Genomic DNA, 57671 nt, shown 5'->3' with positions numbered 1-57671 from the left:
AGAAAGGACAAGTATTGTTGACTCTAGATGATACCCGTTCATCGGCTATTTTAAGGGAAAGTGAAGCGAAAGTTGATAATCTGGAAGCAATCCGAGCAAGACTTAAAGCGGAGGCATATTCTACTGAACTAAAATTCCCTGAGGGATTAGCCGCTGATTTAGTGGCGCGTGAAACAACGGTATACAATATACGTAAAGAGGCACTGGAGTCAGGGATAGATAATTTACAAAAAAGTAAAGCCTTATTAGACAGAGAGATTGCAATAACAAGGCCTATTGTTGCACAAGGTGCGATGTCAGCTGTGGAATTGTTGCGAATGGAGCGACAGTCAGCCGATATTCAATCTCAGATAAATGAAAAGAAAAATAAATATTTAACGGAAGCAAGTGCTGAGTTAGTTAAAACAGAAGCCGAATTAGCTCAGGCAAGGGAAAATATGGCAGGGCGTGCTGATCCGGTCGAACGAGCATTAATACGGGCTCCATTAAGAGGTATAGTCAAAAATATACGTATTAATACTGTTGGCGGAGTAATTTCAGCAGGGCAGGATATTATGGAAATTGTCCCATTGGAAGACCAACTATTAGTTGAGGCTTATATCAGCCCGAGAGATGTTGCTTATGTCCGTACAGGAATGCCTGCATTAGTCAAACTAACTGCTTATGATTACGCTATTTATGGTGGATTGGAAGGTATTGTTACTTTAGTTAGCCCAGATACATTGCATGATCAAAAGAGACCTAGTGATTTAAAACTCAATCAAGATGAAGCTTTTTATCGTGTGTTAGTCACTACACAGAGTAGTCATCTTACTGACAAAAACGGAAAGGAATTACCTGTCATTCCAGGGATGATTGCTGGTGTGGATATTAAGACGGGTGAAAAAACAGTATTCCAATATTTGATTAAGCCAATAACTAGGATGAAACAAGCATTACAAGAAAGATAATTCTATTTTTAATATTATGCAGTCTTGTTCATATAATAAGGCTGCATTAGAAATAATATTTTAAGAGAACAAGAAAAGTCATAATGCAATAAAGGGATTGTCTCGTTTGAAAAGAGATATTGAAAATTATGAAGAGTAGAAAGCAAAAAACCAGCCCTAAGGCTGGTTTTTCTAAAGATGGTGCCCGAACTCGGAATCGAACCAAGGACACGGGGATTTTCAATCCCCTGCTCTACCGACTGAGCTATTCGGGCTAACGAGGCGCATTAAACCGTATTCAGCGTGATGCGTCAACGTCTTTTTAATAAAAAATGCAAAAATAAGTTTGTTTGCTTTCTTTTTACTCTATTCGAGTTTAAATTTTCATCATAAGCGTTTTTTTAGCAAAAAATGCTTAAATAACAATCAGTAAAGATATTCACTTTTTTGCATATCAAAGAGAAAACCTTCTCTTTTTTTGATGATTAAATTTGTTTTTTGCTACTCTACAGATAGAAATTGAGTACAAACAAAAAAACAGATCATTTTTCTCGTTTTCTAACGCTTACAACTAACTTAATGCACCATTTTTTCGGCATTGAGCAATCTTAAGAATATCTTCTGCCAATAATTTTGCTGTAATAATATCATCAGCATGATGATTCACCATTAAACGACTTAGACAGCCTTCTAAGATGAGTTCCATCTGTTTGGCAACTAATTCACTGTCTTCGATATCAAGCTCGCGTAGTAGCGTTCTAGAGTAATCAAATGAGCTTTGTTTTTGGCGTTGGCTTAATTGGTGGATTTGAGAGTGCTCATCAGGATATGCGCTACAAGCAGCAACAAATAAACAACCTGGGAATCGGTTTTTTTCTAAACGCATAGCGAGTTGATCGTAACGTGCCAGTAGTTTTTGTTCGATAGAGAGCTCTTCATCTAACATTACTTGGCGTTGCCAAATGTCAATTTGCTGTCCATGGTGGCGAAGACAATCAAAAATCAATGCATCTCTATCAGGCCAGAAAGGGTGAAGATCAGATTCGTTGATACCCGAATCTTGAAGAAGCTCAGGTAAGGTTGCAGCTAAGCCATATTGCTCTAATTGGATAAGTACGTGGTCTAATAACGCTTCACGTTGCACGGAAATCTCCTTAAATCACGTTGTCGCGAGAACATCATAATTAGCAGACTTTAGCTAAAAATGAAAGCGAGGAGCGATAAGCTAAAATGAAAATACCCCATCTTGGCCGACAGGGTATTTTCTTATTTTTTATTTCTTTTAAGTGCTAAGCACTTTTTTGCAATGTTTTAATTTTTTACTTCAAACTACAAAATCATACCGCCGAAGAGGAAACCAAATCCGACAGCTAATACCACACCAATAGTACCTGGGATAAAGAATGGGTGGTTGAAGACTAATTTACCGATACGAGTTGTACCTGTGTCATCCATTTGAACTGCTGCAACCAATGTTGGGTAAGTTGGCAGAATGAACAGACCAGAAACCGCAGAGAAAGAAGCAATTGCAGTTAATGGAGTTACACCTAATGCTAAAGCCATTGGCATTAACGCTTTCGCTGTTGCTGCTTGAGAATATAACAGAGCAGAACAGAAGAAGAAGATAACTGCTAATAACCAAGGATGGCCAGTGATTAAGTCACCCGCAGTCAGTTTGATCCAATCGATGTTACTTGAAACGAAAGTATCACCTAACCATGCAACACCCAGAATACAGATACATGCACTCATACCAGCTTTAAAGGTACTTGAGTTTAGGATGTTGTCAGTTTTCACTTTACAGAAGACAGTGATCAGTGTTGCAACACTCAGCATGATGATAAGAATAGCGTTAGTCGTATTCATCAGTGGAGTTTTGACAATACCTAAGCTTGGGCTGTTGATAATTGCATAAGTTACAACACACAGAACACCCAGTAGGAACAGCATTACAGATGATTTAGCACCTGGTAATGTTTCTCTACGTTCTTGGCTACCACGTAATTCAACCAGACCTTGCTCTAAACGCTCACGATAGACAGCATCATCAGACAGTTTTGAGTTAAATACCCAAGACACGATAAATGACATCAGAATGATAGCAAGGAAAGTTGCTGGTAATAAGATAGACAGCAGAGTGATATAACTTACAGTGTTACCTTCACCCACCATTGCTGGGTTTTCCATGACAGAAGCCATGTAAACAACAGCCGCAGAGATAGGAGATGCAGTAATACCGATTTGAGCTGCAACAACACCGGTTGATAAAGGACGGCAAGGTTTGATGCCTTGTTCTTTTGCAACTTCAGCGATAACTGGCAGTGTTGCTAAAGAGATGTTCCCTGTACCTGCAAATAGAGTTAAGAAATAAGTCACAATAGGCGCAAGAATTGTGATGTATTTTGGATTGCGTCTTAACAGTTTTTCAGTTTGGCCAACAAGATAATCCAAACCACCAGCAACCTGCATCGCAGAGATTGCGGCAATAACAGCCATAATGATGGAGATAACATCAAAAGGGATTGAACCAGGTTTAACACCGATAGCAGCTAAAACTAAAACCCCTAAACCACCGGCAAACCCGATACCAATTCCCCCAAGTCTCGCACCGAGGAAAATGGCCAGCAGAACGATAATCAATTCTACGGCTAACATAGCGTTTACTCCTTGAGATAATTAAAAAAATGAGAAAGATAAGTTAAATTTTTGTTTTTACAATCAAGTAAAAAGGCACGTCCCTTAAAGAGTCCGTGCCTTGTATTTTTAAGAGCTCATTCTTATGTTTAACATGGTTATGTTATGAAACATAATTATTAATCATCAAAGCGTTTTGCTTTGTAAGCCGGGTTTTTTAAGTTCTCAACAGAGAAGATATCATCCAGTTGTTCTTCGGTTAATAAACCACGTTCTAGAACAACTTCACGTACACTCTTACCTGTTTCTGCACAAATCTTACCAACGATGTCGCCGTTATGGTGACCAATGAATGGGTTCAGATAAGTAACGATACCGATTGAGTTAAATACGAAGTGTTCACAGATTTCTTTGTTCGCAGTGATACCATCAACACATTTTTCTACTAAGTTACGGCAAGCGTTGCTTAATAGAGAGATTGATTCGAACATTGCTTGACCAATTGCAGGTTCCATTACGTTTAATTGTAATTGACCAGCTTCAGCTGCCATAGTGACACAAGTGTCATTACCGATAACTTTAAAGCAAGCTTGGTTTACAACTTCTGGAATTACTGGGTTTACTTTAGCTGGCATGATTGAAGAACCTGCTTGTAGTTCTGGAAGATTGATTTCTTTCAGACCTGCACGAGGACCAGAGGACAGTAAACGTAAGTCATTACAGATTTTAGACATTTTTACAGCTAAGCGTTTTAATGCGCCGTGAACCATTACATAAGCACCACAGTCAGAAGTTGCTTCAATTAAGTCTTCTGCTGGAACACAGGCTAAACCAGTTACTTCTGCTAATTTTTTAACAGACAGTTCTTGGTAACCAGGTGCTGTATTCAGACCAGTACCGATAGCTGTTGCACCTAAGTTCATTTCTAACAGTAACTCAGCAGTGCGTTTCAGGTTTTTGATTTCTTCTTTCATCAGTACAGAGAAAGCGTGGAATTCTTGACCTAAAGTCATTGGTACAGCGTCTTGTAATTGAGTACGACCCATTTTCAGGATGTCTTTGAACTCAACTGCTTTTCTATCAAAACCAGCTTTCAGCAGTTCGATAGATTCTGTTAATTTGATAATAGAGTTATAAACCGCTACACGGAAACCACAAGGATAAGCGTCGTTTGTTGATTGGCTCTTATTGACGTGGTCATTTGGGTTCAGGTATTGGTATTCACCTTTTTGATGGCCCATTAATTCCAGACCGATGTTTGCGATAACTTCATTGGTATTCATATTTAATGAAGTACCTGCACCGCCTTGGAATACATCAACTGGGAATTGATCCATGTGTTTACCTGTTTCTAATACTACGTCACAGGCTTTGATAATCGTATCAGCGATTTCACGAGGAATAGTGTGAAGCTCTTTGTTTGCTAATGCAGCAGCTTTTTTCACCATTACCATACCGCGGATGAATTCTGGAACATCATTGATGGTACGATCACTGATGTAGAAGTTTTCAATTGCACGTAAAGTGTGGACGCCGTAGTAAGCATCAGCAGGAACTTCTCTTTTACCTAACAGGTCTTCTTCGATACGAGTTTTATTTGACATGAGAACCTTCTTATTAAAATTTTAACTGTCTAGTTATGCGCTTGTTAATAAAATATATCGTTAACGGTTAATAATGTAATATAACTTACCGTTTTGCTTGGTACTGACACGATCATATTCGGGTTGTGAACAAATACCTTTAAGCTGGATCACTTTATACGTAAATAACCTCTAAATATTTTCTTTTTGTGATCTATCTCATGGATTTTACAGTTCTACTTCTCTTTTTAACGCCCCTTGAAAAGGAGTGTTAGGCTCCCCATTATTATGTAGATAAACTAAGAAAAAGCGAGTTCGTAAACCATCACCTTAGATGTAGTTCACACTCCTTTCTATTAATAATATGAATCTTTTTTTATAAAAAGGAGAACCAAGTGCGTTGGCTCCCATTAATTGTTATCTGCCTTCTTATCTATATAGAAGCCGTTATTTTCGTCAATGTGGCATCTTCTATTGGCGTTCTTACAACACTATTCCTTGTGGTGCTGACTTCTTGTGTTGGTGTCTCACTGGTAAAAAATCAGGGCGTAAAAAATATTGCTTCAATGCAACAAAAACTTGCAGTGGGTGAAGTGCCAGCAGCAGAAATGGTGAAAAGTGTTTCATTAATACTGGCAGGTATTTTACTGTTAATCCCAGGCTTTTTTACAGATTTCTTGGGCTTGCTGTTGTTATTACCACCATTGCAAGCGCTATTAGTGACGAAACTGATCTCTCGAATTCAAATTTATTCAGCAGGTCATGGTCAAAGTGGATTTTCTTCTAATCAGAATGGAACAACCTTCGAAGGCGAGTTTCAGCGTAAAGAGGATTCACCGAGTAACCAACTGAATAATAAGACGGAAGATCAGGATAACGACCATTTTTCTGACAAAAAATAATTAGCCCAAAGCATAATCAACTGAAATGGGGAAAATTTGAAAAAAAATCACACTTCTCCCCTTGAAGTTTTACTGGATGCCCCCACCTGTATCGTCATGGTACTGGTTCATCTTGGGCACTGGTATCAACCTTAATCCTGATATGGACTTTTTTATAGGAGCACTATTAATGAAGATTCGTCCATTACATGACCGTGTTATTGTTAAACGTAAAGAAGTCGAAGCTAAATCAGCAGGCGGTATCGTACTGACTGGCACTGCGGCGGGTAAATCAACTCGTGGCGAAATTTTAGCCGTAGGTCAAGGCCGTATTATGGAAAACGGCGACGTTAAGCCGCTGGATGTTAAAGTTGGCGATATCGTAATTTTTAACGACGGTTATGGCGTTAAAACAGAAAAAATTGATAACGAAGACGTGCTTATCATGTCTGAAAGCGACATTTTAGCAATTGTAGAAGAATAATTTTTCTCTTTTAAGATCTTCTTAAACTGAACGAATTCAAAGGAAATATACGATGGCAGCTAAAGACGTCAAATTCGGTGTAGATGCTCGTAATAAAATGTTACGTGGTGTTAATGTTCTTGCAGATGCAGTTAAAGTAACTTTAGGTCCTAAAGGTCGTAACGTTGTTTTAGATAAATCTTTCGGCGCACCTGTTATTACTAAAGATGGTGTATCTGTTGCTCGCGAAATTGAACTCGAAGATAAATTCGAGAACATGGGCGCACAGATGGTGAAAGAAGTTGCTTCTAAAGCCAATGATGCGGCAGGTGATGGTACTACAACTGCAACAGTATTAGCACAATCAATCATTGCCGAAGGCTTAAAAGCAGTTGCCGCTGGCATGAACCCTATGGATCTGAAACGCGGTATCGACAAAGCTGTTCTTGCAGCAGTCGAAGAACTGAAAAAACTGTCTGTTCCATGTTCAGATACTAAGGCGATTGCTCAAGTTGGTACAATTTCTGCTAACTCTGATGAAACCGTTGGTACTCTGATCGCGCAAGCGATGGATAAAGTGGGTAAAGAAGGTGTTATCACCGTTGAAGAAGGTACTGGCTTAGAAGACGAGCTAGACGTTGTTGAAGGTATGCAGTTTGACCGTGGTTATCTGTCTCCTTACTTCATCAACAAACCTGAAACGGGTACAGCAGAATTAGAAAACCCATTCATTCTGTTAGTTGATAAAAAAGTTTCTAACATCCGTGAATTACTGCCTGTCTTAGAAGGTGTTGCTAAAGCTAACAAACCTCTGCTTATCATTGCAGAAGATGTTGAAGGTGAAGCACTGGCAACATTAGTTGTGAACAACATGCGTGGTATCGTTAAAGTTGCTGCTGTTAAAGCACCTGGCTTTGGTGATCGTCGTAAAGCAATGTTGCAAGATATCGCAACATTAACTAACGGTGCGGTGATTTCTGAAGAAATCGGCATGGAGTTAGAAAAAGCAACATTAGAAGACTTAGGTCAAGCAAAACGTGTTGTTATCAACAAAGATACAACCACTATTATTGATGGTTTAGGTGATCAAGACGCTATCAGCGGTCGTGTATCTCAAATTCGTCAACAAATCGAAGATGCAACTTCAGATTATGACCGTGAAAAATTACAAGAACGCGTTGCTAAATTAGCTGGCGGTGTTGCAGTAATTAAAGTTGGTGCAGCAACTGAAGTTGAAATGAAAGAAAAACGTGCTCGCGTTGACGATGCTCTGCATGCAACTCGTGCAGCGGTTGAAGAAGGCGTTGTTGCGGGTGGTGGTACTGCGCTGGTTCGTGTTGCTAACGCTCTGCGTGAGATGGTTGGTGATAACGAAGAACAAACAGTGGGTATCCGCGTTGCATTACGTGCAATGGAATCTCCAATGCGTCAAATCGTTGCTAACGCAGGTGAAGAGCCATCTGTTGTTGTAAACAACGTGAAAGCGGGTGAAGGTAACTACGGTTATAACGCGGCAACTGATGTTTACGGCGATATGATTGATATGGGTATCTTAGATCCAACTAAAGTTACTCGTTCTGCACTACAATTTGCAGCATCTATCGCAGGTCTGATGATCACAACAGAAGCAATGATCACAGATTCACCTAAAGATGACAAAATGGATTTAGGTGGCGCTGGCGGTATGGGCGGCATGGGTGGAATGGGCGGCATGATGTAATTCATCAGCTTACCGTTTTACAGAGAAAACCCGAGCTTAGGCTCGGGTTTTTTTATGTCTAAATACAATCGAGATTTGAAAATCGCATTATTTCATTGATACACATAACAACCCCTTTTTAGGGGGTTATTTGTTAACATAAATCACATACTATGCCTTTAATGCACAAAACAACCTCTTATATGAAGTTCCCCCCCAATAGTTGGACTGCCAATTACGCTCTTTTTATGCCGTTTTATTTCAGAATTATCAGATAATTCATTTTATATATAATTAGAAACAACTTATTTCTTTACAATTAGGCAACAGATCGTTTTTACTGCACCGCTTAAAAAATATTAAATAAATTGGGGTGCTCACCATGTCTGTCGTCGCAATTGTACTTATCTTTCTTTTTGCCGTGATTGTGAGTGTGTTTATCTCACGATTACTGTCAGAAAAAATTCCTTTGCCATTGATCCAAATTGCGGTTGGCGCATGTTTGTCGATCTTTGGCTTTGAAGTGGCGTTTGATCCACATCTTTTCTTGTTCCTCTTTATTCCTCCATTGCTGTTTTTAGATGGTTGGCGTATTCCCAAAGAGGCGTTGTTCCAAGAGATTAAACCCATTATGTCGTTAGCGATCGGTTTAGTTGTTGTTACTGTAATTGGGATGGGCTTTTTTATTCATTGGCTTATTCCTTCTATTTCGCTTGCGATTGCTTTTGCATTAGCCGCGATTTTATCGCCAACCGATCCTGTTTCTGTGTCTGCAATGACCGTCAATTCGCCACTTCCTTCACGTATGACACATATTTTAGAAGGCGAGTCGTTACTCAATGACGCTACAGGCTTAGTCTGTTTTAGTTTTGCGGTCGCAGCAGCATTAACAGGTTCTTTTTCTATTGCTTCAGCAACGGGGCAATTTTTATTAGTTGCTTTAGGTGGTGCTGCTATTGGTTTGATTGTGGCTGGCGTGATTGGGCGATTAAATCAGTTTTTGGTTAAACGTACTGGTGAAGATCCAGCTATCCAAATCTTGATCAGCTTATTGATGCCATTTATTGCTTATTTATTAGCGGAGCATTTCCATGTATCTGGGATCTTAGCGGCGGTTGTTGCTGGTATTGCAATGCACTACGAAAAAATCGTGGGTCGTATGCAAGCAGCGACACGTATGCAAAGTAAAGCGGTTTGGGATACGGTTCAGGTTGCACTTAATGGCATGATTTTTATTCTATTAGGTGAACAACTTCCTGCAATGTGGAAAATTTTACCTGAAGTGACGCAATCGGCGGGTGCAACTAATCCTTGGGCAGTTGTAGGTTATATTATCGTTATTACAATCGGACTTGCTGTACTGCGTTTTTCGTGGGTATGGGTATCGATGTCGCTGACGGTATTCCGTTCTCCTAATAAACGTTTATCTCGTCATGATCTGCGCTTAATGGCCATTATGGCAACCGCAGGAGTACGGGGTGCAATTACACTAGCAGGTATCTTAACCCTTCCTTTATTAATGACAGATGGTTCACCTTTCCCAACACGAGATCTCGCCATCTTTATTTCCATGGGCGTTATTCTCTGTTCATTATTGATAGCCACAATTGCATTACCGATTTTAACTAAAGGGCTATCAGAAGATTTACCTTATGAAAATGATGAAATTCGTACGCGTTTGGCGTTAAACGAAGCGGCGATTGCGCATATTAATGAGCTAATGAACCAACCTTGTGAAGATCTTGATGAGATGTCACTACGCAATGAGGCAGGTTCACATTTATTAGAAATTTATAGCCGTCGTCTTGATAGTGAAGACAGTGTGCAAGAAGGGGCGCTTGATCTGAAACGCTTGTTTAGCATGGAGCGTCAGTTGTCTCGCAGTGCATTAAAAATAGAGCGCGATACATTACAGCAGTTACGTAAATCACGTCATATTAGCGAACATATTTTTCATCGTTTACGCCATGAATTAGATTTAAAAGAAGAAGCACTGAATCATCATTTGAGTTAATTTAGGTCAATATTATCTTCAGATAGCGATTTGCTGTCTGAAGATGTTAAAAAATAAACAAATTATGTGTTCGTTCTCGCACTGTGTAGGTTGAAAATAGGTCAGATCGTTTTAAAAGCATAAAAGCGGTGTAGAATAGGGGCATTATTGCTTTGTCTATCTCAAAGCCGAATTTGTACGTTAAAATAAGTTTGAAGCGAAAATAATATCTTAAGGCTATTGGCTAATGTGAGATAGTGATGATGATTTATTTTTGCGCATAAGAGAGATGACAAGGTATATTGTTGTCATTACTAAACGGACACTCAAATAAATGAGGGGATCATGCGAATTAAATTGTTATTGGGAGCTGCAGCCGCGTTGTTACTAGCAGGCTGTTCTGCAACAAACACATTAAGCACTGCTGGCTCACAGGTACAAATCACTGATACGCAACCAGGCAGTGAATGCCAATTACTAGGAACAGTGACAGGTGTTCAAAATAACTGGTTATCAGGTTCCCGTACTGAAAGCCAATCACTGCGAGGCGCTGCTAACGATCTACGTAATAAAGCAGCCGCAATGGGTGGTAACGTTATTTTTAACGTTGGTACTGGCGCAGGTAGCTTTGTTGATAGCTTTGCACCATTAGATAGCAAAATGAGTGGACAAGTTTATAAATGCCAATAAGGGCATTTTATTTATTCACTATTTATTAGTCTGCTAATAGATAAAAAGCTGTAGTCACTTCATCTATTTGAATTGAGCTACAGCTTTTTTGTTTTTGTGATATGGATTATTGCTGGCGTAACCCAAGATCTAACAACGTCTTACTAGGTTCACCACCAATTTCACGCGTGAGTTTAGGTACCATATAACCTGAAACTAAGCTCATTAGTGCTTTCATGATCTCTCTTGCTTCACTGTCTGGCACCATAAAGTGAGCAGCACCTTGCACTTTATCTAGAACATGTAAGTAATACGGCATAACGCCGGCATCAAATAGTGCGCGACTTAAATCCGCAAGGACTTCAGCACTGTCATTGACACCTCGTAATAACACACCTTGATTCAATAAAGTGACATTGGCATTTTTTAGCTTTGAACAAGCTTCTCTCAATGCGTCATCAATCTCATTGGCGTGATTGATGTGCAATACCATGATATTTTGCAAACGTGATTGTTGTAGGCGTTTGCATAGCGTGTCAGTAATACGTGCAGGGATAACCACAGGTAAGCGAGAGTGGATACGTAAGCGCTTAAGATGAGGAATAGCCTCTAATTGTGTTATCAACCAATCAAGCTCATCATCTTTCGCCATAAGGGGATCTCCCCCTGAGAAGATGATTTCATCGAGTTTTGAGTTATTTTTGATATACTCAATTGCTTTTTGCCAATTCGCTTTGTTTCCTTTGTTATCTTCGTAAGGAAAATGACGACGAAAACAGTAGCGGCAATTGACAGCGCAACCACCTTTGACCAGAAGCAATGCACGATTCTGATATTTATGTAATAAACCTGGCACCGCATTTTGTTGCTCATCTAACGGATCCGTAGAAAATCCCGGTGTTATGGTAAATTCAGCATTTGCAGTTAATACTTGTAAAAGTAATGGATCGTTAGGATCGCCTTTTTTCATGCGTGCAACGAATTCACGGGGAACCCGTAGCGGAAAAAGCCGTCGCGCCTGAGCCCCTTTTTGGAGATCAGCGTGATGTTCCAACGCTAAAAGTTGGAGTAATTCAACAGGATCACTGATTGCCTGCGCGAGTTGTGTTAACCAGACTTCTCTGGTGGGGTGATTATGAGTTACAATGTGTGCCATTTTTTGGCTATGCCATTTTAAATTAAAAAAGTTAGAGGATATTCATGGCTTCTTATAATACCAACGATTTTCGTTCAGGTCTTAAAATCATGTTAGATGGCGAGCCAGCCGTCATTACTGAATGTGAATTTGTTAAACCAGGTAAAGGTCAGGCATTTGCTCGTGTGCGTCTGCGTAAACTGATTTCTAACAAATTACTGGAAAAAACATTTAAATCTACTGATTCAGCAGATGGTGCTGATGTCATGGATATCAACTTAACTTACCTGTACAACGACGGTGAGTTCTGGCATTTCATGAACAACGAAACCTTCGAACAATTAGCAGCAGACGAGAAAGCTGTTGGCGAAAATGCTAAATGGCTGATCGACCAAGCTGAGTGTATCGTAACACTGTGGGATGGTCGTCCTATCGCTGTTGTTCCACCAAACTTTGTTGAATTAGAAATCGTTGATACTGATCCAGGCCTGAAAGGTGACACCGCAGGTACAGGTGGTAAACCAGCAACATTAAGCACTGGTGCGGTTGTTAAAGTTCCACTGTTTGTACAAATCGGTGAAGTTATCAAAGTTGATACTCGTTCAGGTGAATACGTATCGCGCGTAAAATAATCGCATAGATTATTTTACTGAGCGAAACGCTAAGCACAATAAATAATTACCGCAGATAATGTTAAATATCTGCGGTATTTTTTTATTTTAATTTATAAATATTGATTAATAGGTAGTATTTTCTTTCTAAAAATTTGAGTGATTTGTATTACTGCATTATTTAATTTTATGTGTTATTATTTTGTTTCTAACTTATTTACCCCTTCATTATTCCTGATGCCAAAATAGAATGTGAGATTCAATATTGGAATTGGTAAAAAATAACCATTTTTTTAAAATAAGTGTGTAGGTTGTTTTGGTAAAGACAATCCACAGCAATATTTATTTAAGTTATTTTGACTTTCCTTTAAGAGATATTGAAGAGTATAGATAAAAACATTAATCCTGTAATATTATTGATCTTTATTTTATATTTTAGTTGTACTAGGGAAACCCTTTCAATATAGACATTTACTTTGAGATATCTCTTTTATTTTTTTCTTCTTTTATTTTATCCTGTAATTAATATTAACTAAATTAGGGTTATTTTAAATAAAATCTCATTTATTTTTATCTCTCTTTTATTATTAATTTTCTATCCCTAAATAACGATAATTGAATCATTAACTAGATTATTATTTAGTTTAAAATAATCACCTTCAGTTAATGCTTTTAACTCTGAAATAAAATAATTGCTAACACTAAATAAAACTCTATCAAATATTATGGTATTTGAGTAATAACGCCAATTAAACAGAAAAAATCGATTTTTATCTATCTCATTTCATTTCTTACACTCTAGTTAAGTGTCAACGTCATTATTGTCGATACGTCATTCTTAGCTCCTTCTTGTTTTTCTATCTTAATGATTTTTATCATAAATAAATTAAATCCTCTCTTGGCATGAAATATGCTTTATCTAAAGAAAAATTGACGACAGTAATGCTGTTAAACGTTTTTCTCGGAGGATGTGGCGAATGAATCGCTTTGTAATTGCAGAGCCACAACGATGCATAGGGTGTAATACCTGTATGGCAGCTTGCTCAGAAGTTCACCAAGCTGTGGGTTTACAGGCGCATCCGCGTCTTACAGTGGTAAAAGTGGAGGATCAGACAGCACCGATGCTTTGTCGGCACTGTGAGGATGCTCCTTGTGCTCGCGTGTGCCCAGTCAATGCCATCACTCATGAAGATAATATGATCTTTCTTAATGAGAGCCTGTGTATTGGCTGTAAGTTGTGTGGTCTAGTTTGTCCTTTTGGTGCAATTACACCATCAGGTAGTAAACCCGTTAACTTACCGGCTGTTTTTGAACACTTTGTGCCTGAAGAAATGTTGGCAGATGTGCCAGCAAGTCTTCCAACAACCAACCCATTCCTTGCATGGAATGCAGGTATCCGCGCAATCGCAGTGAAATGTGATTTATGTGCTTTCTCTGATGAAGGCCCTGCTTGTGTCAACGTATGTCCAACCGATGCATTGCATTTAGTTGAAGAAGACAAACTTGAAGAGCAGATGAAAACGCGTCGCTTAGGCTCTGTGATGGAATCCATTACGGATCTTGACGATTTATCTACTTTGACACAGGAGCGGAAGTAATATGGAACCTCTTCAGTTACTGCTGTGGTCAGTCATCCTGTATGTTGTTGGTGGCGTTATTGCACTGTTTTTAAAAAAACAGGAAGGGTTGGCAATCCTTATTTCAGGGATCAGCGCAATCATTGGTGGTGTCTTAGGTATTTTAAGTGCATTACCCGTTATTTTTGGTGGTGAAATCGCTACTTTTACCGCCGCAGGACCTTTCGATTTTGCCGCCTTTGTGGTGCGCATGGATATGTTAGGTGCCTTTATGGTGTTCGTCATTTCATTACTGGTCAGCGTGTGTGCGCTTTATTCTCTTGCTTATGTGCAAGAATATAAAGGTCGTGGCGCTTGGAGCATGGGATTCTTTATGAATCTGTTTATTGCTTCTATGGTTGGCTTAGTGGTGATGGATAATGCGTTCTACTTTATTATCCTGTTCGAAATGATGTCTCTGGCTTCTTGGTTCTTAGTTATTGCTGACCAAGATGACGAATCTATTCACGCAGGTTTACTCTACTTCTTTATTGCTCACGCAGGCTCCGTGTTAATCATGATTGCCTTCTTCTTGATGTGGCGTGAAAGTGGTAGCCTTGATTTTGATTCATTCCGTCAACTCTCTCTTTCTCCTGCGATGGCCTCTGTGGTGTTCTTACTGGGCTTCTTTGGTTTTGGTGCCAAAGCCGGTATGTTGCCATTACACAGTTGGTTACCAAAAGCTCACCCCGCAGCACCTTCACATGCATCGGCATTAATGTCAGGTGTAATGGTTAAAATTGGTATCTTCGGGATAATTAAAGTCGGTATCGATTTGTTGGGTGCTACTGAAATGTGGTGGGGAATTGTTGTCCTCGCATTCGGTGCAGTTTCTTCTGTATTGGGTGTTATGTACGCATTAGCAGAGCACGATTTAAAACGTTTACTTGCATGGCATACCGTTGAAAATATCGGCATCATTTTAATGGGTGTGGGTGTCGGTATGGTAGGAATGGCAACAGATCATCCTGTTATTGCCGCACTTGGCCTGTTAGGTGCTTTATATCACTTATTAAACCATGCGGTGTTTAAAGGATTATTGTTCCTCGGAGCTGGCGCCATTATTAATCAAATTCACACGCGTGATATGGACAAAATGGGTGGGTTAGCCAAACTGATGCCTTACACTGCAACAGCATTCTTAATTGGTTGTATGGCGATTTCAGCGTTACCACCATTAAACGGTTTTGTTAGTGAATGGTATACCTATCAATCTTTATTTACGATGAGTTACGAAGGTAACTTTGTGATGCGCTTAAGTGGTCCTATTGCCATTATTATGCTGGCAATTACAGGGGCATTAGCGGCAATGTGTTTCGTTAAAGTCTATGGTGTTAGCTTCTGTGGCGGTCCTCGTAGTGAGCAAGCAACAAAAGCAAAAGAAGTACCACTACCAATGACGATTGCGATGGGTTTATTAGCGCTTTTCTGTGTTGTGTTAGGTGTGGGAGCGGCTTTTGTTGCACCAATCATTGCCAATATTGCAATGTCGCTTAGCGAAACCAGCGCATTAACGGTAGCTCAAGGCTCCATGCTTGTTCCTGATACTGCATCACAAGCCATGTTCTCTCCAGCATTAACATTTGTTTTATTAATTGCTCTACCGCTTATCCCATTCCTGATTTACCTCGGCCTAAAAGGCAATCAACCTGCGTTTCGTCGTAAAGGTGATCCTTGGGCGTGTGGTTATGTGTGGGAAAAAGATATGGCAGTGTCAGCAGGTGGTTTTACTCAAGCATTACGTAGCATGTTTGCACCACTTTATCGTATGCGTAAACAACTTGATCCATCTCCATTGCTGTCTCGTGGTTTTAATAAAACACAGCTCGGTGCTGAAAAGGTCGAACCATTCTGGGATGAACGAATTATTTATCCTCTGGTTCGTGGTATCCAACGTTTTGCAAAACGTATCCAATGCCTACAAGGCGGGGATTTCAGACTCTATTGTCTATACGTTGTCGCAGCGCTGGTCATCTTGCTTTTAGTCATCGCAGCGTAAGGAGAGGGACTTATGACTTTCCAAGAAGCACCTACGTTAATGATGGGTATATTCGCACTAATACAAGCACTCTTTTTGTTGGCGATAACCCCATTATGTACAGGTATTTCGCGCACAATTCGTGCCAAGATGCATTCGCGTCAAGGCCCCGGGATTTTGCAAGATTATCGAGATATCTTTAAGTTATTTAAACGTCAATCAGTAGCACCTGAGCAATCTGGCGTGATCTTCCAAGTGATGCCTTATGTACTACTTGGCAGCATGCTGGTGGTTGCAATGGCACTGCCTGTCTTTACCGCAACGTCACTGTTTGCGGGTGCAGCCGACCTTATCGCACTGATTTATCTGTTTGCACTTTATCGTTTCTTCTTCTCTTTATCTGGTCTGGATTCAGGAAGCCCGTTTGCAGGTATTGGTGCTAGCCGTGAATTAACGCTGGGTGTGTTAGTAGAGCCTATCTTAGTGTTATCACTGATTGTGGTGGCGTTAATTGTGGGTTCAACCAACGTCGGCACCATCAGTGCAACACTTGCTCAAGGTTGGGTATCACCAACTGCCACACTGTTAGCCTTATTAGCTTGTGCTTTTGCCGCATTTATCGAAATGGGAAAAATGCCATTCGACGTTGCAGAAGCTGAGCAAGAGTTACAAGAAGGACCATTAACTGAATATTCAGGCTCTGGTTTTGCCATGGTGAAACTGGGTCTTGGGTTAAAACAAGTGGTAGTGGCTGAACTGTTTTTAGCCATATTTATTCCTTTCGGTAAAGCAACAGAATTCACCTTTATTGCACTGATCATTGCGTTAGTTTTAATGGCAGTAAAATTGTTAGTGGTGTTTGTATTAGCGTCATTGGTTGAAAACAGTTTAGCGCGTGGTCGCTTCTTACTGACTCACCATGTGACATGGTTAGGATTCGGTGTTGCGGCACTGGCTCTTGTTTTCTATTTAACCGGTCTATAAGGAGCGATGATTACAATGGAAAATATAGCTCTTGCGACCTTACTCATCCCATTTGCGGGGGCGTTGATTACGTCCTTAATGCCAAATCGGATGGCGAAGTGGTTATGTACACTGTTCGCTTTATTAGCCACATTAGGAACGGTTGTCTTAGGTTGGCAGTTCCTCGCTGAAGGTAAAGTCGATACCACAATTACGCTAGTACAATATGGCGATGTTGCGCTCTTTGGTTTTACCATTGATCGTGTCAGTACATTGATTGCTTTCGCTGTTGTGTTCTTAGGATTGTTGGTGAGTTTTTACTCTACTGGCTATCTAACCAATGGCAACCGCGAGCATCCACATGATGGTACTCGTCGCTATTATGCCTTCTTGTTGATTTTTATTGGTGCAATGGCGGGGTTAGTGCTTTCATCGACTATTTTAGGTCAACTCCTGTTTTTCGAAATCACAGGGGGATGTTCTTGGGGATTAATCGGTTACTACCAATCTGAAAAATCGCTCCGTTCAGCAATGAAAGCGTTGTTGATCACTCACGTTGCTTCAATCGGTCTTTATCTCGCAGCTGCAACTCTGTTTGTGAGTACAGGTACATTTGAATTAACCGCAATTGCAACCTTAGATGAGCCAACCAAACTGATTGTGTTTGGTGGAATTCTCTTTGCTGCTTGGGGTAAATCAGCGCAATTACCACTGCAAGCTTGGTTACCTGATGCGATGGAAGCACCAACTCCTGTGAGTGCTTACTTACACGCTGCGTCAATGGTAAAAGTCGGTGTTTACATCTTTGCTCGTGCAATCATGTCAGCAGATGGTGATGTTCCTCACCTTATTGGTTGGGTGGGTATTACCATGGCGGTTATCACGTTGATTTATGGCTTTATGATGTATCTGCCACAAAAAGATATGAAACGCCTGTTAGCATGGTCAACTATCACTCAGCTCTCTTATATCTTCCTTGCATTATCTATTTCAATCTTTGGACCGCGCGAAGCGTTTGAAGGTGGTATTGCTTATATCTTTAACCATGCCTTCGCTAAAAGTTTGTTCTTCTTAGTTGCTGGTGCATTGAGTTATAGCTGTGGTACTCGTATGTTGCCGCGCTTAAAAGGGTTAATTAATAAATATCCATTATTGGGTGTGGGTTTCTGTGTTGCCGCGCTGGCAATCGCAGGTGTTCCACCAATGAATGGCTTCTTTAGTAAATTCCCAATTTTTGCCGCAGGTTTTGAACTGTCGAGTGTTTTCTGGGTGATGACACCAATTATGGTGCTAGTACTGATTGAGTCTGTTGCTAGCTTCACTTGGTTTATCTACTGGTTTGGTCGTGTCGTTCCTGGCAAACCAAGTACAGAAGTTGAGGAAGGACAGCCCGTTCCTATGGCAATGCAAATTGTAATTGGAATACTGATTATTATGTCCTTTGCATCCAGTGTTATCGCAGTCACTTGGCTAGGATAAGGGAGATAAATCATGACTGGAGCACTTATCGTAAACAATCTGGCGGGGTTAATGATGATCACCTCGCTACTGGTAATTGGCGCGAAAAAGCCAATTGCATCCTGTTGGTTCTATGCATTGCAATCTTTCGTTTTAGTGATGATTTTCGTCACTTTAGCCAATACATTAGATGCACACCAACTCACACTTTGGGCCATTACCGCTTTCTTCACTAAAGTTCTGCTTGTGCCACTTATTCTAGGATTTGCATTCCGTAAGTTATCCGATCCTAGTGCGAATGCTGGCGTTATCAGCCCTGCAATATTAATGCTGCTAGCCGCAGTGATTGTGGTCTTAAGCTGGTTCGTCGTTGAGCCAATTCAAATACCAATGGTCGTTGATTTGAAACCTGCACTCGCAGTTTCTCTGGGACATTTTATGTTGGGTCTGCTGTGTATCGTGACTCAGCGAAATATCCTAAAACAAGCTTTTGGTTATTGTTTAATGGAAAACGGCTCTCACTTAACACTGGCATTATTAGCGTGGAGAGCGCCAGAACTGGTCGAAATCGGGATCGCCACTGACGCCATCTTCGCTGTGATTGTGATGGCAGTGTTGGCTCGTAAGATTTACCGCACGCTCAACACACTGAACGTGGATCAACTGACCGCGCTGAAGGGGTGAGGAGATGAACCAAACAACCATGTTAACGATTTTAATGTTTTCACCGTTGGTATTTTCAATACTGGCGTTTCTAAGTCCGTTATTAAAAGCCGGTGCGCGCCCTGTTGTGACGGGTATTCATGCTATTGGTATCACCGTATTGTTAATCGCTGCATTAGGGGCTGTGGCAGATGTCATGTCCCATGGCGAAATATTGGCTGCTGCTAATTGGGTTCATGTGGATAGCCTCGGCGCATTATTCCTCGCCATCTTAGGTATTATCGGCTTTTTAACGGGGCTTTATTCTATTGGCTATATGAATCATGAAGTGGATGAGGGGGAAATCTCAGTACGCACTTTGTGTAATTACTATGGTTTCTTCCACCTCTTTTTGTTCACCATGTTATTGGCAATCACCAGTAATAACTTGATTTTAATGTGGGCGGCAATTGAAGCAACAACCTTAAGCTCTGCATTCTTAGTCGGAATTTATGGTCAACGTTCTTCTTTGGAAGCTGCGTGGAAGTACATCATCATTTGTAGTGTGGGTGTGGCATTTGGTCTTTTCGGGACTATTTTGGTTTATGCCAATGCCGCAAGCTTTATGCCTGATCCAGATCAGGCTATCTTCTGGACTGAAGTGTTGAAATATACAGACCAGTTAGATCCAACACTGATGCATTTAGCTTTTGTCTTTATTTTAATCGGTTTCGGTACCAAAACGGGTTTATTTCCAATGCACGCATGGTTACCAGATGCACACAGTGAAGCACCAAGTCCTGTCAGTGCGTTGTTATCAGCGGTTTTACTGAATTGTGCGCTGTTAATCATCATTCGTTACTACATCATTATTGATGCGGCAATTGGTACTGAATTTACACGTAACCTATTGTTGATATTTGGTTTCCTCTCTGTTGCTATCGCGGCGTTCTTTATTCTTATTCAGCGTGATATGAAACGTCTTTTAGCGTATTCCAGTGTGGAAAACATGGGATTAATTGCCGTCGCATTAGGGATTGGCGGACCAATTGGTATTTTGGCTGCTTTATTCCACACCTTAAACCACAGCTTAGCGAAAGCACTGTTGTTCTGTGGTTCAGGTAACGTGTTATTGAAATACGGTACTCGTGATTTAAATGTCGTGAAAGGCATGTTTAAAGTGATGCCATTAAGTGCAGCCCTTTTTGCTGGTGGTGCTTTAGCGCTAGGGGGTATGCCGCCTTTCAACGTCTTTATTAGTGAATTTATGATTGTTGTGGCAGGTTTAGCTTCTCAGCATATTGGCTTAACTATCCTATTATTATTGTTATTGACCGTAGTATTAGGTGGTCTAGTTCGTATGGTGGCTAAAACTGTCTTTGGTCCAAAACCTGATGTTGTTGCTAAAGGTGAACTGGGAATTTTAACCACACTACCAATGGTCATTCTGATTGCACTTATGCTGTTAATGGGAACTCACATTCCTAAACCTGTTAGCGAGCTGTTAGAAAATGCCGCTAATATCGTGATGAATATTGATAAAAGTGAGTCACCTACTTATGCATGGCCAACGGCTTTAATCAGCAATCCATCCACATCGGTTCAGGAGATGTAACGTGAGCTACCAAAATTATGTCAGTAGAAAAGAGGGAAAAGAATTAGGCGGAGATTACGTTGCCAAGGTTCGTGAGAAATTCCCATCAGCCGTTCTTGATGAAGAGCGACAAACCGCTGATCAATTGACGATAACAGTAAAAACGGAATCACTCCCTGAAGTGGTGGAATATCTGTATTACGGCTTAGGCGGTTGGTTACCTGTTTTATTCGGTAATGACGAACGTAGTTTAAACGGGGACTATGCTGTTTATTACGCATTATCAATGGAAGAGGGTGAAAAATGCTGGGTTGTTGTAAAAGCCCATGTTAGCCCAATTACTTTAGAGTTCCCGTCAGTGACACCGCGAGTACCCGCCGCAGTGTGGGGTGAACGTGAAATCCGTGATATGTATGGTCTTATCCCTGTTGGTTTACCTGATGAACGTCGTTTAGTGCTTCCAGATGACTGGCCTGAAGAGATGTATCCACTGCGTAAAGATGCGATGGATTATCGTCAACGTCCAGCACCTTCAACTGAAGTTGAAACTTATCCCTTCTTGAACGAAGGTAAGCAAGATGCACGCGTTGTGCCAATTGGCCCTATGCACATTACTTCGGATGAACCGGGACACTTCCGCTTATTTGTAGACGGTGAAAACATTGTCGATGCCGATTACCGCATGTTCTATGTTCACCGTGGTATGGAAAAACTGGCAGAAACCCGTATGGGTTATAACGAAGTGACATTCTTATCAGACCGCGTATGTGGTATCTGTGGTTTTACTCACAGTGTGGCGTATGTGACTTCTGTTGAAAATGCGTTAGGCATTGAAGTACCACGTCGTGCGCACACTATTCGTTCTATTCTATTAGAAGTTGAGCGTCTTCATAGCCATTTATTAAACATTGGTTTAGCCAGTCACTTTACAGGCTTTGATACTGGCTTTATGCAATTTTTCCGTATTCGTGAAAAATCAATGCAGATTGCAGAAATGCTCACTGGTGCGCGTAAAACGTATGGCTTGAACTTAATTGGGGGTATTCGTCGCGATATTTTAAAAGATCAGCGTCTGAAGACTATCCAACTTGTTAGAGAAATGCGTAAAGAAGTCACTGAATTAGTGGATATTCTGCTATCAGCGCCGAATATGGAACAACGTACTGTCGGTGTTGGCATCTTAGATAAGAAAGTGGCTCGTGATTTTAGCCCAGTAGGTCCAATGATAAGAGCAAGTGGATTTAAACGTGACGTGCGTTTTGACCACCCATTTGCAGATTATGGCAATCTTCCACTGACTCTCTTTAGTTATGAAGGTGGCGACGTATTCTCCCGTGTGATGGTACGTATTAAAGAAGTCTTGGATTCAATGGCAATGATTGAATACGCCTTAGATAATTTGCCAGAAGGGCCATTATTAACCGAAGGCTTTACTTATCAGCCATATAAATTTGCACTGGGCTTTACTGAAGCCCCACGCGGTGAAGATGTTCACTGGAGTATGTTGGGTGATAACCAAAAATTATTCCGCTGGCGTTGCCGTGCTGCAACTTATGCTAACTGGCCTGTATTACGCTATATGTTGCAAGGAAATACAGTCTCTGATGCGCCGTTAATTATCGGTAGTCTTGACCCTTGTTATTCCTGTACTGACAGGGTAACGCTTGTCGATGTGAAAAAACGTAAATCTAAAACAGTTTCTTACAAAGAAATTGAACGTTACAGCATCGAACGTAAAAATTCGCCGCTCAAGTGAGGGAATGAACGATGTTAAAATTGTTTAAAACCATAATCAAAACAGGCGAAGCAACGACCAAATATCCGTTTAAACCTCTGGATTTACCTGATGGTTTTAGAGGAAAACCGGAATATGATGCACAGCAATGCATTGTCTGCGGTGCTTGCACCGCAGCATGTCCTGCTAATGCGTTAACGATGGAAACGAATTTGGAAACAGGCGAGCGTCATTGGCAATTATTCATTGGCCGCTGTATTTATTGCGGTCGTTGTGAAGAAGTTTGCCCAACAAGAGCGATTGTTTTATCCGATATGTTTGAAACGGCAGTGACTAAAAAGTCAGATCTTTATATTAAAGGCACTTTTAAATTATTGAATTGCCGTGAATGCCATCAACCATTTACGCCTAGAAAATCAGTTGAATATGCGATGGAACTATTAGTGCAATCAGGCTGGGATGAGCAAACTGTAGAAGCGATGCGCCCACAATTTGAAACTTGCCCTGAATGTAAGCGTAAACATAACTTGTTATCTGATGGTCGTGAAAATATTAGTGTGGGCGAAATTGGGAGTACAATAAAATGAGTCTACCAGAAATTCCCATTAATCATCATGTTAGCCAGCCTATCACCCTTGATGATCAGGTTAAAAAGCTAAAGCAGACATTGTTGAAAGATATTCAGCGTTCAGCTTATGTTTATCGTGTTGACTGTGGTGGTTGTAATGGTTGTGAGATTGAAATTTTCTCCGCAATTACACCGGTTTTTGATGCTGAACGTTTTGGTATCAAAGTGGTAGCCTCGCCTCGTCACGCTGATATTTTATTATTCACTGGCGCAGTAACGCGCCAGATGCGTGTTCCTGCATTACGTGCTTATGAATCAGCGCCTGATCCAAAAATCTGTATCTCTTATGGTGCTTGTGGCTGTGGTGGTGGGATTTTCCACGATCTCTATTGTGTATGGGGTGGTAGTGAATCTATCGTGCCTATTGATGTGTGGATCCCTGGTTGTCCTCCAACACCTGCGGCGACGATTTATGGATTTGCTGTTGCACTGGGTTTGTTAGACCAAAAATTAAAAGGCGAATCGCACATTGAAGTAGAGAATGAAAAAGCATCTCTCATTCTGCCTTCTATTCCTTTAGATGCTCGCGTGATGATTGAGCGTGAAGCGCGTCGTCTTGCTGGCTATTATCAGGGAAGACAAATCAGTGATCATTTCCTCACCTTATTAGAAGGCGCCACTATTCAAGAAGTAACTGGACGCGTTGATGAATGGCTACGACAAGCGAACGATCCTCGTTTATCGGAGATTGTAAAACGCTTAGTGCATTCCTTGAATCAAGGAGGCGTATATGCCTGATGACGCTAAAGTTTATTTTTGGTCATTAAGACAAAAGTTTGTTGATAGCGATGACGATATTCCTGCGGAAGCGCAACAGGTCATGTATTACTCACTCGCGATTGGTCACCATGTGGGTATGATTGATTGCTTAAAAACAGAGCTAGTCTGCCCTTTAGAAAAATATAAAGCATGGATTGACTTATTACCTGAAGGTGAAGCCAAACGCAAAATGCAAGGATTGCTAACATTTGGCGAAATCAATATTAACTCTGAGCATACTCACTTATTAGCGTTAGCATTTGATCCTATTATCAAAAATGAAGATCCCATTTTTAGTGAGTGGAGTCAAACGCTGATTAAATTACTGGGTGAGATCCACGCAGAACCTGCTATTTATTTGATTGTGAAGAGAAAACCATGAGTAAAGCAATGACAGCACCTAAAGTGGTATTAACGGTCGGCAACAGTATGATGGGCGACGATGGTGCAGGCCCTCTGCTTGCTGAGTTAATGGAAGCAAACCCTATTGATGGATGGATTGTTATCAACGGAGGAAGTGCGCCTGAAAATGTCTCTTATCAAGTAAGAGAGTTACAACCTCAATGTGTTGTTATTGTTGATGCTGCAGATATTGGTTTAAACCCTGGTGAAATTAGGGTGATAGATCCTAACTACATAGCGGAAATGTTTATTATGAGCACTCATAATATGCCGCTGAATTTTCTTATCGATCAATTAAAAGATGATATTCCAGATATTACTTTCTTAGGGATCCAACCCGATCTCGTTGGTTTTTATTATCCAATGACCGAAGCGGTAAAAAATGCCGTTGATGAAGTGTATCAAGGGATCAAGTCTTGGAGAGTTGATTACTTTCCAGCGCTTGAAGTCTGCGATGAAGAAGAAGATATTGAAGAATAAAAGTACAACAAGTATCCACCGATTTTTGATATAAATAAAAAAGAAAAACATCCGCTTTGCGGATGTTTTTCTTTAATGAGTGATATAAGTATCATTATTTATAAAAAAAGTGTTTTTTGTAACTTATATTACGCATTGTTATTACTGTGCTCTTTTAGTAATGAAAATAAGACATGAGGAGAAAAAGGGATCAGTCCAATCTTTAATCCAAATGGTTTAAATGCTTTATTAATAATGTCAGCAGAATAATTACCTTTGTCATTTTCTATTTCTGATAGTGTCTTGCGTGAAATATTAATAAGCTTTGCATAGCGTTCTTGGTTTAAACTTAATATTTTTATTCTTAATATTTTTAATGCCTCTCCTTGGCTTATTTCTCCAAATAACAACTGAGACATGATCTGATTAATCACTTCTTTTCTGTCCACGGTTGCAACAGATTGACGTGTTTTAGATACTCTAGCTGGAGGTTTGCTTATTTGGATTTTATTTTTGACATTACTCATGATAGTAATCCCCAGCGTTCTAGCTTATTAGGTATAAAATCAAAACCAAATGAAGGCATTGTGAGGATTTGTATTGGCACACCTCTTACCTCTAATCTTTCTTTTAACGTAATGAGTTGTAAGGCGGTTTCTTTTAGCGCGTTAAGTAACTGTTCTTGTGGTATTAAATCAGATAAAGAATTTGCGATATTAATAAAATTATACTCTCCTCCCATTTCACTTTGTGAATGCCATTTTGTTGTTCTAGCAATACCTTCAGGATCAGCCTTCATAGGTGCAAAGTCATAGATAGGGGCAAGATAAATTGAGTTATTGTTTCTTATAAAAGAAGTATTTCGACCATGATTATCACTATTACCAAAAATGATATTCAATAAATCTCGCCTTACCCATTCAATAATAAAATCGTTTGTATCAAATTGAAAATCAAATTGGGTGACCATATTACTTTGATTAATTTTATCAATTAATTCTCTGATCACTGTTTCATGATATAGAGTTGTGCCAGGTGCTTTATTCAATATGGAATAGACAGATTCTATAGCTAAACGAATAACTTTATGATTTTCTCTTTTGATATCAAAACGAGGAAGCCATAAAGAAGGGTAATTATTTCCTTCTTCTAGACGCATACCCTCAATAGAAATAGTATTGAAACCCATTGCAGTAAGTTCATGATAAAAATGATATTCTGTTCTTAAAATATCACAATCTATACTTGAACGTTTTCCTCTCGGAAATTTAACTAAGTAATATTTATCATGGTTAGATATATCATCTTGATAAGTATCAATCCAAACTTCTTCATTATCACTGCATCTTAATAACAATTTCGGAGCTTCGCCTCCGGCACCTGTTGCACCACCAGCGGCTGCGCCTTTACGTTGTGCGTAATCTAGAAAATCGCTGGCTCTATTTTTGACATCATCAATAGTAAAAACAAGGTGTTCATTTAAGTTAGAAGGGGCTGGCAGTGATTCTTTTACACGTAAGTTACCAATAGGTGAAATAGTACCATGATAAAGTAATTCATAGTTTTGTTGTTCTACAGTCAAATTCGAAATATCAAGATATTGAACCCAATATCTCCGACTGGCTCCACTAGGTACAATATCATCTAAAAATTTAAGCCAACTTGGAGAGCCATTATCATCAAAATAAAGGGCAACAGGATGATTAATAGAAACAGAGTGGTTGTCGTCTTGATACAGGTAATCCACTGAATAATTTGTTTCATACTCTAATTCAGTGATTGGATAGGTAATATCATACTTGTTTGCATATAATGTGCGATCATGATCAGGAAAGTTAATAATAGCAATATCTCTCCATTCTTGATCAAGAAATGCTTGTAATGTTACTTTTTCCATATTGATTGCCTTATAAATACAATGAGTGATATTTCACTCATTAAAACATAAAAATGAATTTATTGTAACTTATATTACGCATTGTTAATTGAATGCCTGCTAATAACATTTATTCTCCACGCTAACCTTAATTTTCCCTTTAGTTATCTCTTTTAAAAAACAAACTACCTTAACCCTTTCTTCATAAGAGATAAAAAGAAGTTAATTATACTTATCTTCATTAAATATCATTTTTACCTTTAGTTAGTTAAAAATTAAGTTTTCATTAAGAATGAATTAAGAGTAATTAACTCTTTGAATTACTCTGTTTGCTTGTTTTCAATACTAACTATTTAAGGGGAAATTCTTTTCTTAGCTAAGAATATAAAAGGTGGGTTATGTCTTCTTCTATACCTCAACTGAGTATCGTCGTCGCCATTTATAATGGTGAAAAATTTTTATCTCCATTTTTCAATGGATTACAATCTATTAAATTAAAAAATTGGGAACTTATTTTAGTTAATGATGGCTCTAGAGATAATTCACTTAAAATATTACAAGAATGGGAAGAAAGATTTCCTCGAGTCACTATTATTGATCAGGAAAACCAAGGTGTATCTGTTGCTCGTAATATAGGATTTAATATTTCAAAAGGTCAATATATTGTTTTTCCTGATATTGATGATGTAATTCATCCTAATATGTATGACAGAATGCTTAATGTAGCTAAAGATGATAATTTGGATATTTTAACCTGTAATGGTAATTATGTTTATACAGATGGGCGTCCTTCACGACCTATATTTCCATCTAACCGCTTGCAGACAACGGGAGTTTTAACGGGGCCACAATGGCTAGAAATTGCATTAAACTCTAAAAAATTCTTACATGTGACTTGGTTAAATATTTATCGTCGTGAATTTTTACTTGATCATGGTTATTATTTTGAACCGGGTTTACATCATCAAGATATTCCGTGGACAACTGAAGTGTTATTAACAGCGCGGCGGGTTAAATATATCGATGAACGCTATTACGATTATTTGATTCATTCCGGATCGGTTTCTCATGCAACACCTAATGACAGTATTCATGTTAGAACAATTCATAATTACATGAAAATATTAGAAATGCTTGATGCTATTAATCAAAAACATAAGGAAGTGACTCAAAATATCAATGCGTGTTATTGGCAAATTGCAAAAGAGGGTTTGGGAATTATTCACTCAATTGTTGCTATTCAATCTATTGAAATTAAAAAACAAATCGTTAAAGAATTTTTTGATAGAGGGATATGGACATTGATCTGGAAAAATGCAAAAGATCTAAGATTACGTTGGCGTTTAGGTCGACGCTATTTTAAATTAAAAAGAATATTAAATTCATGATCACAAGAGGGCACAATAATGTGCCTTTTTATTTTCAATGTATATTAAATAAAAGGAAATAATCTAATTTCGTTAAAAATTCATTTTATTTCGTTTTGCGCTCACTAATAAATTCAATGATAAATATATAACTTATTTATTAGAAAAATACTGTGCACTTGCTAGAATTTTGCCATAATGAGTATTACTCCTTAATAAAAGTTTATGTAAAATCAATAAACTGGCGAATATTATTCGAGTAGTTGAATAAAAAAACTTATTATGATGCCACGGGTTTAGCCTTTATCTGCATCAAGTTGCAGAGCATCACAATTACCATTGTTATTTATCTTGCTTCAGCCTCTTCATCTTATTTAGATAGAGACTGATGATAAGTCGTACCTAAAAAATCGGAGAATGTTTTATGTCTATTCGGTTTGGTTGGCGTCAATCATTAGTAACCTTAACTTGCTTAGCCGCGTTAAGCGTCCCTTTTGCAACATCTGCTCAAACGCTGAAATTAGCTATTGGTGAAGAGCCAACAGAAGGCTTCGACCCAATGCTGGGCTGGAGTCATGGCAGTTATTTACTTCTCCATAGTCCATTGTTAAAGCAAAATGCGGATCTCTCTTGGTATAGCAATATGTTAAGTGACTATCAACCAAGTGAAGATGGTAAAACATGGAAATTAACGTTAAAGCCAGATTTAAAATTCTCTGATGGCTTACCGCTTACAGCAAAAGATATCGTATTTACTTATAACAATGCGGCTGCCAGTGGCGGTAAAGTTGATATGGGTAACTTCCTCTCTGCAAAAGCAGATGATGATTTGCATGTCACTATCACGCTAAAAGCACCACAAAGTACTTTCGTAAACGTGCTCGGCTCTTTAGGTATTGTTTCTGCCGATAAGTATGATGAAAAAACCTACGCACAAAAGCCAATTGGTGCAGGTCCTTATCGCATGGTCAGTTTCCAACCGGGGCAGCAATTAATTGTTGAAGCAAACCCTTACTATGCGGGACAGAAAAATGATTTTGAAAAATTGATTTTCGTTTTCCTTGATGAAGATGCTGCTTTTGCTGCTGCGCAAAGTGGACAATTAGGTATTGTGCGTATTCCACCCGCAACGGCTGCAATTGCTAAGAATTTACCAAATACTAAATTGTGGGAAAGACCGAGTGTTGAAAATCGCGGTATTGTTTTCCCAATGGTAAAATCAGGTGAGAAAAACGCCCAAGGCTATGACATTGGTAATGATATCACCGCTGATATCGCTATTCGTAAAGCCATTAACTACGCGTTAGATCGTAAGTTGCTTTCAGAGCAAGTCCTTGATGGTTATGCCGTTCCTGCATATACCGGCGTAAAAGGTTTACCTTGGGATCAAACTGATGCTGCTTTCAAAGATGGTGATGTTGTAAAAGCAAAACAAATTCTTGAAGATGCAGGCTGGAAGCTGAATAAAAACGGTATTCGTGAAAAAGACGGTTTAGAAGCAAAACTCACTTTATGGTATACCAGCGGTGATGCAACACGTCGTGATTTAGCTGAGTCAATTCGTGCGTTAGTGCAACCTCTTGGTATTCAAATGGATCTTAAATCAGGAAGTTGGGATACAGTAGAGCGCTATATGCACTCAAATCCAACTTTATTTGGTTGGGGTAGCCTTGATCCGATGGAGTTATATCATCACTACAGTGCTAATGCCGCGGGTGTTGGTTATTATAACCCAGGTTATTACAAAAACCCTGAAGTCGAAAAACATCTACAAGCCGCGCTTGATGCTCATACATGGCAAGAAGCCGTTCCTCATTGGAAAGCGGTAGAGTGGGATGGTAAAAATGGTGCTGGTGTAAAAGGTGATGCTGCTTGGGCTTGGCTGATGAATGTGCAACACACTTACTTAACTAATCCTTGTGTTGATCTGGGTACAGGAACACCTGAAATCCATGGTTCATGGTCATTATTAAATAGCGTAGATACTTGGAAGTGGACTTGTCAGTAATACGTCAAAGTGCAGGTTTTTTCCTGCGATTACTCTGCCTGCTGTTGGTGACAACAGCAGGTGTTTTTATTTTATTAAGTTTTTCACCAATCGATCCCATTAAGGCTTATATTGGTAGTGATCTACTGAATGTTCCTCCTGAACAATATCCTTTAATTGCAGCACGTTGGGGAATTGACCAACCTTTATGGATGCGATTTTGGCTTTGGTTTAGCCAAATCATTCAAGGGGATTTTGGCTATTCTATGTTGTATAACATGCCTGTTATTGATGTTATTCGTGAACGTGCAGGACCTTCGTTTATCTTGCTTTTTTCAGCGTGGGTATTTTCTGGTGTTATCGGTGTTGTGATGGGATTAGTCGCGGGTCGATACCTTAATCGCTGGCCAGATAGAATTATCTCTACTTTATCTTATTTATTAGCCGCGCTACCGACGTTCTGGGTAGGGTTACTGCTGTTATCTCTATTTTCTGTCACTTTACATTGGGCGCCAATTTGTTGTGCGTGGCCAATGGGAAGTAGTGCCGAGACCGCAACGTTAAGTCAGCGTTTTTCTCATCTTATCTTACCTATGATCGCGCTTGGTTTATTAGGAACAGGGAATATAGCACTGCATACTCGCGCGAAAGTTGCCGAAGTGATGGGCAGTGAATTTATCCATTTTGCTAAGGCTCAAGGTGATAAAGGTTGGGCTATGATGCTATTTCATGTTCTACGTCATGCCATTACACCTGCACTTTGCTTACAGTTTGCATCAATTGGTGAACTGCTCGGTGGCTCTCTCTTAGCAGAGAAAGTATTTGCTTATCCTGGATTAGGACAGGCAACCGTTGATGCGGGGTTACGAGGTGATATTCCTCTGTTAATGGGCATTGTGGTTTTCAGCACTATTTTGATTTTCTTCGGTAATAGCATTTCTAACAGCCTATTACGACGTATTAATAAAGGAATTTTGCGAGACTCATGATTTACGATCCGAACAAGCCATTGTTGCGACTTTTGTTAGTCACCTTCGCGTTAATTGGGTTAGTGGCGTATGGCTTTTCTGTTTCTCATACTGATATCGCAATGGATTTTCTGGCTAGGAATCAAGCCCCATCAGATCAATATTGGTTTGGGACGGATAACTTAGGTCGTTCATTATGGCTACGTTGTTTTCAAGGCATGTTAAGTAGCTTAAATATTGGTGTAACAAGTGCAGTTGTGAGTGGCACTATTGCGTTGATTTTTGCGGGAATTTCTTCCATTAATCGCTATTGCGATTTTTTTGTAAGAGGTGTTGTTGATGCACTTTTGGCATTACCTCACTTATTACTGCTTATTCTTATTTGTTTTACCTTAGGTGGTGGGCAACAAGGGGTGATTTGGGCGGTGGCATTAACTCACTGGCCTAAGCTTGCGTTAATTTTACGAGGTGAAATTCAGCGTATCCGTGAAGCGGATTATGTGATGTTATCGCGTCGTATTGGCAATTCACCTTTTGAGTGCGTAAAAAAGCACTATATTCCAATGCTATTACCTCAGTGGATCGTGGGAACCTTGTTAATGTTCCCTCATGCAGTATTGCATAGCGCAGCGTTAAGTTTCCTCGGTTTTGGTCAGGCTGCGCATGAACCTTCACTCGGCTTATTACTGGCAGATGCACTACGCTATTTAAGTACGGGCTCTTGGTGGATGGTGGTGTTTCCGGGGTTAATTTTGATGTGCTTAGTATTGATTTTCGATCAATTTGCTAAAGCAATGCAACAATTATGGCTAAGAGGGGCAGGATGTTAAGTTTTGAACAGCTTTCCATTGATATTGCACAGTTTCGTTGGTTAGGAAAACGAAATTGGCAGCCGTTGCTAAAATCAATCTCATTGGATATTAAACCCGGAAAGATGCTGGCATTAGTGGGAGGCAGTGGTGAAGGTAAGAGTCTGTTATTACAAAGTGCGCTAGGGCTTTTACCTGCCAATATGCGAGTTCGTGGTGCGATTAAACTGAATGGGCATACATTAAGTGAACGAGAGCTTATTGCTTATCGTGGGAATACTTTTTGTTATATTCCTCAAGGTGTCAGCGCGCTCAATCCGTTGATCTGTATCGGTGATCAATTAAGTCGCTCTGCTCGTTTAAGTGGTGCGGATGTTACGTCTGATGATATCGTGCAACAACTCGGTCTTTATCATCTTTCAGGTTCATTGGTAAAAACATATCCAGCAAAACTGTCTGGTGGAATGGCGAAACGCGTATTAGCCTGTAATGCAACGCTTTCTAATGCACAATATATTCTGGCTGATGAAATTACCTCGTGGCTAGATGATGAACATGCGTGTTTATTATTAGGGCATTTAAGAGCGTTATGCAATCAAGGCAAATCAGTGCTTTGGGTTACACATGATTTAGCTTTAGCGGCACGGTTTGCGGATACGATAGCGGTGCTTAATCAAGGTGAGGTTAACGAAATAATTCCCGCTAATGTGCTAAATCGCCATGAAGGTAGTGAGTGGTTAAAAACACTCTGGAGTGCATTACCTGAACAACAATTTATAAATACAAAAGAAACATCACTTAATCCATTATAATATTGTGTTCTTAAGTCTTATTTTTATACATTTCATCTGTTATTTCTGGAGTTATCTTTATGCCACTTTTAGAGTTAAAACAATTATCTGTGGAACAAGCAGGTAAGGTGTTATGGCAAGATCTCTCCTTTTCGTTAAATGTGGGAGAGCGACTCGGTATTTCAGCACCAAGTGGTACAGGGAAAACAACCTTAGGTCGCGTTTTAGCACAATGGCAAGCACCAACCCAAGGTTCAATTCTCATTAATGGAAAACCATTATCTGAAAAAGGTTATTGCCCAATTCAATTAGTTCCTCAACATCCTGATAAGTGTTTTAACCCTTTTCGAACAACAGGCGAAAGTGTTCGCGATGCTTGGTCGCCAGATAAATATTGGCTGGAAAAATTACGAATAAAGCCAGAGTGGTTAACACGTAGACCTAATGAATTATCGGGTGGAGAGCTGGCGCGTATTGCCCTATTAAGGGCGCTTGATCCTCGTACTCAAATATTGATTGCAGATGAGGTAACGGCACAATTAGATGCTCAAATTCAAGCTGAAATTTGGAAAGTGTTAATTGATGAAAGCCAAAAACGCCCCTTAAGCTTGATTATTTTTAGCCACAATAAAGCGCTTCTTGAGAAGGTTTCGACGAAGGTGTGGTGGGTTGATACGGAAAAAAGTGTTTCTACTATTAAAAATAACGGGCTATCTTAATCCGTTAGTGAAAAAAATGGCTTCCTATATTTTTATAGGAAGCCGAATATTACTGCTAAACGTAACAATATGGAATTAGAAACGATAGGTGTAGTTAATACCAAATTGCATATCGTGATTGCGATACGTGGTCATTTCCCAATTTGCTTTAGTACCAATAGATGAGTGTTTATCCACTTGATACGTTAATCCAATATGCGCAAATGGACGTTGTTTTAACTGCTTTTTATTTTCTGAATAATCAATATTCTGTTGACCTAAATAATCAATATGGCTACGAAAATCACTTTGATGATGTGATAGGTTCCATAATAAACCCGCTTTGGTGTTTAGTATGAAAGAGGAACCTAATAAATGATCCATACCTAATCCCATTTTGGCTAACAATGAATGCGTTTTAAGGGCATCATAGTGCGCTGCAAATTGGGCATTTTGAGTTTCACTGTAAGCTGAACGCGAGACTTGATTAAAAGTAAGCCCAGCAAAGGGTGTGAGTATAAATTCATTTGATATGGTGTATGGGTAAGAACCTTGTAAATCAATATGATAACCAGAAATTTTAGCATTACCTTTACCCGCTTCAGTATCTTCTAATATTTGTCTTTCGATAGAAACTTTTCGATTTAAATAAGCCCCTTTTAATGACAGATGTAATGCATTGCTATTTAATTCTGCATTGAGTGATGGCATTAAATCTAGGCTAAAACCAATTAAAGGTAATGCATAACCTTGATATTGATATCCTTTTGGCAATGAGGAATAAACATCAGTATCAATGGCAAGTCCGACAACGAATGGAATCGCGTTGATATTAAAACGATAAGCACCACTTAATCCCGTTTGTGTTGCATTGGCTTTATCTACGTTTTGGTAGTGTGCAAAGCCACTAATACAGGCTTTTTCAGTACCCACAGAACAAGTTGCTGAAGCTAAATGGCGCAGTTGTCCTTGTTGCATATCTATAAATTTATAGTCGTTTTCAGCCATTAATAGCATTGATTTATAAGTGTTTTCAATATCGATAGGTTTGCTGGCAATAATTGATGGCTTAATTTTTTCTTGCTCTTTGGCTAAACGGTCTTGTTCAGCTTTGGCTTTATCGGCTTGCTCTTTGGCTAAGCGGTCTTGTTCAGCTTTGGCTTTATCGGCTTGCTCTTTGGCTAAACGATCTTGTTCAGCTTTGGCTTTATCGGCTTGCTCTTTGGCTAAGCGGTCTTGTTCAGCTTTGGCTTTATCGGCTTGCTCTTTGGCTAAGCGGTCTTGTTCAGCTTTGGCTTTATCGGCTTGCTCTTTGGCTAAACGGTCTTGTTCAGCTTTGGCTTTATCGGCTTGCTCTTTGGCTAAACGGTCTTGTTCAGCTTTGGCTTTATCGGCTTGCTCTTTGGCTAAGCGGTCTTGTTCAGCTTTGGCTTTATCTTGTTCAGCTTTGGCTTTATCGGCTTGCTCTTTGGCTAAACGGTCTTGTTCAGCTTTGGCTTTATCGGCTTGCTCTTTGGCTAAGCGGTCTTGTTCAGCTTTGGCTTTATCGACTTGCTCTTTGGCTAAGCGGTCTTGTTCAGCTTTGGCTTTATCGGCTTGCTCTTTGGCTAAACGGTCTTGTTCAGCTTTGGCTTTATCGGCTTGCTCTTTGGCTAAGCGGTCTTGTTCAGCTTTGGCTTTATCGGCTTGCTCTTTGGCTAAACGGTCTTGTTCAGCTTTGGCTTTATCGGCTTGCTCTTTGGCTAAGCGGTCTTGTTCAGCTTTAGCTTTATCGGCTTGCTCTTTGGCTAAACGGTCTTGTTCTGTTTCTTTTTTGGGTATTGTTTGCAATTCGGTTAATGCAGTTTTAGCTTGGTTATATTGAGACTCAATAAATTTTACATTTTGAGCTTCTTGAGAATTATCTAAAGAATTGAGTTGTTGTTCTATTTTATTAATTTCGTTTTTATTATTCTCTATAACATCACCATACCCTTCATAGATATGTATATTTTTTAAGAAATAATCATTTTCATTTTTATCCAAAAGAGGATTCATTGCTTCCCTCTTTTGTTCCATTTCGTTTTGTTGATTTTTAAGTTCAGCTTGTTTTTTTCTAAAATTTCTTTTAAAGAAAATAATGAATTTTTTTCTTTTTCAAGGTCTAGTTTTAATTTTTCAGATAATTTTTTTGTTAAATTGATATCCTTCTTAGCAAGGGTTTTCGCATTCTCTATATTTGTTTTTTCATTACTTTTATTTTGCTCTGAATTATTTGAATTTTGTAATTTCCATGTCACTAATTTCCAATTATTTTCTCTGTCATTTGCTACACCAAACACAACATTTCCATCGCCTGAAATTGAATATGCTTCTGATTCATTTCCCATATTTGTATTTTTTAATGCAACAATTTTATTTTTATCTTTTTTATAAACAAATGCATTTCTTAAATAATGAGAATTTGAAAGTTCGCTTTCTCCATTTCTTTTTTCGTTATATTCAGACCAACCTACAATAATATTTCCATCGTCAGAAATATCTGTGGCTTCTGAATTCGCCTTAAAGTTGAATTTACTATGTGTATCATATAATGGATTGATATTAGTAAAGTTTCTATCTGAAGGTGCATAGAAAAAAGATTGGCGATAAAGTATTTTTTTATTATTATCCCATGATTCATACCATCCTATAAAAATATTATTTTTAGAGACAGCATTGATTTTTGATGATCCAAAATTTGAACTGGTTAGTGTCATTAATTTATCGTTATCAGTGTGATAAACAAAAGCAATATTTGTATTGGATTCATTTTTGCTATCTCTTAATAATGAACCATAAAGATAATTACCATCAAGTGTGCTGGTTTCAATCTTAGGTTTTCTATCAATAAATTTTTCAATAAAATTTAAGTTATTAAATGCATTAAACCTTGCTTGTTCTGGATGATTTTTTAGGTCTGTTTTATCTAAAAGTTTAAGCGGGAATACTCCGTTTTTTTTTATTATCATAGATGGTGTAAACCATTTTATTATAAGGAAGATAACCATCATGTGTTTCCATTAATGGAATGTAGCTCTCATCATGATCAGCATAAAGGCTAAATCGACCATCTTCTGTTGTTAAAAAATGATCATCAGTATAATAATTATTATCTTTATTACTTAAAAATTTAACCTCTTTTGTCACTGTGTTATAAATAAAAAGTTGTGATAATGCTTTATTTTTATCATGACCATTCCCTATTGCATAAAGACCGTCATGAGATAAAGATATAATTTTGATTTTATCAATATTTTCTATCTCTAAAGGTTCAAAATGAGCGCCATAATCAAAACTAATAGTATTCTTTTTATCAATTGAGTTAATAATTACAGTTGAATGTTTTGATGTGTAAATATTGTTTTTTTCTCGATAACCAAGAACACCATGATGATGTTGACTGTGTTTATAGTCCTTTAAATTTTGAATAGGATATTGATCAAAGAAAAAAGAAATAGGATCTGTTGCACTGAGTTCATTAGGTATATTTGCATGACTAGACGAAGAGAAAATAATTATTGAAGTAATTATTGATAACTTGAATATCTTTTTTCTTATAAGCATAAATTATTGTTCCATTTTATATTGGCAGGATTTTTTTGAAGACTAGTTTGATCTTCTTTTTCTGTCAATATAAATGGATTTTATTTTAAAATGCATTGCTAATTATATTTATTATAATTTTAAATAATTATTTTTGATTTTAATTGATTCTTATTATTAATATATTTCTGGGATTTTAATATTGAATATATGTCTTTTATTTAGTTCTTTACTTAATAAATCAATATGTTGTTTTTGTGCTGGTATCCATTTACTTGCTTCACCATATACACCATGTTGATGAAAAGCATTAATTCTGACTAATACTGATTCACCAAGCGAATTAATAAACTGGGAAAGCAATTCTATATTTTCTAAATAGTCTGTTTTTTCTGGGATATATAAAAGGCGTAATTCTGTAAGTAAATTATTATTAGCTAACCATTTGATTGATTCTTTAATACGCTGATTACTACGACCGGTTAAATTAATATGTACCTTTTCATTCCAGCTTTTTAAATCGATCATTGCGCCCTCCATATAAGGGGCTATTTTTTGCCAACCATTAATAGAAAGTGTGCCATTACTGTCGATTAAACAGGTGAGATGTTTAAGATCGGGGGCTTCTTTGACTGTTTTAAAATAATTAATTAAAAAAGGAAGTTGTAATGTCGATTCACCGCCACTGACAGTAATGCCATTAATAAAAGCAGCATATTTACGTGTGATCGCTATTAATTCATCGACTGTATAAGTTAATGTCATCGGGCTTGATTGACGGGGACATTGCTGAATACAGGTGTCGCATTGTTCACAACTGGCACTGTTCCAACTTATAACACCATTTTGTAATGAAAGTGCTTGTTGTGGGCAAGTCGGAATACAGTCGCCACAATTGTCACAGATCCCCATTGTGTAGGGATTGTGGCAATTTTTACAGCGCAGATTACACCCTTGTAGGAAGATGGCTAGGCGATTGCCAGGGCCATCGACACAAGAGAAGGGCAGTATCTTATTTATTGAAACGCATCTGCTGTTCATGGCTGATCACACGCGGTTTACGTTCAGTAATATGACAATTTGCAGTAGCTTCATCACCTAACCAAGTGGTATTTAGGCGAGAGCCTTCTTCTTTGTACTTTTTCAAATCAGATAAACGCACCATATAACCTGTAACACGCACTAAATCATTACCGCCGACGTTAGCTGTAAATTCACGTAATCCTGAAGAAAACGCACCTAAACACAGTTGCATTAATGCATCAGGGTTTTGTTTGATAGTTTCATCAACAGTTAAAATATCGCTGATCCCGGAGGTGTAAAACTGATGGTGAGGCGCAACGGTCATTAAATGGGTAACAGGATCAGGCTCTGTACCATAAGGAATACGCGTTGCAGGAGTGGTGCCAATATCGGAGCTAATACCAGATTGTGCATGTAGCATGGCACGCTGTTTCCAGCCATATTTCACAGGGGTATCCGCGACAAATTGTGCTAATTTTTCACTGATAATATAGCTGAGTTTATTTGCTGATTCGTTATCGCCATAAGCGACTTGTTTGCCTTCTTTTTCAAGTAAAAGCGCAACAGCTTCTGCCATGCCGTAAATACCAAACATTGGCGCAAAACGATCAGGTGAGATCAAACCTTCTTCTACTAAGAAACTCTGTTCAAAGAAATTGGATTTTTCATAGAGAAATTCGCAACGGGCATCAATGATCTCGATTTGTTTTTGCATATAAAATGGCAAGACATTTTCAAGAAAATCGTGGCTACTTTGGCTACGTTTTGCAACTTCTTTAAGGTTAATCCGTACTAAAGTGCTACCACCACCACTTTGAGGTAAAGAGTTATAACAACTCACAATACCGTATTCATCTTTACCAAATACGGCATCTTGTAAAATACCGTTGGCAATATGGGGTTTACTGCTATGGCAAATATTGGTGATAGCTTGATGCAATAGGTCAGAAGGCGTCGAATTCGCATCATAAATAAAGGTGAGATTAGGCGCGACTTGTTGAAGCTCGACATCTACTTTAAGAATTAAGCGTGTGATGATGGAGTCTTCAGGGCCGATATTCGCATGCATAAATGCATCAGGCAGTGTTCTATCAAGATAACGCCAGAAACGTTTTAATTTAGGGTAAAGCTGTTCTTCGGTCAGTTCACCCACATAAGGTAATAAGATTTTATCAATGCGTCCTAAATAAACAGGCATAGACGTGACAGAAGGAACATGATGATAAAGGATTGTCAGCATGTTTAGTGCATCATCAAAATCTTGCGCAGGTTCAAGTTCTAAATAGCGAGAGCCTTGTGCTAAAAACTTCGCATAATCTGGTAAGACATAACGAGGTTTATAAGGAGCATGACCTTCATACATATCGCAGATAACCCGTTCATCAAGTGCTTTAGCCGCATCATTAGGCAATGAAGGATAAGGCAACATATTTTCAGCTTCTAACGCGAGAAAATGACGTTTTTGTTCAGGAGAAAGGGTTGGATTTTCTACGATTTGTTGACAATGTTGGATAACAGATTGTTCAGTCATAACCACCTCAGCACTCAAAGAGCCAGAAAAAGATTTAAAACTTATCTTTTTAGATTAATGAATTGGCTAAGGTTTACTGTGATTTTAAACAAATCCCTTTTAAAGATTAAGGGAATAGCACGAAAATACGCATAAATTAGATATATCTAAATTTAGTTTGTATTGGCTAAAAAGTGAGTTCAGCTCATCACTCAACTCACTTTTTATTTTTTAATCGGATAAGAGTTTATGCTTTATTTGAGCTATTTTCGGTGTCGTTATCTCTCTCTTTGACATTATTTTCTTCTCCTTCTTCTTCACTTTCTTTTTCTTCAATATCATCTTTTTCAGTGCGAGGCGGTAAATTGGCCGTTAATAAATACGGCGATTGTTGCCAATGAACAGGTGTCAATTGGAGAAGGTTATGAGAAAGCAAAAAGCCAATGGCAAGTGCGACCAATAACATCACACGTAATAAATTCGTGGTGTTATCCACTTGGCTAGATTCAGTGACAAGCTGATGAGTATCCAGTGTGAGCCTTAAAAATCCTTTGGGTTTATCTTTACCCGGCACAGGCACAACAAGCTGGTGATTAAACGAGCCCCCACTTTTTTGCCCTTCTAGTGCTAATCGCTCTTTAACCGTGACATTTTCACCACTATGCGCTATTTGTGTGCCATCTTCTAAATAAAGGCTGGCATCAAGTACCCGACTATCATGAGTTAGATGATTTAAATTAGCCATAATGAGGGGATTTACGTTATCTTTGCTACTGTCATCTATATAAGTGGATAAAGAGAACGCAACTTGTTCTGCCAGCGTTTTTGCAAGCTCTTCAAACTGAGTAATACGGGCATGCTGATTAGCACGGCTAAAATAAGACGCGCCTTGCATAAGAAATGCCAATAGTGCGATACAAATCAGTATAATCGCCGTTTTTTGGAGTTTGAATTTTAGTTTGTCTTTAAGCATGTTCATCCTTTTGCGTAAGCAAGTATGTGCATGTTGCCAGATGAGCCAGAGATAGAATAGGCTGAATAACGATTATTTTGTTCAGGCAGGGGAAAAACAGGAGAATAAGTATGTCAAATAGTCTGACCTATTGCTATTTACCGGATGAGATCCGTAAATGGCCAGGTCTGCCGTTATCACTTAGTGGTGAAGAAGTGATGCCACTGGATTATCGTGCGGGTGATAGCGGATGGTTACTTTATGGACGTGAACTTGATAAGAAAAGAATAAGTGAGTTCCAACATAAATTAGGCGTGGCAATCGTGGTGGTTTCTTCATGGCGCATTGACGATTACCAAGTGGTACGTATCGCAGGTAGTCTAACTCGTCGAATTCGCCGTTTATCTGATGAATGTGGCCTAGATGTCGTTCCTCTAGGTGAAATTCCTCGCTTACGTTCTCCGGGACTTTTAGTGATGGATATGGATTCAACGGCGATTCAAATTGAATGTATTGACGAAATAGCCAAACTTGCTGGCGTGGGCGATAAAGTTGCAGAGATAACAGAACGTGCCATGCAAGGGGAAATGGATTTTAGTGAAAGCTTAAAGTTGCGTGTTGCTGAACTGAAAGGCGCGGATGCATCTATTTTGCAAAAAGTGATGGATGATTTGCCTCTTATGCCAGGATTAACCAGCTTAGTGCGTAAACTTCAGGCGATGGATTGGCATATTGCTATTGCGTCAGGTGGCTTTACTTATTTTGCGGATAATTTAAAACAAAAATTACGCTTAGTGTCTGCTGTTGCTAATCATCTTGAAATTAAAGATGGCAAGTTGACAGGTAAAGTCAAAGGCACGATTGTTGATGCGAAGTACAAAGCACAAGTGTTAGCGCGTTTAGCGAAAGATTTAGAGATCCCAATGGAGCAAACCATTGCCATTGGTGATGGGGCAAACGATCTTAAAATGTTGAGAAAAGCAGGGCTTGGTATTGCTTATCATGCAAAACCTAAAGTGTATGCTCAAGCAAAAGTCGCTATTCGTCACGCCGACCTAATGGGTGTATTGTGCGTTTTAAGTGGTGGTCTAAAACACGAAGAGCGTTAAGCGCGTTTTTCTAAAATTGTTATTGTTGGGAGAGAAGTGTGGCAAAAGCAGCAAAAAGAGCCTTTGTATGTAATGAATGTGGTGCAGATTATCCTCGTTGGCAAGGGCAATGCTCTGCTTGTCATGCGTGGAATACAATTACAGAAGTGCGCCTTGCTGCCGCCCCTTCTTCCCGTAATGAGCGCTTTAGTGGATTTGCGGGTGATGCAAAAGGCGTTAGCCGAGTTCAAAAGCTCTCTGAAATTAGCCTTGAAGCCTTACCGCGTTTCTCAACGGGCTTTAAAGAGTTTGATCGCGTATTAGGTGGTGGTGTAGTCCCTGGAAGTGCCATTTTAATCGGGGGAAGCCCGGGCGCGGGTAAGAGTACCTTATTGCTACAAACCATGTGTCGTTTAGCAACGGAAATGAAAACGCTATATGTTACAGGTGAAGAGTCACTCCAACAGGTAGCTATGCGTGCACATCGATTAGGTTTACCGACAGCAGAGCTAAATATGTTGTCAGAAACTAGCATTGAGCAAATTTGTTTAATTGCCTCACAAGAACAACCTAAATTAATGGTGATTGACTCTATTCAAGTGATGCATATGGCAGATATTCAATCTTCACCGGGTAGTGTTGCTCAAGTGCGAGAAACCGCTGCTTATCTAACTCGTTTTGCTAAAACCAATGATGTTGCCATTATCATGGTGGGTCATGTGACAAAAGATGGCACATTGGCAGGGCCTAAAGTATTAGAACACTGTATTGACTGTTCTGTGATGCTAGATGGTGAAACGGATTCTCGTTTTCGTACCTTACGCAGTCATAAAAACCGTTTCGGCGCCGTTAATGAGTTAGGCGTTTTTGCGATGACAGAGCAAGGATTACGAGAAGTGAGCAATCCATCTGCTATCTTTTTAAGTCGAGGTGATGAAATCACATCAGGTAGCTCTGTCATGGTCGTGTGGGAAGGTACAAGACCTTTGCTGGTGGAGATACAAGCCTTAGTTGACCACTCTATGTTGTCCAATCCTCGCCGTGTTGCAGTGGGATTAGAGCAAAATAGATTAGCTATTTTGCTTGCTGTATTACATCGTCATGGTGGATTGCAGATGTCTGATCAAGATGTCTTTGTCAATGTGGTTGGTGGGGTAAAAGTCACAGAAACCAGTGCAGATTTAGCCTTGTTATTATCATTAGTATCCAGTTTTCGTAATCGTCCTTTACCTCGTGATTTAGTGATATTTGGCGAAGTCGGACTTGCAGGTGAAATTCGACCAGTCCCTAGCGGGCAAGAGCGTATTGCAGAAGCAGCAAAACATGGATTTAAACGAGCGATTGTACCTAGTGCGAATATGCCGAAAAAAAATCCCCCTGATATGAAAGTGTATGGTGTGAAAAAGCTGTCAGATGCGTTATCTGTCCTCGATGATTTAGAAGACTTCTAAAGGAGTGAAATATGGGACCTTTTGATTATATCAAACAGGCTATCAGAAAAAATGGTTATACTTTACAACAAGTTGCTGATGAAAGTGATATGACAAAAGGCTATCTTAGCCAATTGATTAATAATAAAATCAAAAGTCCCAGCGCTCAAAAGATGTCGGCTTTACACCAATTTTTAGGGTTAGAATATCCCGTAAAAAAGAAAACAATTGGTGTTATTTTTGGTAAGTTTTATCCGCTTCATACGGGGCATATTTATTTAATTCAACGTGCTTGCAGCCAAGTGGATGAATTACATGTCATTTTATGTCATGACGAGCCTCGTGATAAAAATCTATTTATCAACAGTGCAATGTCACAACAGCCAACGGTGAGTGATAGATTGCGTTGGTTATTACAAACCTTTAAATATCAAAAAAATATTCGTATTCATGAGTTTGACGAGCACGGTATAGAGCCACAACCCCATGGCTGGGAAATGTGGAGTGAAGGGATCAAAATGTTTTTGCGAGAAAAGCAGATAACCCCTGATTTTATCTATACCAGCGAACGAGAAGATGCGGATCAATATAATGCTTTCTTGGGGATTGAAACGGTTTTGATTGATCCTGAACGTTCATTTATGAATATCAGTGGCAGTCAAATTCGCCAAGCACCATTTAAATATTGGGAATATATTCCAACGGAAGTAAAACCCTTCTTTGTGCGCACAGTAGCGATTTTAGGAGGTGAATCCAGCGGAAAATCCACGTTAGTGAATAAGCTTGCCAATATTTTCAATACAACCAGCGCATGGGAATATGGTCGTGATTATGTGTTTTCTCACCTTGGTGGGGATGAAATGGCCTTACAATATTCCGACTACGATAAAATTGCATTAGGACATGCTCAATATATTGATTTTGCTGTTAAATATGCAAATAAAGTGGCGTTTGTTGATACGGATTTTGTCACCACACAAGCATTTTGTTTACGTTATGAAGGTAAAGAGCATCCCTTTGTTCAAGCGCTGATTGATGAATACCGTTTTGATTTGGTTATCTTGCTAGAAAACAATACGCCGTGGGTAGCAGATGGCTTGCGTAGTTTAGGCAGTGATAAAGAGAGACGTTATTTCCAAACCTTACTGATGGAAATGCTCGATAAAAATAATATTGAATATATTAAAGTTAATTCCCCTGATTATGACGAACGCTTCTTAAGTTGCGTTGAATTAGTGAGAGAATTATTGATGATGCAATCAAAGCATATTGAATAGTATAAAGATTAAAAACGCCATTAGTGGCGTTTTTAAATTGAAGAATAAAAAATAATTACTCAATTTTAAACTTCTCTCTTCCCTCTAAAGAATAGATCGTTTGTATTCTTTATCACTGATGACCTATCAGAACAAAATCACTTACCAAAAGATAAAAATACATAAAAAAATCTGTCAAATAAGCTATCTACGTAATAATGCTATTTTTTTCAATAAGGTGAAAAAGATTACTGAAAATTAATGCAGGGATCTCTATTATAGATAGCAGGTATAGATTTATCAGTGTGTATTTCTTTTGCCATTAGGTGTGGGGAGTCACACTCTCTATCTTCATTCGCTCAGGTGAAGAAGCAGACTATTTTTCGTAAAAGGACAAGATAATGGCGCAACCTTCCCGTGTTTCACTTCATATCAAGAAAACAGTCATTTCGTTGGCGATCGCTGCTTTAGGTTTTACCGTCTCATCAAATGCATTGGCTTACCAAAAAGTTCATCAACCAGATAATAGCTATCAACAGTATGTCTCTCAGCGCCAAACGGTTGATAGTTTGATCCAAGATGCATTAGATGCTTTTAAGTCACCAGCGCGTGTCTCTGATGCTGGCTTTACGGGAAAACTGCCATCAAATATGGAAATTGTGGCGCAAAAACTGCAACAAGCTTATAAGTTAGAGCCTTATCGCCTCGATTTATTATTTAGTACCGCTAGTGCTTATATCTATAACAATGATGTTTCTCGCGCAATTACGATTTATAAACAGATTTTAGAAGCGGCTCCTGATGATATTGATGCGCTAATTTATGTTACTTCATGGACTCGTTTTGAAGGTAAAGATAAAGAGAGTGAAGCGTATTTCAATAAATTGAAATCATTAAATCCAGCAAAAGCAGAAGAAATTAGTCGTTTCTTTGCACAAATTGATCGCGTTAGCAAAATGCCGTTAAGCGATAAATTAACGCCTGCTGATTTAGCGAAACTGAAAAAAACCAAAGATAATAATGCGATTGTGACATTGGGTTATGCGTTAAATCCTGATGGCACTATGAATAAGATTTTAATTGAGCGCTTAAATAAAACTTTAGAAGTAGCTAAGCAATTGCCAGAAGCAATGATTGTTGTGACAGGAGGTGTACCTAAAGCGCACCAAACTGAAGGTAAGTTAATGGCAGATTGGCTGGTGAAAAATGGGATTGCACCAGAACGTATTTTCCAAGAGAACTATGCGCGTACAACTGTCGAAAATGCATTATTTAGCCGTTATGCTTTAACCAAACATCGTATTAAAACGGCCGTAATTATTAGCTCTGGTAGCCATGTTCGTCGTGCTGATGCTATTTTCACTATCGCAAGTTGGCAAAGTGGCCCAAGTGACATTTCTTACTTAACGGTTGTAGCTCCTGATAAGCCATTAGCTGAATTACAAAAAGCCAGCAAATCAGATATACAGGGCATTTATCGTGACGGTTTAAAAGCGCTAGGATTATGGAGTTTCCGCAGCTATCCGCTAGAAGAGCGTTGATGGGAGCGTTTTAACGTTAATTAACTTAGAAAGAAAGTCTCCTCAATAACAAAAATGATTGAGGAGATTTTTATCATTTTTCATCATTTTTTCACTATTAAACAACGATAAAGCATTCCTTCAATATCTTGTTTTTTACTTATAAAAAGTAATATATTGACCGTATTATTTTCTTCATTGAATTCATATAAACAACGAAACTGACTGTTTACATCAATATGTTCACGAATAGCGATCCCTTTATCTGCCAACATTGCATTATAACGATAACGGGTAGGATCTTGAGAAATAGCATCAATAGCTGAGTCAAAAAGTTGATCTATAAATACAGCAGCGGTTTCACTGTTATTGGTGCAACTGAGTTTAAATGATTCCGCATCTTTTAATGACCATAGAGCCGTCTCTGATACTCTAATGTTTACAGTTTTTTTCAAAAGCACCTCTAATATTAAGTTCGAGATCCACGTAGTTTTCTTTTGACATCTTCAGGAGACATAATTTGCTCATTTGCTATATCTTCTTTCGCTATCATTACCAATTTCAATAGAGCATTTGATTGACGCTCTTTTTCTCTTTCTTGTAACTCCAGTTGTCTTTCTTCGGCTGTTTGTACAAAAAGCTCCGCTTGACCATTTTTTGTAATATAAACACCACCTTGAAATAATTCTGGATTACCAAGTCCTTCTCGAGCTAGTTTTTGCGACATCGTTATAGACATAATAATTACCTTCATTTAATTGCTATTCATATGCAAGATAGACATAAATAGCGAACTCCTATAATTATTGACTTTATCTTGCTATCACATAGGGAGTGATAATGATTATTTTATTATTTTTCGCTGGGGTATCAAATTTATTATAAATTTGTACACACTTAATTTTTATTGAATTGATAACAATTATCATTACTATTGTTTCTCACAATAGTTTATAACGAGAATAATAAAGTGAGAATTCCTCTGATGATATGTGCATTAATGGCATCTTTCCCTAGTTTTTCCAATTGCTTAACCGTAACTGAAGGCAAAGAAATAACAGGTCAGTTTGATAACAACAATGCGCTGTGTTTTACCACGTATTTAGAGAGTCAACGTTATGCCGAACTGAATGTGAAAGGGGTACAAAATCTACGATTAGAAACCCAAAATGGCACACATATCCGTAGCTTATTAAAAGATGTTCCTGCGGATGGGCAACAAAAAGTACGCTTTTTATTACCTGAAACTACGAGTTATCAATTAATTGCACAAGGTGAGGTGGGAAAACCGTGGCAATTCACACTGATAACACAGCCTTATCAGCCTTTAGATAAAGATGCGGGAATTGCACCTATTAGCCCTCGTTTACAAATACTTGCTCATCAATTGAATCAACAAAATATTCAGGCATTTTGGCAACAAGTACGTCACGAAGGTGCACCCCTTATTGAGCCTTATGATAAGGATAAAAAGTTAGTGACTTTTTTATGGCAAGGTGCAAAAAAGAATGTCTATTTATTGGGATCACCCGATGGTAATCATGATCCATTAACCCATTTAGCCAATAGTGATATTTGGTATCGTAGCTATATCGTACCTAACGATACATTAATGCAATATAAATTAGCACCTGATGTGCCTATCATTGAAAATGCAGAGCCATTCGAACAGCGTCGCGCTATTTTAACCACAGCACAGGCAGATCCGCTGAATTCTCAAGATTCACCAAGCAAATCTGAGGATATTTATAATCACTTTTCTTTATTATCGTTAGATAGTCAACGTGAATGCCAATTGCCTGATATTCTTGATAGAAAAATGAAAGGCAACACAGAAATTGTGCGTTTTCACAGTCAGATCTTAAATAACGATCGTGAAATAGCGCTTTACCAGCCTGCTAAAAAAATGGAAGTACCTCGACTCTTAGTGTTATTTGATGGTCAAACTTATCGTCGCCAATATGGTATTGATCGGTTTTTTGATAAACAGATCGAAGAAGGGAAATTGGCACCGATGATGATCTTATTTGTTGATAGTATTGATAGTGATCGTCGTAGTGTTGAGTTACCACCAAATCCTGATTTTTACCGTTTCTTGGCAGATGAACTCTTTGTTTGGTTAGAAAAAGAGAAAGGTATTCACGTATCAGGAGAAGAAACCATTGTGGCGGGTTCGAGTTATGGAGGATTAGCGTCTTCATGGGTGGCATTTAATCGTCCTGATCGCTTTGGTAAAGTGCTGAGTATGTCAGGCTCTTATTGGTGGGCGCCTGAAAATGAAGAGCCTGAATGGCTTATTCGACAATTTGAGCAAGCAGATAAAAAACCATTACAGTTTTTCTTAGAGGCTGGGTTATTTGAAAACCGTGGTGATAAAGGGGGGATTTTAAATAATAATCGCCATCTTAAACTGGTTTTAGAACAAAAAGGTTACCCAGTTCAATCGCTAGAAATGGCAAGTGGGCATGATTATATCTCTTGGTGTGAAACGCTATATCTCGGTGCGAAAGCATTAACTAAAGAACATTAATATTGATAATGACAGAAGCTTATGAGTGATGATAAACGGCATAAGCTTCTGATTTGTCACCAACCTGTCATAAAGCTGTCATCAAAATCGCGTTTACTCTTCATTTCTCTGTCATTTAACTGCCGTAAGCTTTTCCTGACTTAAAACATTAACCCTGTTTTTTTACTTTAGAGTGCAAGGAAAAAGCTATGTCTCATCGTTACCAACGTTCTATTTTATCCGTTATTGTAACAACGCTATTAGCTGGCGCGAGTTTCTCTTCTTTTGCTGCTCCCGTTGCTGCTGATGCCATTTTAGCTCAAGATCGTGCAGCAAAAGGTAATATCACGGAATTTGGCGGTGCTCGCCGTATGACTCAAGATCAAACTGAGACATTAAAAGCAGCTTTAAATAATAACCAAGCGAAAAATGTAATCCTCTTTATTGGTGATGGTATGGGGGATTCTGAAATCACCGTTGCTCGTAACTATGCCGAAGGTGCGGGTGGTTTCTTTAAAGGTATCGATGCCTTACCTATTACGGGTCAATACACACACTACGCTTTAGACAGAAAAACCCAAAAACCTAATTATGTAACAGACTCTGCCGCTTCTGCGACAGCATGGGCTTCGGGTGTGAAAACCTATAATGGTGCATTAGGGATTGATGTGTTTGGTAAGGATCACCAAACTATTTTGGAATTAGCAAAAGCCAATGGAAAGGCGACAGGGAACGTGACAACCTCTGAAATTCAAGATGCAACACCTGCGGCTCTGTTCTCGCATGTAACAGGACGCAAATGCTATGGCCCTGTTGAAACCTTAGAGAAATGCTCAACAAACGCATTGGAAAATGGCGGTAGAGGTTCTATCTCTGAGCAATTATTAGTGACTCGCGCTGATGTCACATTAGGTGGTGGAGCAAAAAGTTTTGCTCAAACCGCAGTGGCGGGTGAATACAAAGGCAAAACGTTAGAGCAACAAGCCATTGAGCGTGGTTATCAAATCGTGAAAGATGCCAAATCACTCGATGCGATTACGCTTGCGAACCAAGATAAGCCTGTACTAGGTTTATTCCATGAAGGCAATATGGCAGTGGCATGGGAAGGCCCTAAAGCGACTTACCACGGTAATTTAAATAACCCACCTTTAGAGTGCAAACCTAACGCTAAACTTGATCCGAATGCGCCAACACTGGCACAAATGACCAAAAAAGCGATCGATTTGCTGAAAACCAATGAAAATGGCTTCTTCTTACAAGTCGAAAGTGCTTCTATCGATAAGCAAGATCATAATGCGAATCCTTGCGGACAAATTGGTGAAACTGTTGCACTAGATGAAGCCGTACAAATCGGTTTAGATTTTGCTAAACAAAACGGCGACACTCTGATTATCGTGACTGCTGATCATGCGCATTCAAGCCAAATTATTGAAGCTGATGTGAAATCCAGTGGGTTAACACAGGCACTTATCACTAAAGATGGTGCGGTTATGGTGGTGAATTACGGTAACTCAGAAGAAGAGTCTCAAGAGCATACAGGAGCACAATTACGGGTTGCCGCTTATGGTCCACATGCGGCTAATGTGGTTGGGTTAACTGACCAAACAGATTTGTTTTTCACAATGCGTGATGCGATGGGTCTGAAGTAAGTTCAAGTTGAATTTATAGTCTGTCTGAACTTGTAGTCGAATTGCCTTACTAAATTGTTGTATTTTCGCGCGGCTTAGAGAGATACCCTCTGGTCGCGTTTTTTTATTAGGATTTGAGTCTGCTAAAAATAAAGTGATAATAAATCAATAGGTTATTTACAGTCTGATTTTGAAAGTGACACTTTCTCTGCTATAATTAGCAGTATTCACACATTAATCCATATAATATTCTCAACTTCTCCATTGATTATTGCACTTAAGTTGCAATATCTTTTTGTCTAAATAACCCAATGTGTTATTTAGACATTACCAGCAAATATCTTTTCTCAGAGCGTTATCTGCTCATGGTCTTTCTCTTTTTTATGAGATTGAAGGAGAACAGAGTCAAACAAACAACGATAAGAATAAGGTTATTTTTTCTATGCTGACACTGCTTCATTTACTCTCATCTGTCGCGCTTCTTGTCTGGGGAACACATATTGTTCGTACAGGCATTATGCGTGTTTTTGGCTCTGATTTACGCCGAATTTTAGGTAAAAGTATTAATAAAAAATCCAACGCCTTTCTTGCGGGTGTGGGCGTAACGGCATTAGTCCAAAGCAGTAATGCGACGGCACTTTTGGTTATCTCTTTTGTGACGCAAGGACTGATTTCGATTACACCAGCACTTGTTATTATGCTAGGCGCGGATGTGGGTACTGCGTTAATGGCGCGTGTGCTGACGTTTGATCTCTCTTGGTTATCGCCACTCCTTATCCTTATCGGTGTTATTACTTTTTTAAGTCGTAAAAAGGAGCGAGTAGGACAACTAGGACGTGTGGGTATTGGTCTTGGTTTGATTTTGTTGGCTTTACAACTCATTGTGGCATCGGCAGAACCTATTATGCACGCAAGTGCAGTCCAAGCTATTTTTACCTCTCTCAGTGGCGATACTATTTTAGCGTTATTGGTGGGGGCACTCTTTGCAATGGTGAGTTACTCGAGCCTTGCGGCAGTGTTGTTAACTGCGACATTAAGTGCAACAGGATTAATGCCATTGTATATCAGCCTTTCCATTGTAATTGGCTCAAATATTGGTAGTGGGTTGCTTGCATTAATAAGTAGTCGGGGACAAAGCGTTGCTTCTCGACAAGTTGTGTTGGGAAGCTTATTTTTTAAACTGATTGGCGCATTGATTGTTTTACCATGGATAACGTATCTTGCTTCTGAAATACAAAAATATGGCTTTTCACCGGCTGAAGTCGTTATCTATTTTCATGTTATTTATAATCTTGCTCGCTGTATTTTGATGATCCCTTTTGTCGGCATAATGGCGAAATTATGTCAGCGACTCATTCCTGAATTACCGACCACGGGATCTGAAATGGCACCGCGTTATTTAGATCAATCCGCTATTGATACGCCTTCATTGGCAATTGCTAATGCGGTTAGAGAATCACTACGATTAGGTGATGTTATAGAACAAATGTTGCAACGTTTTACTGCGTTAATGGAAGGCGATCGTCAGCAAAAAAGGGAAATTAGCCAGTTAGAAGAAGAGGTAGAATTACTCCACAGCAGCATTAAATTGTATATGGCACAAATTCAACAGCATGATCTAGGAACTGAAGATTCTCGACGTTGGGCTGAAATTATTGATACAGCGATGAATTTACAACAATCATCCGCTATTATTGCGCGTATGTCGGCTGAAGTGGTTAGCAAAGGTTTAAATCACCACTTGTTTTTATCGGAGGAAGGACGTCGTGAATTACAGACACTCCTTGAGCGTCTGCAAAGTAATCTGAATCTGGCGATGTCGGTATTTGTTTCCGGCAACATGGAACATGCTCGTAAATTACGTCGAGCAAAACATCGTTTCCGTTTACTCAACCAGCGTTACTCGTTTGCTCATGTAGAACGTCTTCATTTGCATAATATGCAAAGCATTGAAACCAGTTCACTGCACACCAGTTTGCTCGGTGATATGAAACGGTTGAATTCCTTGTTCTGTGCTGTGGCTTATCACGTACTAGAACGAAGTGAATCATCATCAGAACAGGTTTAATAATGAAATACATTATTCGTCAATTAACACGAAATGAAATTCCACAAGTATGGGCAATTGATAGAACCGAGCTTATTGAAAAGCTATATGTCTTAAAAGAAGGAATATTGCTTTTATCAGAGCAACGCTTTGATATGAAAGGTTGGCCAGAAGGTGAAGCAGAACATTACACACCTGTTTTACTTGAAAGTTTTGATCGAGGAGCGCCTTTTTGGGGTGTTTTTAAACTAGATCAGTTGGTCGCGGCGGCAAGTGTTGATCCACAAAAACGGGGTCAAAATGGCACTTTACTTCAACTCTCTTTTTTACATGTTAGCCACCAGCAACGTGGGCAAGGTTTAGCACGAATATTATTTGATTATTGTGTGGAATATGCGAAGAAAAAAGGGGCTGGTGGATTATATATCTCATCAACACCTTCTGAAAATAGCGTGAATTTTTATCAGCATTTAGGGTGTCGTTTAATTGATATTCCTGATCCTGAGCTTTATGAAAGAGAGCCTGAGGATATTCATTTAGTCTTTCATTTCATCGAGCCAAATAACGCTTAATTTTGTTTATTGACTATGGTAACAACATAATAAAATGAAATGCTTTATCGTGAAAATGATAAGGCATTTTTTATGCCTGAGACTAAAGAATACACATAACCATTTAAAAAATAAGGATATAAGGTAAGTTTTTTCTTTATATAAGTTGATTTAGCATAGGTGTTATATATAATAATGAAAATCATTATCATTAATGGTGGGTTATTATGGCTAAATCAACGCGCTTATCTCCAGTTACGTCTTGGACATCTCGTATTAGTTTATGGGAAATGTTGGCGGTTTCTTCTTTATTAACAGTGATCACGCATTCTATTGTAGGAACATCCGCTTTTACGCTGGTTTTAGTGGTTTCAATGCTGTTATCAACCTTGATGTTGTTCCATAAAAAATTACAAATGTGGGTAATGATCCCCGCAGGCGTTGTATTAACCTACAGTTTGATGACACTTTTAGTCGCGTATCATGGATAGAGAAAAGAATACTCGGTGTGTAATCGAATGGGTGTTATTACAAGGAAAAAATAAAGGCTAATTGAGTGGTGCGAAGAGGGGGACTTGAACCCCCACGTCCGTAAGAACACTAACACCTGAAGCTAGCGCGTCTACCAATTCCGCCATCCTCGCAGTTTTACTCAATCATTTTTGCTCTACAAATTGTTTGGTGCGAAAGGGGGGACTTGAACCCCCACGTCCGTAAGGACACTAACACCTGAAGCTAGCGCGTCTACCAATTCCGCCACTCTCGCAATATCAACATCATCTGTGCAGATAGGTGGCGAATTTTATGCTTTTTATTTTTGGCGTCAATTATTTTTTATCAATAAATTATCTTGGTGATGAAAAATAAAACAGCGAGAGAAATACATAAAATGGATCGACTATATTTTTTTTAGAGCTAAGATTAATAATCATTACAAAAACCAATTTCGCAATACGTTTATGAGGTTTTTTATGAAAAATCAATATGTTGATTGTTATTTTATCTGTGATGATATCAAGTAATGTATATGCAGAAATCTTCCAAGATAAAACGGGTCAAGTTGTTGGCTCAGCCCGTACAGGCAGTAACGGTGAGACCATTTACCTAAATAAAAGTGGTCAGGTTATTGGCTCAAAAAAATGATAACTTGCGCTTGAAAATGAAAGGATTTGTTATTAGATGATTGTTTTCAGACGTAAACTGAAGACCCCCAGTAGTTGGAAAATCAATTACTGGGGGGTCTTTATAACAGGGATTGTGATTAGTCTTTCTTGGTTGCTTGGTAAACTTTGAATTTACCTGTTGATGCAAGCACTTCATGAGAGCCAAATACATGATCCAGTATATCTGGATAAGGGATAAATGAATTTGCCACAATGCGTAATTTACCGCCTCTTTTTAGATAATTTGGTGCAAGGCGAATAATATCTTCAGCTGCTTCATAGCTTGTACCTAAACCATCATGGAAAGGTGGGTTTGAGATTATCCAATCATAAGTCTCTTCAACTGCTGAATAGACATTACTCGCAATCACTCGACCTTCTAATTCATTCACGTTTAAGGTAGCGATACTAGAAGAAATTGCCGCAGCATTCACATCACACAGTGTCAGTTTCAACATTGGGTTTTTCTTGCCAAGTACAGTAGCAAGAACACCACAACCACATGCCATATCCAGTAAATCTCCAACCATCGCATCATCAAAAGTTGATAGTAATAAACGGCTACCCTCATCTAATGCATTTTGGCTAAATACACCCGGTAATGCCATTACAGTAAGATCGTCATGGCGATAAGTTTGCCACCAGTTATTACGGTCAAACAGTGTTTGATATGTTTGAGTACCAAAAAATAAGCTACAACGGCGTGCTGAATCTATTTTTTTTAGTTTAGCGATGCCGTTCATTAATTCTGTGGCACTTTTAACACCGCTACGGTTTTCACCGACGATAAAGATTTCAGTACCCACTTGTAAGTTAGAGCAAAGGCTACGCAGTTGGAAAGTGGCTTCGTTTTTATTTTTAGGCCAAAAATAGATCAAGGTATTGCAATATTTCACAAAGGATTGATCAGCAACTAAACCAAAGAGTACGTTATCACCCATTGATTTTAGTAATGGTAGCCACTGGTGATATTGGTTGGTATATGCTCTGACACTTTTCGCCTGAATTTGCGCCGCGAAAGTATCTTGAAGATCACCTGCAATAAGTACATGCCTGTCTGCGAAATGATCTAGGTGACGAAGAATAACTTCGCTAGCAGGGGACAGTGAGGACATTATGATTGTTACTCCTTAAAAAACATGAGACGCATGATATCAGATATAAAGAAACCAACGCTATTTATTGGCGTAGTTTATGCCCTCTGATACTATGTACCGTTGTTCTACACTTGATAGGTAAGCATAATGAGCCGTAAAGACAGAATGTTATCCCAACTTGGAATTCGTCAGTGGGTACTTCGTAAGCCTGCTGTGTTAAAAGGCGAGCATTCTGTTCAATTTCCGGATACAACACGTTTACTTATCATTACTGATGATACCGTTGATCTAAATAACGGGCTTTTCTCTGATATTTTTAGCGCCATGGGGATAGATAAAAACGAAATCTATTGTATTACAACAGATGATGTGAGCATGCTCACAGAATCATTTGATCTTCCCTGCTGGTTATTAGGCACTGATCTCATACTTCCCTCTGAATATACTTCTCTGAGAAGCCCTTCATTACATCAGTTATATTTTGATGCTGATGCAAAACGCGATCTTTGGAAACAAATCTATCAATATGAAGACCATTTCACTCTTAAACCCTGCTGATTTACCTTTAGCATGGCAAATTGAAAAATTAAGTCACTCATTCCCTTGGAGTGAAGAAACATTTTATAGTAACCAAGGAAGTCATTATTTTAATCTGAAAATTTGCATTGATAATATTATTGTAGGTTTCGCAATTACGCAATTAATATTAGATGAGGCAACACTTTTTAATATTGCAATCCATCCTGATTATCAAGGAAAAGGTTATGGTAAAGCGCTTTTACTAGAACTAATTGAAAAACTTGAGAAAAAAAACATCACTACCTTGTGGTTAGAGGTGCGAGAATCTAATGAAAAAGCGTTCAATCTCTATGAATCTATAGGATTTAATTTCGTTTCGAAACGGAAAAACTATTACCCAACAAAGACGGGGAATGAAGATGCGATTATTATGGCTTATCCTATTTCTTTCTAATTAAATTTTTATTTAAGTTAAATTTTAAACGCCTTCTATTAGGCGTTTTTTATTTTATTTAAAGTATTAGAATTTTATTTTTTATTAATTGTATTTAAAATTTATCTTTATTTTCACTTAATGTAAATTTATAAAGTTAATTTCACTTTTGTCATCGTTTAATTTTAAAACACTAGGTGATTATAACGGTGTTAAAAAGGTGAATAGTATTTAAAATAAGTAAATTGAATATTTATTTTTGTTTTAAATAAAGTGATTGACCTCTAAATATAGAAAAAATTAAATCTAAATAAAGGTGTATTTATTTTGGTTTTTATATTCAATCCCGATTTTAACCGAAAATAAATAGGCTAATTCTTTGCTTTATTAGTAGCTCATAAAGGTAACTTGTAAAATTTTTAGTCAATATAGGTACGTTAAGAGTTTCAATGAAAACAAGGTTACTCTATGAGGCGATAGCTAGATTGGTTCTTACAAAGCAAACAAAACAAAGCATTGCAGATGTTACTCGCAGACTGAACTAAGTAAGCCTTCTAGGTTTTAGTAGTGTGGGTTTAAAAATTGGCTATTATACGGCGATTTCCGCCGTAAAATGATAAAAGGATAAACTAGAGAAAGGATTTGGTGTTTAGAAATGATTAGTCATTCCCAGCGAGAAACGGCGAAAGAGTCTTATAAACAGTCTCTTAAAACTCTTTTACCTTATGGCATGTTAGCTACAAAGAAATGGCTTGCAGAGCAGGGCTTGAGTGCGCATTCATTAGATAACGCTGTCAAAACCGATACGTTATTGCTACTAGCTAGCCAGTATTCCCGATCTGTCACTTGGGAAGGCGTAGTAGTTTCTATGCAGCGTATGATGGATAAAAGTGTAGATGAACAACTTCCGCCTGTTGTGGTAGGTGGATTGTCAGCGCTTTCCATATCTGGTTTGTCACAATATTTGTCATTAGGGAGTACACCTCATATTCATTTATATGCAGCGAGAAAGCTTCCCTCCTGGCTTGCGAGACTGTCATTACCAATTAAGTTCGAAGGGCATAGTACAAGTAAACTTTGGCCTGATAGCTTATTCAAAGATAGAGCATTCGTTAAAGAGTATAAATGGGAAGAGCAATTGCCACCTGTGTATTTTTCATGTCCGGAAAAAGCCATATTGGAGGTGTTGGTAGATTTGCCTGAAAGTGTGTCATTTGAATATGCCGATGAGTTAATGCAGGGGTTGGTGAACTTATCTCCAAGAAAGCTTGATACGCTCTTAAAAGCATGTAAAAGCGTAAAGGCCAAACGCTTATTCTTTTGGCTTGCAAAACGCCAAGCTTATCCTTGGTTTGATAAGTTAAATGTAGAAAATTACGATTTAGGCTCAGGTAAATGTGTTGTTGCTAAAGGTGGGAAGTTGGATACAGAGTATCTAATAACAGTACCTCAGCATATGGCATTGGCAAGTAAAGGATCAGTTTAGTGGAACTAGAAGCCGTAAGGGTGCGCCTAGTAGACCTTATTCACCAGGGACTGACCAATATTGAAAAGGCTTTTTTGCTATCCTTTAAAAATCGAAAGCCCAATTGGTCTTTACTCAGTTTGGATGGAGCCAGTGAGCTTCCTGCCATCAAATGGAAACAAATCAATTTGGCAAGAATGCCGAATGAAAAACATGCACAAGCCCTAGAAAAGCTGAAAGATGTTCTCGGTATATGATTTCTAAAAAATAGACATTTATGTCGTGTTGAACACTTCCATGCCGTGCTCCTGTTACAATATTAACTGTTACAAGATCGAGTATTGCAGTTTAAATTGTAGAAATGGTAACCAATTACGCAACCATTGATTGTTTATACAGACAAGATAGGCGAAAATAAGCGCCAATTAAGATTAACTTACGGGTTGAATGTTTTTATAGTCACTTTAATTATTACTTATAGCAATATATCAGTGTCTTACATTCTCTCGTCTATCAACTAGAAGATCACCATTGATGTCTAATCCTATTTTTCAGCAAGAAGTTGCTCGTCGTAGAACTTTTGCCATTA

At 38.7% G+C, this 57671-nt stretch carries 53 protein-coding genes and 3 tRNA genes (2 of these 56 cut by a window edge); 38 read left to right on the top strand and 18 right to left on the bottom strand.

Annotated features, from left to right (window positions below):
* Positions 1 to 950, top strand: partial view of an HlyD family type I secretion periplasmic adaptor subunit gene (locus tag ACWPWK_RS07360; RefSeq protein WP_109374259.1) — the 3' portion only. 310 nt of this gene lie to the left of the window's left edge; only the last 950 of its 1260 coding nucleotides appear in the window; its start codon lies beyond the left edge, outside the window; the stop codon is at positions 948 to 950.
* Between the two features lie 178 nt (positions 951 to 1128).
* Here ACWPWK_RS07360 and ACWPWK_RS07355 read toward each other — a convergent pair.
* The 4 genes from ACWPWK_RS07355 to aspA form a co-directional block, all read right to left on the bottom strand.
* Positions 1129 to 1204 (bottom strand) — tRNA-Phe (locus ACWPWK_RS07355).
* Between the two features lie 296 nt (positions 1205 to 1500).
* A complete protein-coding gene (gene dicD / locus ACWPWK_RS07350; protein ID WP_109374260.1) occupies positions 1501 to 2073 on the bottom strand; it encodes a division control transcriptional repressor DicD in 573 nt (190 codons plus the stop codon).
* 185 nt (positions 2074 to 2258) lie between these two features.
* Positions 2259 to 3584: an anaerobic C4-dicarboxylate transporter gene (locus tag ACWPWK_RS07345; RefSeq protein WP_098941860.1), complete on the bottom strand. Its 1326-nt coding sequence runs from the start codon at positions 3582 to 3584 to the stop codon at positions 2259 to 2261.
* 158 nt (positions 3585 to 3742) lie between these two features.
* Positions 3743 to 5167, bottom strand: coding sequence for an aspartate ammonia-lyase (gene aspA, locus ACWPWK_RS07340; protein WP_109374261.1), 1425 nt, complete (start codon positions 5165 to 5167; stop codon positions 3743 to 3745).
* A 374-nt stretch (positions 5168 to 5541) separates the two neighbouring features.
* Here aspA and ACWPWK_RS07335 point away from each other — a divergent pair, with 374 nt between their 5' ends.
* The 5 genes from ACWPWK_RS07335 to ACWPWK_RS07315 all read left to right on the top strand — a co-directional run bounded on the left by ACWPWK_RS07335 (position 5542) and on the right by ACWPWK_RS07315 (position 10872).
* Positions 5542 to 6048 (top strand): FxsA family protein, encoded by a 507-nt coding sequence (locus ACWPWK_RS07335; protein WP_109374262.1) that lies wholly within the window; start codon positions 5542 to 5544, stop codon positions 6046 to 6048.
* Between the two features lie 169 nt (positions 6049 to 6217).
* Positions 6218 to 6511, top strand: a complete 294-nt coding sequence (locus ACWPWK_RS07330) for a co-chaperone GroES (protein WP_036914050.1) — start codon at positions 6218 to 6220, stop codon at positions 6509 to 6511.
* A gap of 52 nt (positions 6512 to 6563) precedes the next feature.
* On the top strand, positions 6564 to 8210 hold the full coding sequence (gene groL / locus ACWPWK_RS07325) for a chaperonin GroEL (protein ID WP_109374263.1): 1647 nt from the start codon (positions 6564 to 6566) through the stop codon (positions 8208 to 8210).
* Positions 8211 to 8571: 361 nt separating this feature from the next.
* Complete coding sequence (locus ACWPWK_RS07320; RefSeq protein ID WP_109374264.1) at positions 8572 to 10203, top strand: Na+/H+ antiporter; 1632 nt, start codon at positions 8572 to 8574, stop codon at positions 10201 to 10203.
* A gap of 324 nt (positions 10204 to 10527) precedes the next feature.
* Positions 10528 to 10872 (top strand): DUF4156 domain-containing protein, encoded by a 345-nt coding sequence (locus ACWPWK_RS07315; protein ID WP_023582946.1) that lies wholly within the window; start codon positions 10528 to 10530, stop codon positions 10870 to 10872.
* Between the two features lie 106 nt (positions 10873 to 10978).
* Here the strand turns inward: ACWPWK_RS07315 and epmB are convergent, their stop codons facing one another.
* A complete protein-coding gene (gene epmB, locus ACWPWK_RS07310) occupies positions 10979 to 12007 on the bottom strand; it encodes an EF-P beta-lysylation protein EpmB (protein WP_109374265.1) in 1029 nt (342 codons plus the stop codon).
* Between the two features lie 44 nt (positions 12008 to 12051).
* Here epmB and efp point away from each other — a divergent pair, with 44 nt between their 5' ends.
* The 12 genes from efp to hycI all read left to right on the top strand — a co-directional run bounded on the left by efp (position 12052) and on the right by hycI (position 24852).
* Positions 12052 to 12618, top strand: a complete 567-nt coding sequence (efp, locus tag ACWPWK_RS07305; RefSeq protein WP_088494539.1) for an elongation factor P — start codon at positions 12052 to 12054, stop codon at positions 12616 to 12618.
* 956 nt (positions 12619 to 13574) lie between these two features.
* Positions 13575 to 14195 (top strand): 4Fe-4S dicluster domain-containing protein, encoded by a 621-nt coding sequence (locus ACWPWK_RS07300; RefSeq protein ID WP_109374266.1) that lies wholly within the window; start codon positions 13575 to 13577, stop codon positions 14193 to 14195.
* Between the two features lies 1 nt (position 14196).
* Complete coding sequence (gene hyfB, locus ACWPWK_RS07295; RefSeq protein ID WP_109374267.1) at positions 14197 to 16212, top strand: hydrogenase 4 subunit B; 2016 nt, start codon at positions 14197 to 14199, stop codon at positions 16210 to 16212.
* A gap of 12 nt (positions 16213 to 16224) precedes the next feature.
* Positions 16225 to 17175, top strand: a complete 951-nt coding sequence (locus tag ACWPWK_RS07290; protein WP_006536164.1) for a respiratory chain complex I subunit 1 family protein — start codon at positions 16225 to 16227, stop codon at positions 17173 to 17175.
* Positions 17176 to 17181: 6 nt separating this feature from the next.
* Positions 17182 to 18633, top strand: a complete 1452-nt coding sequence (locus ACWPWK_RS07285) for a hydrogenase 4 subunit D (protein WP_109374268.1) — start codon at positions 17182 to 17184, stop codon at positions 18631 to 18633.
* Positions 18634 to 18645: 12 nt separating this feature from the next.
* Positions 18646 to 19296 carry a hydrogenase 4 membrane subunit gene (gene hyfE, locus ACWPWK_RS07280; protein ID WP_109374269.1) on the top strand — a complete coding sequence of 217 codons (651 nt, stop codon included), beginning with the start codon at positions 18646 to 18648 and terminating at the stop codon, positions 19294 to 19296.
* Positions 19297 to 19300: 4 nt separating this feature from the next.
* Positions 19301 to 20869 (top strand): hydrogenase 4 subunit F, encoded by a 1569-nt coding sequence (locus ACWPWK_RS07275; protein ID WP_109374270.1) that lies wholly within the window; start codon positions 19301 to 19303, stop codon positions 20867 to 20869.
* A gap of 1 nt (position 20870) precedes the next feature.
* Positions 20871 to 22604, top strand: coding sequence for a hydrogenase large subunit (locus ACWPWK_RS07270; RefSeq protein ID WP_109374271.1), 1734 nt, complete (start codon positions 20871 to 20873; stop codon positions 22602 to 22604).
* An 11-nt stretch (positions 22605 to 22615) separates the two neighbouring features.
* Positions 22616 to 23170: a hydrogenase 4 subunit H gene (gene hyfH, locus ACWPWK_RS07265; RefSeq protein ID WP_075673442.1), complete on the top strand. Its 555-nt coding sequence runs from the start codon at positions 22616 to 22618 to the stop codon at positions 23168 to 23170.
* Positions 23167 to 23949, top strand: a complete 783-nt coding sequence (locus ACWPWK_RS07260; RefSeq protein ID WP_109374272.1) for an NADH-quinone oxidoreductase subunit B family protein — start codon at positions 23167 to 23169, stop codon at positions 23947 to 23949. Before hyfH ends, ACWPWK_RS07260 begins: the two co-directional genes overlap by 4 nt.
* Complete coding sequence (locus tag ACWPWK_RS07255) at positions 23942 to 24352, top strand: formate hydrogenlyase maturation HycH family protein (RefSeq protein WP_109374273.1); 411 nt, start codon at positions 23942 to 23944, stop codon at positions 24350 to 24352. The genes ACWPWK_RS07260 and ACWPWK_RS07255 overlap by 8 nt, the downstream gene beginning before the upstream one ends.
* Entirely contained in the window at positions 24349 to 24852 is a 504-nt protein-coding gene (gene hycI, locus ACWPWK_RS07250) for a hydrogenase maturation peptidase HycI (RefSeq protein ID WP_109374274.1), read from the top strand. The genes ACWPWK_RS07255 and hycI overlap by 4 nt, the downstream gene beginning before the upstream one ends.
* Before the next feature lie 128 nt (positions 24853 to 24980).
* Here hycI and ACWPWK_RS07245 read toward each other — a convergent pair whose 3' ends face one another.
* Entirely contained in the window at positions 24981 to 25358 is a 378-nt protein-coding gene (locus ACWPWK_RS07245; protein WP_109374275.1) for a helix-turn-helix transcriptional regulator, read from the bottom strand.
* A complete protein-coding gene (locus tag ACWPWK_RS07240; RefSeq protein ID WP_160230719.1) occupies positions 25355 to 26728 on the bottom strand; it encodes a type II toxin-antitoxin system HipA family toxin in 1374 nt (457 codons plus the stop codon). Before ACWPWK_RS07240 ends, ACWPWK_RS07245 begins: the two co-directional genes overlap by 4 nt.
* A gap of 377 nt (positions 26729 to 27105) precedes the next feature.
* Here ACWPWK_RS07240 and ACWPWK_RS07235 point away from each other — a divergent pair, with 377 nt between their 5' ends.
* The 6 genes from ACWPWK_RS07235 to ACWPWK_RS07210 all read left to right on the top strand — a co-directional run bounded on the left by ACWPWK_RS07235 (position 27106) and on the right by ACWPWK_RS07210 (position 33348).
* Positions 27106 to 28095: a glycosyltransferase gene (locus ACWPWK_RS07235; protein ID WP_109374277.1), complete on the top strand. Its 990-nt coding sequence runs from the start codon at positions 27106 to 27108 to the stop codon at positions 28093 to 28095.
* A gap of 403 nt (positions 28096 to 28498) precedes the next feature.
* Positions 28499 to 30082, top strand: coding sequence for an ABC transporter substrate-binding protein (locus ACWPWK_RS07230; protein ID WP_109374278.1), 1584 nt, complete (start codon positions 28499 to 28501; stop codon positions 30080 to 30082).
* Positions 30067 to 31050: an ABC transporter permease gene (locus tag ACWPWK_RS07225; protein WP_162558391.1), complete on the top strand. Its 984-nt coding sequence runs from the start codon at positions 30067 to 30069 to the stop codon at positions 31048 to 31050. The genes ACWPWK_RS07230 and ACWPWK_RS07225 overlap by 16 nt, the downstream gene beginning before the upstream one ends.
* Positions 31047 to 31859, top strand: coding sequence for an ABC transporter permease (locus ACWPWK_RS07220; protein ID WP_109374279.1), 813 nt, complete (start codon positions 31047 to 31049; stop codon positions 31857 to 31859). Before ACWPWK_RS07225 ends, ACWPWK_RS07220 begins: the two co-directional genes overlap by 4 nt.
* Entirely contained in the window at positions 31853 to 32650 is a 798-nt protein-coding gene (locus tag ACWPWK_RS07215) for an ATP-binding cassette domain-containing protein (protein WP_109374280.1), read from the top strand. The genes ACWPWK_RS07220 and ACWPWK_RS07215 overlap by 7 nt, the downstream gene beginning before the upstream one ends.
* A gap of 59 nt (positions 32651 to 32709) precedes the next feature.
* Positions 32710 to 33348 carry an ATP-binding cassette domain-containing protein gene (locus ACWPWK_RS07210; protein ID WP_109374281.1) on the top strand — a complete coding sequence of 213 codons (639 nt, stop codon included), beginning with the start codon at positions 32710 to 32712 and terminating at the stop codon, positions 33346 to 33348.
* Positions 33349 to 33423: 75 nt separating this feature from the next.
* Here the strand turns inward: ACWPWK_RS07210 and ACWPWK_RS07205 are convergent, their stop codons facing one another.
* From ACWPWK_RS07205 to ACWPWK_RS07180, 6 genes are all read right to left on the bottom strand, one after another.
* Positions 33424 to 35364 (bottom strand): autotransporter domain-containing protein, encoded by a 1941-nt coding sequence (locus ACWPWK_RS07205; RefSeq protein ID WP_454208609.1) that lies wholly within the window; start codon positions 35362 to 35364, stop codon positions 33424 to 33426.
* On the bottom strand, positions 35361 to 36317 hold the full coding sequence (locus tag ACWPWK_RS07200; protein ID WP_454208607.1) for a hypothetical protein: 957 nt from the start codon (positions 36315 to 36317) through the stop codon (positions 35361 to 35363). The genes ACWPWK_RS07205 and ACWPWK_RS07200 overlap by 4 nt, the downstream gene beginning before the upstream one ends.
* Complete coding sequence (locus tag ACWPWK_RS07195) at positions 36283 to 36912, bottom strand: hypothetical protein (RefSeq protein ID WP_454208605.1); 630 nt, start codon at positions 36910 to 36912, stop codon at positions 36283 to 36285. Before ACWPWK_RS07195 ends, ACWPWK_RS07200 begins: the two co-directional genes overlap by 35 nt.
* Positions 36913 to 37068: 156 nt before the next feature.
* On the bottom strand, positions 37069 to 37932 hold the full coding sequence (locus ACWPWK_RS07190; protein WP_109374388.1) for a YjjW family glycine radical enzyme activase: 864 nt from the start codon (positions 37930 to 37932) through the stop codon (positions 37069 to 37071).
* A complete protein-coding gene (locus tag ACWPWK_RS07185) occupies positions 37904 to 39445 on the bottom strand; it encodes a YjjI family glycine radical enzyme (protein ID WP_109374387.1) in 1542 nt (513 codons plus the stop codon). Before ACWPWK_RS07185 ends, ACWPWK_RS07190 begins: the two co-directional genes overlap by 29 nt.
* A 226-nt stretch (positions 39446 to 39671) precedes the next feature.
* Positions 39672 to 40397 (bottom strand): YtjB family periplasmic protein, encoded by a 726-nt coding sequence (locus tag ACWPWK_RS07180; RefSeq protein WP_109374386.1) that lies wholly within the window; start codon positions 40395 to 40397, stop codon positions 39672 to 39674.
* Between the two features lie 110 nt (positions 40398 to 40507).
* Here ACWPWK_RS07180 and serB point away from each other — a divergent pair, with 110 nt between their 5' ends.
* The 4 genes from serB (at position 40508) to ACWPWK_RS07160 (ending at position 45691) form a co-directional block, all read left to right on the top strand.
* Positions 40508 to 41485 (top strand): phosphoserine phosphatase, encoded by a 978-nt coding sequence (serB, locus tag ACWPWK_RS07175; RefSeq protein WP_109374385.1) that lies wholly within the window; start codon positions 40508 to 40510, stop codon positions 41483 to 41485.
* Between the two features lie 38 nt (positions 41486 to 41523).
* Positions 41524 to 42915, top strand: a complete 1392-nt coding sequence (radA, locus tag ACWPWK_RS07170; RefSeq protein ID WP_075672711.1) for a DNA repair protein RadA — start codon at positions 41524 to 41526, stop codon at positions 42913 to 42915.
* Positions 42916 to 42926: 11 nt separating this feature from the next.
* On the top strand, positions 42927 to 44171 hold the full coding sequence (nadR, locus tag ACWPWK_RS07165) for a multifunctional transcriptional regulator/nicotinamide-nucleotide adenylyltransferase/ribosylnicotinamide kinase NadR (protein WP_109374384.1): 1245 nt from the start codon (positions 42927 to 42929) through the stop codon (positions 44169 to 44171).
* Between the two features lie 380 nt (positions 44172 to 44551).
* On the top strand, positions 44552 to 45691 hold the full coding sequence (locus tag ACWPWK_RS07160; RefSeq protein ID WP_109374383.1) for an ElyC/SanA/YdcF family protein: 1140 nt from the start codon (positions 44552 to 44554) through the stop codon (positions 45689 to 45691).
* An 83-nt stretch (positions 45692 to 45774) separates the two neighbouring features.
* Here the strand turns inward: ACWPWK_RS07160 and ACWPWK_RS07155 are convergent, their stop codons facing one another.
* Both ACWPWK_RS07155 and ACWPWK_RS07150 read right to left on the bottom strand, forming a co-directional pair.
* Positions 45775 to 46125, bottom strand: coding sequence for a hypothetical protein (locus ACWPWK_RS07155; RefSeq protein WP_109374382.1), 351 nt, complete (start codon positions 46123 to 46125; stop codon positions 45775 to 45777).
* Positions 46126 to 46139: 14 nt separating this feature from the next.
* On the bottom strand, positions 46140 to 46409 hold the full coding sequence (locus ACWPWK_RS07150; RefSeq protein WP_109374381.1) for a hypothetical protein: 270 nt from the start codon (positions 46407 to 46409) through the stop codon (positions 46140 to 46142).
* 231 nt (positions 46410 to 46640) lie between these two features.
* On the opposite strand from ACWPWK_RS07150, the gene ACWPWK_RS07145 reads away from it, so the two are divergent.
* The 5 genes from ACWPWK_RS07145 to ACWPWK_RS07125 all read left to right on the top strand — a co-directional run bounded on the left by ACWPWK_RS07145 (position 46641) and on the right by ACWPWK_RS07125 (position 52896).
* Positions 46641 to 48200, top strand: coding sequence for an alpha/beta hydrolase-fold protein (locus ACWPWK_RS07145; RefSeq protein WP_244185088.1), 1560 nt, complete (start codon positions 46641 to 46643; stop codon positions 48198 to 48200).
* 188 nt (positions 48201 to 48388) lie between these two features.
* Entirely contained in the window at positions 48389 to 49828 is a 1440-nt protein-coding gene (gene phoA, locus ACWPWK_RS07140; RefSeq protein WP_109374379.1) for an alkaline phosphatase, read from the top strand.
* 421 nt (positions 49829 to 50249) lie between these two features.
* Positions 50250 to 51875 (top strand): Na/Pi cotransporter family protein, encoded by a 1626-nt coding sequence (locus ACWPWK_RS07135; RefSeq protein WP_109374378.1) that lies wholly within the window; start codon positions 50250 to 50252, stop codon positions 51873 to 51875.
* Between the two features lie 2 nt (positions 51876 to 51877).
* Entirely contained in the window at positions 51878 to 52426 is a 549-nt protein-coding gene (locus ACWPWK_RS07130) for a GNAT family N-acetyltransferase (RefSeq protein ID WP_109374377.1), read from the top strand.
* A gap of 206 nt (positions 52427 to 52632) precedes the next feature.
* On the top strand, positions 52633 to 52896 hold the full coding sequence (locus ACWPWK_RS07125) for a DUF1435 family protein (RefSeq protein WP_109374376.1): 264 nt from the start codon (positions 52633 to 52635) through the stop codon (positions 52894 to 52896).
* Between the two features lie 66 nt (positions 52897 to 52962).
* Here ACWPWK_RS07125 and ACWPWK_RS07120 read toward each other — a convergent pair.
* From ACWPWK_RS07120 to rsmC, 3 genes are all read right to left on the bottom strand, one after another.
* Positions 52963 to 53049 (bottom strand) — tRNA-Leu (locus ACWPWK_RS07120).
* Positions 53050 to 53084: 35 nt separating this feature from the next.
* Positions 53085 to 53171: transfer RNA gene (locus ACWPWK_RS07115), tRNA-Leu, on the bottom strand.
* A gap of 495 nt (positions 53172 to 53666) precedes the next feature.
* Positions 53667 to 54683 carry a 16S rRNA (guanine(1207)-N(2))-methyltransferase RsmC gene (rsmC, locus tag ACWPWK_RS07110; protein WP_109374375.1) on the bottom strand — a complete coding sequence of 339 codons (1017 nt, stop codon included), beginning with the start codon at positions 54681 to 54683 and terminating at the stop codon, positions 53667 to 53669.
* 129 nt (positions 54684 to 54812) lie between these two features.
* Between rsmC and ACWPWK_RS07105 the strand changes: the two genes are divergently transcribed.
* From ACWPWK_RS07105 to prfC, 5 genes are all read left to right on the top strand, one after another.
* Entirely contained in the window at positions 54813 to 55223 is a 411-nt protein-coding gene (locus ACWPWK_RS07105) for a DNA polymerase III subunit psi (RefSeq protein WP_072069009.1), read from the top strand.
* Positions 55192 to 55638 carry a ribosomal protein S18-alanine N-acetyltransferase gene (gene rimI / locus ACWPWK_RS07100; RefSeq protein ID WP_109374374.1) on the top strand — a complete coding sequence of 149 codons (447 nt, stop codon included), beginning with the start codon at positions 55192 to 55194 and terminating at the stop codon, positions 55636 to 55638. The genes ACWPWK_RS07105 and rimI overlap by 32 nt, the downstream gene beginning before the upstream one ends.
* 634 nt (positions 55639 to 56272) lie before the next feature.
* On the top strand, positions 56273 to 57103 hold the full coding sequence (locus tag ACWPWK_RS07095; RefSeq protein WP_109374373.1) for a type IV toxin-antitoxin system AbiEi family antitoxin domain-containing protein: 831 nt from the start codon (positions 56273 to 56275) through the stop codon (positions 57101 to 57103).
* Positions 57103 to 57339 carry a hypothetical protein gene (locus ACWPWK_RS07090; RefSeq protein ID WP_196564177.1) on the top strand — a complete coding sequence of 79 codons (237 nt, stop codon included), beginning with the start codon at positions 57103 to 57105 and terminating at the stop codon, positions 57337 to 57339. Before ACWPWK_RS07095 ends, ACWPWK_RS07090 begins: the two co-directional genes overlap by 1 nt.
* A gap of 277 nt (positions 57340 to 57616) precedes the next feature.
* Positions 57617 to 57671, top strand: partial view of a peptide chain release factor 3 gene (gene prfC / locus ACWPWK_RS07085; RefSeq protein WP_109374372.1) — the start only. The gene runs 1535 nt beyond the window's last position; only the first 55 of its 1590 coding nucleotides appear in the window; its start codon is at positions 57617 to 57619; its stop codon lies off the right edge, out of view.

The sequence above is a fragment of the Proteus sp. Marseille-Q3619 genome (assembly GCF_965283115.1).
This window is presented reverse-complemented; position numbering and strand designations above follow the sequence as displayed.

Excerpts from the sequence above, each read along its gene's own strand:
- ACWPWK_RS07345 (WP_098941860.1), bottom strand. The coding sequence starts at position 3,584 with ATGTTAGCCGTAGAATTGATTATCGTTCTGCTGGCCATTTTCCTCGGT.
- aspA (WP_109374261.1), bottom strand. The coding sequence starts at position 5,167 with ATGTCAAATAAAACTCGTATCGAAGAAGACCTGTTAGGTAAAAGAGAA.
- ACWPWK_RS07330 (WP_036914050.1), top strand. The coding sequence starts at position 6,218 with ATGAAGATTCGTCCATTACATGACCGTGTTATTGTTAAACGTAAAGAA.
- groL (WP_109374263.1), top strand. The coding sequence starts at position 6,564 with ATGGCAGCTAAAGACGTCAAATTCGGTGTAGATGCTCGTAATAAAATG.
- ACWPWK_RS07320 (WP_109374264.1), top strand. The coding sequence starts at position 8,572 with ATGTCTGTCGTCGCAATTGTACTTATCTTTCTTTTTGCCGTGATTGTG.
- ACWPWK_RS07315 (WP_023582946.1), top strand. The coding sequence starts at position 10,528 with ATGCGAATTAAATTGTTATTGGGAGCTGCAGCCGCGTTGTTACTAGCA.
- epmB (WP_109374265.1), bottom strand. The coding sequence starts at position 12,007 with ATGGCACACATTGTAACTCATAATCACCCCACCAGAGAAGTCTGGTTA.
- efp (WP_088494539.1), top strand. The coding sequence starts at position 12,052 with ATGGCTTCTTATAATACCAACGATTTTCGTTCAGGTCTTAAAATCATG.
- ACWPWK_RS07300 (WP_109374266.1), top strand. The coding sequence starts at position 13,575 with ATGAATCGCTTTGTAATTGCAGAGCCACAACGATGCATAGGGTGTAAT.
- hyfB (WP_109374267.1), top strand. The coding sequence starts at position 14,197 with ATGGAACCTCTTCAGTTACTGCTGTGGTCAGTCATCCTGTATGTTGTT.
- ACWPWK_RS07290 (WP_006536164.1), top strand. The coding sequence starts at position 16,225 with ATGACTTTCCAAGAAGCACCTACGTTAATGATGGGTATATTCGCACTA.
- ACWPWK_RS07285 (WP_109374268.1), top strand. The coding sequence starts at position 17,182 with ATGATTACAATGGAAAATATAGCTCTTGCGACCTTACTCATCCCATTT.
- hyfE (WP_109374269.1), top strand. The coding sequence starts at position 18,646 with ATGACTGGAGCACTTATCGTAAACAATCTGGCGGGGTTAATGATGATC.
- ACWPWK_RS07275 (WP_109374270.1), top strand. The coding sequence starts at position 19,301 with ATGAACCAAACAACCATGTTAACGATTTTAATGTTTTCACCGTTGGTA.
- hyfH (WP_075673442.1), top strand. The coding sequence starts at position 22,616 with ATGTTAAAATTGTTTAAAACCATAATCAAAACAGGCGAAGCAACGACC.
- ACWPWK_RS07260 (WP_109374272.1), top strand. The coding sequence starts at position 23,167 with ATGAGTCTACCAGAAATTCCCATTAATCATCATGTTAGCCAGCCTATC.
- ACWPWK_RS07255 (WP_109374273.1), top strand. The coding sequence starts at position 23,942 with ATGCCTGATGACGCTAAAGTTTATTTTTGGTCATTAAGACAAAAGTTT.
- hycI (WP_109374274.1), top strand. The coding sequence starts at position 24,349 with ATGAGTAAAGCAATGACAGCACCTAAAGTGGTATTAACGGTCGGCAAC.
- ACWPWK_RS07245 (WP_109374275.1), bottom strand. The coding sequence starts at position 25,358 with ATGAGTAATGTCAAAAATAAAATCCAAATAAGCAAACCTCCAGCTAGA.
- ACWPWK_RS07240 (WP_160230719.1), bottom strand. The coding sequence starts at position 26,728 with ATGGAAAAAGTAACATTACAAGCATTTCTTGATCAAGAATGGAGAGAT.
- ACWPWK_RS07235 (WP_109374277.1), top strand. The coding sequence starts at position 27,106 with ATGTCTTCTTCTATACCTCAACTGAGTATCGTCGTCGCCATTTATAAT.
- ACWPWK_RS07230 (WP_109374278.1), top strand. The coding sequence starts at position 28,499 with ATGTCTATTCGGTTTGGTTGGCGTCAATCATTAGTAACCTTAACTTGC.
- ACWPWK_RS07220 (WP_109374279.1), top strand. The coding sequence starts at position 31,047 with ATGATTTACGATCCGAACAAGCCATTGTTGCGACTTTTGTTAGTCACC.
- ACWPWK_RS07215 (WP_109374280.1), top strand. The coding sequence starts at position 31,853 with ATGTTAAGTTTTGAACAGCTTTCCATTGATATTGCACAGTTTCGTTGG.
- ACWPWK_RS07210 (WP_109374281.1), top strand. The coding sequence starts at position 32,710 with ATGCCACTTTTAGAGTTAAAACAATTATCTGTGGAACAAGCAGGTAAG.
- ACWPWK_RS07205 (WP_454208609.1), bottom strand. The coding sequence starts at position 35,364 with ATGAATCCTCTTTTGGATAAAAATGAAAATGATTATTTCTTAAAAAAT.
- ACWPWK_RS07200 (WP_454208607.1), bottom strand. The coding sequence starts at position 36,317 with ATGATAATAAAAAAAAACGGAGTATTCCCGCTTAAACTTTTAGATAAA.
- ACWPWK_RS07195 (WP_454208605.1), bottom strand. The coding sequence starts at position 36,912 with ATGCTTATAAGAAAAAAGATATTCAAGTTATCAATAATTACTTCAATA.
- ACWPWK_RS07190 (WP_109374388.1), bottom strand. The coding sequence starts at position 37,932 with ATGAACAGCAGATGCGTTTCAATAAATAAGATACTGCCCTTCTCTTGT.
- ACWPWK_RS07185 (WP_109374387.1), bottom strand. The coding sequence starts at position 39,445 with ATGACTGAACAATCTGTTATCCAACATTGTCAACAAATCGTAGAAAAT.
- ACWPWK_RS07180 (WP_109374386.1), bottom strand. The coding sequence starts at position 40,397 with ATGCTTAAAGACAAACTAAAATTCAAACTCCAAAAAACGGCGATTATA.
- serB (WP_109374385.1), top strand. The coding sequence starts at position 40,508 with ATGTCAAATAGTCTGACCTATTGCTATTTACCGGATGAGATCCGTAAA.
- nadR (WP_109374384.1), top strand. The coding sequence starts at position 42,927 with ATGGGACCTTTTGATTATATCAAACAGGCTATCAGAAAAAATGGTTAT.
- ACWPWK_RS07160 (WP_109374383.1), top strand. The coding sequence starts at position 44,552 with ATGGCGCAACCTTCCCGTGTTTCACTTCATATCAAGAAAACAGTCATT.
- ACWPWK_RS07150 (WP_109374381.1), bottom strand. The coding sequence starts at position 46,409 with ATGTCTATAACGATGTCGCAAAAACTAGCTCGAGAAGGACTTGGTAAT.
- phoA (WP_109374379.1), top strand. The coding sequence starts at position 48,389 with ATGTCTCATCGTTACCAACGTTCTATTTTATCCGTTATTGTAACAACG.
- ACWPWK_RS07135 (WP_109374378.1), top strand. The coding sequence starts at position 50,250 with ATGCTGACACTGCTTCATTTACTCTCATCTGTCGCGCTTCTTGTCTGG.
- ACWPWK_RS07130 (WP_109374377.1), top strand. The coding sequence starts at position 51,878 with ATGAAATACATTATTCGTCAATTAACACGAAATGAAATTCCACAAGTA.
- ACWPWK_RS07125 (WP_109374376.1), top strand. The coding sequence starts at position 52,633 with ATGGCTAAATCAACGCGCTTATCTCCAGTTACGTCTTGGACATCTCGT.
- rsmC (WP_109374375.1), bottom strand. The coding sequence starts at position 54,683 with ATGTCCTCACTGTCCCCTGCTAGCGAAGTTATTCTTCGTCACCTAGAT.
- ACWPWK_RS07105 (WP_072069009.1), top strand. The coding sequence starts at position 54,813 with ATGAGCCGTAAAGACAGAATGTTATCCCAACTTGGAATTCGTCAGTGG.
- rimI (WP_109374374.1), top strand. The coding sequence starts at position 55,192 with ATGAAGACCATTTCACTCTTAAACCCTGCTGATTTACCTTTAGCATGG.
- ACWPWK_RS07095 (WP_109374373.1), top strand. The coding sequence starts at position 56,273 with ATGATTAGTCATTCCCAGCGAGAAACGGCGAAAGAGTCTTATAAACAG.